The 57,671-nt window shown below is 41.0% G+C and carries 59 protein-coding genes, 4 pseudogenes and 1 riboswitch (1 of these 64 running past the window's edge); of the genes and pseudogenes, 50 read left to right on the forward strand and 13 right to left on the reverse strand.

Annotated features, from left to right (window positions below):
- Positions 1-236 precede the first annotated feature (236 nt).
- The 7 genes from DOT_RS18200 (at position 237) to DOT_RS18230 (ending at position 9,456) form a co-directional block, all read left to right on the forward strand.
- Positions 237-563 carry an AbrB/MazE/SpoVT family DNA-binding domain-containing protein gene (locus tag DOT_RS18200; protein ID WP_009621902.1) on the forward strand — a complete coding sequence of 109 codons (327 nt, stop codon included), beginning with the start codon at positions 237-239 and terminating at the stop codon, positions 561-563.
- A complete protein-coding gene (locus tag DOT_RS18205) occupies positions 544-819 on the forward strand; it encodes a hypothetical protein (protein WP_009621904.1) in 276 nt (91 codons plus the stop codon). The genes DOT_RS18200 and DOT_RS18205 overlap by 20 nt, the downstream gene beginning before the upstream one ends.
- Positions 820-932: 113 nt before the next feature.
- Positions 933-2,168 carry an Rne/Rng family ribonuclease gene (locus tag DOT_RS18210; protein ID WP_009621906.1) on the forward strand — a complete coding sequence of 412 codons (1,236 nt, stop codon included), beginning with the start codon at positions 933-935 and terminating at the stop codon, positions 2,166-2,168.
- 520 nt (positions 2,169-2,688) lie between these two features.
- On the forward strand, positions 2,689-5,469 hold the full coding sequence (locus DOT_RS28860) for a cell wall-binding repeat-containing protein (protein WP_009621908.1): 2,781 nt from the start codon (positions 2,689-2,691) through the stop codon (positions 5,467-5,469).
- A gap of 246 nt (positions 5,470-5,715) precedes the next feature.
- Positions 5,716-7,872, forward strand: a complete 2,157-nt coding sequence (locus tag DOT_RS18220) for a cell wall-binding repeat-containing protein (protein ID WP_009621910.1) — start codon at positions 5,716-5,718, stop codon at positions 7,870-7,872.
- 160 nt (positions 7,873-8,032) lie between these two features.
- Positions 8,033-8,731 (forward strand): Wzz/FepE/Etk N-terminal domain-containing protein, encoded by a 699-nt coding sequence (locus DOT_RS18225; RefSeq protein ID WP_009621912.1) that lies wholly within the window; start codon positions 8,033-8,035, stop codon positions 8,729-8,731.
- 14 nt (positions 8,732-8,745) lie between these two features.
- Entirely contained in the window at positions 8,746-9,456 is a 711-nt protein-coding gene (locus tag DOT_RS18230; RefSeq protein WP_009621914.1) for a CpsD/CapB family tyrosine-protein kinase, read from the forward strand.
- Between the two features lie 48 nt (positions 9,457-9,504).
- Here DOT_RS18230 and DOT_RS29860 read toward each other — a convergent pair whose 3' ends face one another.
- Positions 9,505-10,179, reverse strand: coding sequence for a hypothetical protein (locus DOT_RS29860; RefSeq protein WP_139024245.1), 675 nt, complete (start codon positions 10,177-10,179; stop codon positions 9,505-9,507).
- Between the two features lie 223 nt (positions 10,180-10,402).
- Here DOT_RS29860 and DOT_RS18240 point away from each other — a divergent pair, with 223 nt between their 5' ends.
- From DOT_RS18240 to DOT_RS30645, 31 genes and pseudogenes are all read left to right on the forward strand, one after another.
- Positions 10,403-11,200, forward strand: a complete 798-nt coding sequence (locus DOT_RS18240; RefSeq protein ID WP_009621919.1) for a CpsB/CapC family capsule biosynthesis tyrosine phosphatase — start codon at positions 10,403-10,405, stop codon at positions 11,198-11,200.
- 368 nt (positions 11,201-11,568) lie between these two features.
- Positions 11,569-11,958: a sugar phosphate nucleotidyltransferase gene (locus DOT_RS18245; protein ID WP_009621921.1), complete on the forward strand. Its 390-nt coding sequence runs from the start codon at positions 11,569-11,571 to the stop codon at positions 11,956-11,958.
- Between the two features lie 535 nt (positions 11,959-12,493).
- Positions 12,494-13,894 (forward strand): sugar phosphate nucleotidyltransferase, encoded by a 1,401-nt coding sequence (locus tag DOT_RS18250; protein ID WP_050809909.1) that lies wholly within the window; start codon positions 12,494-12,496, stop codon positions 13,892-13,894.
- 58 nt (positions 13,895-13,952) lie between these two features.
- A complete protein-coding gene (locus tag DOT_RS18255; protein ID WP_009621925.1) occupies positions 13,953-15,344 on the forward strand; it encodes a sugar transferase in 1,392 nt (463 codons plus the stop codon).
- Between the two features lie 688 nt (positions 15,345-16,032).
- A pseudogene (locus tag DOT_RS31960) lies at positions 16,033-16,301 on the forward strand (hypothetical protein); the annotation flags it as partial.
- Complete coding sequence (rfbA, locus tag DOT_RS18260; RefSeq protein ID WP_009621928.1) at positions 16,298-17,194, forward strand: glucose-1-phosphate thymidylyltransferase RfbA; 897 nt, start codon at positions 16,298-16,300, stop codon at positions 17,192-17,194. The pseudogene DOT_RS31960 and the gene rfbA, both read left to right, overlap by 4 nt.
- 30 nt (positions 17,195-17,224) lie before the next feature.
- Positions 17,225-18,243, forward strand: a pseudogene (rfbB, locus tag DOT_RS18265) (dTDP-glucose 4,6-dehydratase).
- A gap of 41 nt (positions 18,244-18,284) precedes the next feature.
- Positions 18,285-19,199, forward strand: coding sequence for a dTDP-4-dehydrorhamnose reductase (gene rfbD / locus DOT_RS18270; RefSeq protein ID WP_009621932.1), 915 nt, complete (start codon positions 18,285-18,287; stop codon positions 19,197-19,199).
- Between the two features lie 9 nt (positions 19,200-19,208).
- Positions 19,209-19,862 (forward strand): acyltransferase, encoded by a 654-nt coding sequence (locus tag DOT_RS18275; protein ID WP_157998487.1) that lies wholly within the window; start codon positions 19,209-19,211, stop codon positions 19,860-19,862.
- A 192-nt stretch (positions 19,863-20,054) separates the two neighbouring features.
- On the forward strand, positions 20,055-20,279 hold the full coding sequence (locus DOT_RS32475; protein WP_050809910.1) for a hypothetical protein: 225 nt from the start codon (positions 20,055-20,057) through the stop codon (positions 20,277-20,279).
- A gap of 2 nt (positions 20,280-20,281) precedes the next feature.
- Positions 20,282-20,488, forward strand: a complete 207-nt coding sequence (locus tag DOT_RS32480; RefSeq protein ID WP_009621938.1) for a maltose O-acetyltransferase domain protein — start codon at positions 20,282-20,284, stop codon at positions 20,486-20,488.
- 23 nt (positions 20,489-20,511) lie between these two features.
- Positions 20,512-21,123 carry a dTDP-4-dehydrorhamnose 3,5-epimerase gene (gene rfbC / locus DOT_RS18285; RefSeq protein ID WP_009621940.1) on the forward strand — a complete coding sequence of 204 codons (612 nt, stop codon included), beginning with the start codon at positions 20,512-20,514 and terminating at the stop codon, positions 21,121-21,123.
- 12 nt (positions 21,124-21,135) lie between these two features.
- A complete protein-coding gene (locus DOT_RS18290; protein ID WP_009621943.1) occupies positions 21,136-21,585 on the forward strand; it encodes a UDP-N-acetylglucosamine--LPS N-acetylglucosamine transferase in 450 nt (149 codons plus the stop codon).
- Between the two features lie 37 nt (positions 21,586-21,622).
- A complete protein-coding gene (locus DOT_RS18295; RefSeq protein WP_009621945.1) occupies positions 21,623-22,123 on the forward strand; it encodes a glycosyltransferase in 501 nt (166 codons plus the stop codon).
- A gap of 47 nt (positions 22,124-22,170) precedes the next feature.
- Entirely contained in the window at positions 22,171-23,301 is a 1,131-nt protein-coding gene (locus DOT_RS18300; protein ID WP_009621947.1) for a glycosyltransferase, read from the forward strand.
- A 32-nt stretch (positions 23,302-23,333) separates the two neighbouring features.
- Positions 23,334-23,771, forward strand: a complete 438-nt coding sequence (locus tag DOT_RS18305) for an acyltransferase (protein ID WP_009621949.1) — start codon at positions 23,334-23,336, stop codon at positions 23,769-23,771.
- Positions 23,772-23,876: 105 nt separating this feature from the next.
- Positions 23,877-25,010 (forward strand): glycoside hydrolase family 99-like domain-containing protein, encoded by a 1,134-nt coding sequence (locus DOT_RS18310; RefSeq protein ID WP_009621951.1) that lies wholly within the window; start codon positions 23,877-23,879, stop codon positions 25,008-25,010.
- A complete protein-coding gene (locus tag DOT_RS18315; protein WP_009621953.1) occupies positions 25,003-26,229 on the forward strand; it encodes a glycosyltransferase in 1,227 nt (408 codons plus the stop codon). Before DOT_RS18310 ends, DOT_RS18315 begins: the two co-directional genes overlap by 8 nt.
- Positions 26,230-26,241: 12 nt before the next feature.
- Positions 26,242-27,135 (forward strand): glycosyltransferase family 2 protein, encoded by an 894-nt coding sequence (locus DOT_RS18320; protein ID WP_009621955.1) that lies wholly within the window; start codon positions 26,242-26,244, stop codon positions 27,133-27,135.
- Between the two features lie 21 nt (positions 27,136-27,156).
- On the forward strand, positions 27,157-28,434 hold the full coding sequence (locus tag DOT_RS18325) for an O-antigen ligase family protein (protein WP_009621957.1): 1,278 nt from the start codon (positions 27,157-27,159) through the stop codon (positions 28,432-28,434).
- 322 nt (positions 28,435-28,756) lie between these two features.
- Complete coding sequence (locus tag DOT_RS18330; RefSeq protein ID WP_009621959.1) at positions 28,757-30,148, forward strand: UDP-glucose/GDP-mannose dehydrogenase family protein; 1,392 nt, start codon at positions 28,757-28,759, stop codon at positions 30,146-30,148.
- Between the two features lie 36 nt (positions 30,149-30,184).
- Entirely contained in the window at positions 30,185-31,231 is a 1,047-nt protein-coding gene (locus DOT_RS18335; RefSeq protein ID WP_009621961.1) for a GDP-mannose 4,6-dehydratase, read from the forward strand.
- A 169-nt stretch (positions 31,232-31,400) separates the two neighbouring features.
- Complete coding sequence (locus tag DOT_RS18340; protein WP_009621962.1) at positions 31,401-32,288, forward strand: sulfotransferase; 888 nt, start codon at positions 31,401-31,403, stop codon at positions 32,286-32,288.
- 89 nt (positions 32,289-32,377) lie between these two features.
- Positions 32,378-32,482, forward strand: a complete 105-nt coding sequence (locus tag DOT_RS32760; protein WP_348982158.1) for a transposase — start codon at positions 32,378-32,380, stop codon at positions 32,480-32,482.
- 82 nt (positions 32,483-32,564) lie between these two features.
- Positions 32,565-32,753, forward strand: coding sequence for a transposase (locus DOT_RS32765; RefSeq protein ID WP_348982160.1), 189 nt, complete (start codon positions 32,565-32,567; stop codon positions 32,751-32,753).
- A 191-nt stretch (positions 32,754-32,944) separates the two neighbouring features.
- The gene (locus DOT_RS31970) at positions 32,945-33,532 is read left to right on the forward strand and encodes an acyltransferase (protein WP_009621967.1); all 588 of its coding nucleotides are present in this window, start codon (positions 32,945-32,947) and stop codon (positions 33,530-33,532) included.
- Between the two features lie 240 nt (positions 33,533-33,772).
- Entirely contained in the window at positions 33,773-35,128 is a 1,356-nt protein-coding gene (locus DOT_RS18355) for a flippase (RefSeq protein WP_157998489.1), read from the forward strand.
- A 108-nt stretch (positions 35,129-35,236) separates the two neighbouring features.
- Positions 35,237-36,031, forward strand: coding sequence for a 3'(2'),5'-bisphosphate nucleotidase CysQ (cysQ, locus tag DOT_RS18360; protein WP_040412771.1), 795 nt, complete (start codon positions 35,237-35,239; stop codon positions 36,029-36,031).
- Positions 36,032-36,069: 38 nt separating this feature from the next.
- A pseudogene (locus tag DOT_RS32770) lies at positions 36,070-37,275 on the forward strand (GTP-binding protein); the annotation flags it as partial.
- A gap of 9 nt (positions 37,276-37,284) precedes the next feature.
- Positions 37,285-37,881, forward strand: a pseudogene (cysC, locus tag DOT_RS32775) (adenylyl-sulfate kinase); the annotation flags it as partial.
- A gap of 613 nt (positions 37,882-38,494) precedes the next feature.
- Complete coding sequence (locus tag DOT_RS30645; protein ID WP_157998490.1) at positions 38,495-38,653, forward strand: hypothetical protein; 159 nt, start codon at positions 38,495-38,497, stop codon at positions 38,651-38,653.
- Between the two features lie 128 nt (positions 38,654-38,781).
- Here the strand turns inward: DOT_RS30645 and sinI are convergent, their stop codons facing one another.
- Positions 38,782-39,108, reverse strand: coding sequence for a DNA-binding anti-repressor SinI (gene sinI / locus DOT_RS18370; protein WP_009621974.1), 327 nt, complete (start codon positions 39,106-39,108; stop codon positions 38,782-38,784).
- A gap of 110 nt (positions 39,109-39,218) precedes the next feature.
- Positions 39,219-39,356: an anti-repressor SinI family protein gene (locus tag DOT_RS29870; protein WP_139024247.1), complete on the reverse strand. Its 138-nt coding sequence runs from the start codon at positions 39,354-39,356 to the stop codon at positions 39,219-39,221.
- Positions 39,357-39,382: 26 nt separating this feature from the next.
- Positions 39,383-39,470, reverse strand: a riboswitch (cyclic di-GMP riboswitch).
- Positions 39,471-39,895: 425 nt separating this feature from the next.
- On the opposite strand from DOT_RS29870, the gene DOT_RS18375 reads away from it, so the two are divergent.
- The 4 genes from DOT_RS18375 (at position 39,896) to DOT_RS18390 (ending at position 42,062) form a co-directional block, all read left to right on the forward strand.
- A complete protein-coding gene (locus DOT_RS18375; protein WP_009621976.1) occupies positions 39,896-40,078 on the forward strand; it encodes a hypothetical protein in 183 nt (60 codons plus the stop codon).
- A 17-nt stretch (positions 40,079-40,095) separates the two neighbouring features.
- Positions 40,096-40,800 carry a Wzz/FepE/Etk N-terminal domain-containing protein gene (locus DOT_RS18380; protein ID WP_009621977.1) on the forward strand — a complete coding sequence of 235 codons (705 nt, stop codon included), beginning with the start codon at positions 40,096-40,098 and terminating at the stop codon, positions 40,798-40,800.
- Between the two features lie 22 nt (positions 40,801-40,822).
- Complete coding sequence (locus DOT_RS18385) at positions 40,823-41,530, forward strand: CpsD/CapB family tyrosine-protein kinase (RefSeq protein ID WP_009621979.1); 708 nt, start codon at positions 40,823-40,825, stop codon at positions 41,528-41,530.
- A gap of 223 nt (positions 41,531-41,753) precedes the next feature.
- Positions 41,754-42,062: a hypothetical protein gene (locus DOT_RS18390; RefSeq protein ID WP_009621981.1), complete on the forward strand. Its 309-nt coding sequence runs from the start codon at positions 41,754-41,756 to the stop codon at positions 42,060-42,062.
- A gap of 264 nt (positions 42,063-42,326) precedes the next feature.
- Here DOT_RS18390 and DOT_RS30650 read toward each other — a convergent pair whose 3' ends face one another.
- The 6 genes from DOT_RS30650 to DOT_RS18420 all read right to left on the reverse strand — a co-directional run bounded on the left by DOT_RS30650 (position 42,327) and on the right by DOT_RS18420 (position 44,592).
- Positions 42,327-42,611, reverse strand: coding sequence for a hypothetical protein (locus DOT_RS30650; RefSeq protein WP_040412773.1), 285 nt, complete (start codon positions 42,609-42,611; stop codon positions 42,327-42,329).
- Between the two features lie 192 nt (positions 42,612-42,803).
- The gene (locus tag DOT_RS18400) at positions 42,804-43,082 is read right to left on the reverse strand and encodes a hypothetical protein (RefSeq protein WP_009621985.1); all 279 of its coding nucleotides are present in this window, start codon (positions 43,080-43,082) and stop codon (positions 42,804-42,806) included.
- Complete coding sequence (locus DOT_RS18405; RefSeq protein WP_009621986.1) at positions 43,072-43,383, reverse strand: AbrB/MazE/SpoVT family DNA-binding domain-containing protein; 312 nt, start codon at positions 43,381-43,383, stop codon at positions 43,072-43,074. The genes DOT_RS18400 and DOT_RS18405 overlap by 11 nt, the downstream gene beginning before the upstream one ends.
- A 425-nt stretch (positions 43,384-43,808) precedes the next feature.
- Positions 43,809-44,039, reverse strand: coding sequence for a DUF2922 domain-containing protein (locus DOT_RS18410; protein WP_040412775.1), 231 nt, complete (start codon positions 44,037-44,039; stop codon positions 43,809-43,811).
- Positions 44,040-44,057: 18 nt separating this feature from the next.
- Positions 44,058-44,315 (reverse strand): hypothetical protein, encoded by a 258-nt coding sequence (locus DOT_RS18415; RefSeq protein WP_009621988.1) that lies wholly within the window; start codon positions 44,313-44,315, stop codon positions 44,058-44,060.
- A complete protein-coding gene (locus DOT_RS18420) occupies positions 44,284-44,592 on the reverse strand; it encodes an AbrB/MazE/SpoVT family DNA-binding domain-containing protein (protein ID WP_009621989.1) in 309 nt (102 codons plus the stop codon). The genes DOT_RS18415 and DOT_RS18420 overlap by 32 nt, the downstream gene beginning before the upstream one ends.
- 292 nt (positions 44,593-44,884) lie before the next feature.
- Between DOT_RS18420 and DOT_RS18425 the strand changes: the two genes are divergently transcribed.
- Together DOT_RS18425 and DOT_RS18430 are read left to right on the forward strand one after the other, a co-directional pair.
- Complete coding sequence (locus tag DOT_RS18425; RefSeq protein ID WP_009621992.1) at positions 44,885-45,187, forward strand: UPF0175 family protein; 303 nt, start codon at positions 44,885-44,887, stop codon at positions 45,185-45,187.
- Positions 45,184-45,426, forward strand: a complete 243-nt coding sequence (locus DOT_RS18430; RefSeq protein WP_009621994.1) for a hypothetical protein — start codon at positions 45,184-45,186, stop codon at positions 45,424-45,426. Before DOT_RS18425 ends, DOT_RS18430 begins: the two co-directional genes overlap by 4 nt.
- Positions 45,427-45,610: 184 nt before the next feature.
- Here the strand turns inward: DOT_RS18430 and DOT_RS18435 are convergent, their stop codons facing one another.
- Positions 45,611-46,714, reverse strand: a complete 1,104-nt coding sequence (locus DOT_RS18435) for a hypothetical protein (RefSeq protein WP_009621996.1) — start codon at positions 46,712-46,714, stop codon at positions 45,611-45,613.
- A gap of 547 nt (positions 46,715-47,261) precedes the next feature.
- Positions 47,262-49,595, reverse strand: a complete 2,334-nt coding sequence (locus DOT_RS18440) for an S-layer homology domain-containing protein (RefSeq protein ID WP_009621998.1) — start codon at positions 49,593-49,595, stop codon at positions 47,262-47,264.
- A gap of 626 nt (positions 49,596-50,221) precedes the next feature.
- Between DOT_RS18440 and DOT_RS18445 the strand changes: the two genes are divergently transcribed.
- From DOT_RS18445 to DOT_RS18465, 5 genes are all read left to right on the forward strand, one after another.
- Positions 50,222-53,185, forward strand: coding sequence for a CHAT domain-containing protein (locus DOT_RS18445; protein WP_009622002.1), 2,964 nt, complete (start codon positions 50,222-50,224; stop codon positions 53,183-53,185).
- Between the two features lie 33 nt (positions 53,186-53,218).
- Positions 53,219-53,764 (forward strand): hypothetical protein, encoded by a 546-nt coding sequence (locus DOT_RS18450; RefSeq protein ID WP_009622004.1) that lies wholly within the window; start codon positions 53,219-53,221, stop codon positions 53,762-53,764.
- 302 nt (positions 53,765-54,066) lie between these two features.
- A complete protein-coding gene (locus DOT_RS18455; RefSeq protein WP_242833865.1) occupies positions 54,067-54,297 on the forward strand; it encodes a type II toxin-antitoxin system HicA family toxin in 231 nt (76 codons plus the stop codon).
- Positions 54,297-54,542 carry a type II toxin-antitoxin system HicB family antitoxin gene (locus DOT_RS18460; RefSeq protein WP_009622008.1) on the forward strand — a complete coding sequence of 82 codons (246 nt, stop codon included), beginning with the start codon at positions 54,297-54,299 and terminating at the stop codon, positions 54,540-54,542. Before DOT_RS18455 ends, DOT_RS18460 begins: the two co-directional genes overlap by 1 nt.
- Before the next feature lie 768 nt (positions 54,543-55,310).
- Positions 55,311-55,868 (forward strand): hypothetical protein, encoded by a 558-nt coding sequence (locus DOT_RS18465; protein WP_009622010.1) that lies wholly within the window; start codon positions 55,311-55,313, stop codon positions 55,866-55,868.
- Between the two features lie 26 nt (positions 55,869-55,894).
- Here DOT_RS18465 and DOT_RS18470 read toward each other — a convergent pair whose 3' ends face one another.
- Both DOT_RS18470 and DOT_RS18475 read right to left on the reverse strand, forming a co-directional pair.
- Positions 55,895-56,194, reverse strand: a complete 300-nt coding sequence (locus DOT_RS18470; RefSeq protein WP_009622012.1) for a type II toxin-antitoxin system RelE/ParE family toxin — start codon at positions 56,192-56,194, stop codon at positions 55,895-55,897.
- Complete coding sequence (locus DOT_RS18475; RefSeq protein WP_009622014.1) at positions 56,194-56,535, reverse strand: AbrB/MazE/SpoVT family DNA-binding domain-containing protein; 342 nt, start codon at positions 56,533-56,535, stop codon at positions 56,194-56,196. The genes DOT_RS18470 and DOT_RS18475 overlap by 1 nt, the downstream gene beginning before the upstream one ends.
- 254 nt (positions 56,536-56,789) lie before the next feature.
- On the opposite strand from DOT_RS18475, the gene DOT_RS18480 reads away from it, so the two are divergent.
- Positions 56,790-57,671, forward strand: the 5' portion of a protein-coding gene (locus DOT_RS18480; RefSeq protein ID WP_009622016.1) for an Rpn family recombination-promoting nuclease/putative transposase. It continues 39 nt past the right edge of the window; only the first 882 of its 921 coding nucleotides appear in the window; the start codon lies at positions 56,790-56,792; its stop codon lies beyond the right edge, outside the window.

The raw sequence follows: 57,671 nt of genomic DNA on the forward strand, positions 1-57,671 counted from the left end.
GAAGCTGAGCTGCGCCGCTGGGCTTGGAACGGATTTGGTGCTAGGCTCTAGGGATTTCTGTTAGCGTTGGCTTGACGTAACGCCGTGGACATGCTTTCCAAGCATGCGGCACCTCTGTATCGGTGCTGAGCTGCGCTGAGGAGAACGAAGTTTTCAGGTACAAACTTGTTCGATTAGGATATAATATTGTCAGAGAATCTGATTTTCGTACAAACTGAAAATGGAGTTGAGATAGAATGGAAAGCATTGGGCGAAGGGTTTCCAAGTCTAAGGTGAAAACGAGAAATAATAAAATTGTAATTCGAAATCGGAATCAAATTACAATTCCAAGAGAATATGCAGAATATGTAGGTATCGGTGAAGGTGAAGAATTAAAGTATGAGATTTCGGATGATGGGGCACTGATCCTCCGACCAGTCATAACAGTACCAAAGGACCAAGCTTGGTTTTGGACGAAAAAGTGGCAGGCCGAAGAAAGAGAAGTGGATGAGGAAATCAAGACAGGCCAGATAAGCGCTCCTCAAAATCTGGAGGATTTTATTCATGACCTTGAAAAGCTTTAGACGTTCCAAACGGTTTGAACGCAACTTCAAGAAGCTTCCACAAGAAATCAAAGATGCATTTTACAGTCAGTTGAAAAAGTTCCGTACCAGCCATCCTAATCTTCACCCTTCGCTAAGGGTCAAAGGGGTTCAAGGCAAAAAGGGAATATATGAGATGACAGTGACAATGGATATCCGGGTTACCTTCGAGTATACAGAAAATGGGATGTTGTTCAGGAACATAGGCGCTCATGATGAGACACTTAAGAATGCTTAGCTAGCGTTCTCTGCTCGAGGCCAAGGCCAGCGTTCGCTTAAGGATGTGTTCATAACACTATGAGGAGGTAAGGGAGGTGTGTTCGTTTGAAAAATGAAAGTGCGGGGTCTGGTTTGAAAGAGATTGTGCTGCAGAGCCAGTCTAAGAGGTTACGGGCGGCTGTCTTTGAGCAGGGCAATTTAATGGATGTGTTCGAGGAAGAGGGCGGTTCGACTCATTTGGTGGGAAATATTTATCGGGGTCGGGTGGAGAATGTTTTGCCTGGGATGCAGGCGGCGTTTGTTGATATTGGGCTGGATAAGAATGCGTTTCTCTATGTTAGTGATGCTGTGCTGTCGCGTTTTGAGGAGGACGAGAAGGTTGATCCTGCTGCTCATGTTCGGATTGAGCACATTCTTAAACCTCGTCAAGAACTATTGGTTCAGATTATTAAAGAACCGGTGGGCTCAAAGGGGGCCCGGATTAGTGTCAATTTGACGTTGCCTGGGCGGTATGTTGTGCTGCTTCCTCAGGTAAGTTATATTGGTGTGTCTCGGAAGATTCAAGACAATGATGAACGGGCTCGTTTGCGAGATTTGGCGGATAGCGCTAAGCCGGAGGGTATGGGGGTTATTATTCGCACTCTGGCTGAGGGAATTGCCGGTGAAGAGATTGCGGAAGATATTGCTCAGCTTGTGGAGACCTGGAGAGCTTTGCAACCGAGGATTCCGCATGTTTCTATGCCGGGTCTGGTCCACAAGGATGTGGATTTGATTTCCCGGTTAGTGCGCGATTGGATTGATCAAGACGTGGGGAGAATTATTGTTGATAAGGATGAAGTGGCGCAAACCCTGCGCAAGGCCTTGCGAGAGATTGAACATCCGGCAGCAAAACACATTCTTGTGGTCACGGGAGAGGACCTCTTTGCCAAGTATGGTGTCGATGATGAAATTCGGAAAACTCTGCGCCCTAAGGTTTGGTTAAAAAGCGGAGGTTATCTAATAATTCAGCAGACAGAAGCTTTAAGCGTAATTGATGTGAATACTGGAAAATATGTGGGGCAACGTTCTCTGGAGGAAACAGTGCTCCATACGAACTTGGAGGCTGCTCGTGAGATTGCCCATCAGTTGCGTCTGAGAAATCTTGGCGGGATTATTATCATTGACTTTATCGACATGGCGGCTAGAGAAGATCAGCAGCAGGTGATTGAAGTACTGGAGAAGTCCTGCGCTCGGGATAAGACGAAGTCCCAGGTGTTAGGGCTGACCCAACTGGGGTTGGTGGAAATGACCCGGAAAAAAGTCGGTCAGACGTTAGCGGTGCGTTATACCTTGCCCTGTCCGACCTGTGATGGGAGCGGAAGAGTCTAGGAAGATACAACTCAACAGAAGCCCAAAATCCTCGAAAGTCTTCATATAGAAAGGCTTTCGAGGATTTTTCTTTTTTAGAAGAGCCATACAAATCTTCCATCACTAGGGATGAATTGTGCCAATTGCTGTGATCACACAGCTTAAGATGGAGAGCGCGTTATTTCAGTTGCAAGATAAGTTCCACAAAAGTGATTTATTTCTAATAAAAGGTCTAAGTAAGCAGGAATATTTGATTTTATACAGAATCAATTGTATAGCGGGGATACTCCCTTTAATTAATATTAATGGGATGAGGCGATTGCGGGTGTTTTAATAATACCTATTTGGTTCTATGCCTACTTCCTTAGAAGAATTCTTAATGGGAGAGTATCTCAAGAAGTATTGGATTCATTTAGGACATTAAGATATTTATAGTTCATTTTAAGGGGGTGAAGGACGACCGCGTAACGTCCTGAGTGGGAGCAAGATAACCATTTTATTACCAAATTTGAACCTAATTTTGAGAGGAGAAATTCAATACATGAAGAAATCCAAAAAGGCGTTAGCTTCGTTAGCTATCGCAGGAATGCTTTCTATGATTCCGTTCAATGCCCTTGCAGAGAATGCAATCCCAGCTCGTATAGGGGGAACTGCAGCGGCACAGACAGCGGTACAAATTGCTAATCAAACAGGCTGGACAGGTACAGCAATCCTTGCATCATCGACTTCCTACGGTATGGTAGATGCGCTGACCGCTGGTCCACTTGCCACGTTCCTCAAAGCGCCTATTCTTCTGCAAGAAGCTGGGAATGTACTGAATCCAGATACCAAAGCAGAACTCACTAAACTAGAGGTTAAGACAGTTTATGTAACAAGCGGAACTGCGGTCATTAGCCAAGCCGTTCTTGATCAGTTGACTAACATGGGTATTAAAGTTGTTCCATTGGGTGGCTCAGATCGTTTTGAAACAGCCGTGAACATTGCTAAGCAAATGGTTGCCCTCGGTGCTAACGTCAATAAAGTCGCTGTTGCTTATGGATGGCTAAATCAAGATGCACTTTCCATCGCTTCAATAGCGTCTGCCCAAACCGAGCCAATTCTTTTAACCGAGAAAAATACAGTTCCTGAAAGCGTAAAAGCATTTTTAACCACAAACCCGAGTGTGACAGCAACCGATCTAATTGGTGGTACAGGTGTTGTCAGTGACGGGGTTAAGGCTCAGTTGCCAAATGCAACCCGCCAGTTTGGCAACACAGCGTATGATACGAACCTTGCCGTGCTTAAAGCATTTGACAGCGTTCTGAAGTATGATCATGTCTTCATAGCCAACGGTGAAACAGCTATTGATGCCTTGGCCGGAGCGCCTCTTGCCGCGCAGTACAATTCCGGTATTGTTCTCACCAAAGGAACAGCTAATGAGGGTACAAAATACGTAAGCAGTAAGCTTTCCGTTACCAGCGTTGTCACAGCTTTAGGGGGGACAGCAGTTGTGCCTGAAGCAGTACGCGCAGGCGTAGTTTATGTAGCCCCTGTTGTGCCTGTTGTGCCTAGTGGTGGTGGTGGAGGCGGTGGCGGCAGCAGCTCTTCATCAGTTGCCTCCGTAAAGAATTCAACGGAGTTAGCCAATGCACTAGATGACAAGAGTATCACCAAAATCAAATTCACAGCCAATATAACAAAGAATTTGAATATTACCCGCTCCCTGTCCATTGACTTCGGGAAATATGTCTTAACAGGTAACGTATCCTTTGACCATACCCATATCGGAACGTCAAGTTTAAAGGGAACTGCAGCGGACAGCATTATTGGTAATTTAACTGTTGATACAGAAAACGCATCATTTGAAAACAATGTAAGTGTTAGTGGCAATGTAAGTATTGCCGATGTTGAAATTGGTACTTGGACTGAATCCGCAGATGGCAACACACTAATTATAACCGACAGTGACGGTGCAGTCATAACCATAAATGGAAGCCCGGGTTCAGTTACAGTCAGTGAGAATGCAGCTGGGTCTTTAACAATCAACGTTAATGCAGAAGCGACAATTAATAACATTACTTGCAATGCTCCTGTGAACCTCAAAGTTGCAGCCAATGCACATGTTACCAGCGTAGTTATTGGAGCAAAGGCTGGCGGCTCAACCGTTACGAACAACGGAAATTTATCAAGTTTGGCAACCTATGCACCTCTGAACCTAGTAGCCAATGTGGCTCCTGGCGCTACATCAACCGCACCGGGTATTGAGATAGCAATCTCTGGTAAAGAAAAAGATAAAGTTAAACCAGTTACTATGGGAGCACTCAAAATTACGGACATTTCTTCAATCGATGGAGCAACATTAATTGGCGATACCCTATCATTCTCCTTTGCTAAACTGACAAAAGATTCGGGGATTACCGTTTCCAAAGACGCTAAGGCGTCGATTACCATTGGTAATTCAGGACCGATTGGAGATTTTGACCTAAAAGCAGGGGTAAATACCAACATTCTAACCGCCCCCTTACCAACCAATCTCAACTTAGCTCAAACCAATATGACAGCGGTCTTTAACGCCATTAAGGATTTAAATTCAACGGATAAAGAAGCCATCTTAAACACCGTTGATTTTGCCAAAGTATTGGAACTTGTTCAGGATGCAGATCCGGATACGCAAAATGCTGTATTTGAGCAGGTTGGATTTAGCGATTTCTATAAGGCAATTCGCAATGCCAGTCCGGATTTAAAATCTAAAATTGTAGATAATATGACGGCAGTTATTAATAAATCCTTAGAGGAAAATAGTGCTGACTTTAAAACTGATGTAGAAAGTATTATGGTGGGCGTCGTTGGTAAGATGGGTTTAAGTGGGGATCAGAAGAACATATTACTCGATTTCTATTCGGACGACAACACAGATGTGGCAGCCTTACTCAAAGCTCTTAACCTTTCTGTAGAGCAAAAAGCGGCTCTTGTCGACAATCTGGATTATGCGAAACTTTTTGAAGCAATGATGGATGATCTCACGCCTGAGACAAGAGCTAAGATGTTTAAAACTGTCAACTTTACGGATCTCTTCAACGCGATTAAGTCGGCAAATGAAGCTCAGAAAGAGCAGATTTATGAGAATATCCTCGGCACCATGGACACCATTGCTGCTGACTCAGGTATTTCACGCGTTGACTTGCTTAATGCCCTGGTATTTGGAGCGGATAAAAAGGAGGCCTTCTTCCATTTCCTGAGAAACTTAGATGGAACGACTGGCGATGTAACGGCAACCGTTACATTAACTGATGCTAATTCAGGTTCAAGTACTAAAACTTACACCTTCATTATCAGCGAGTAAGTTTGGTAATATTTGTGGGGCCAGCTTTGTAAGGCTGGCCCTTTCTGTCGATTACGATTCCGGTTGGCCAATAAGTGTCACCGCCGTTCTGCACTTAGCTGAGTAAAAGCTGGAAGAACATAGAAGTGAAAATTCTTGCAGGAAAAAACAGAATTATAGCGAATAGTTACGATAAATGAATAACAATGTCTATTTTCTAACAGGGACATGTCTCTTTAGGTTTAAATATAAATTAGGAGGACGATTATGCGTAAAAAAACAAAACAAAAGCTGCTCAGCAGTTTTATGGCAGCGCTTGTTGTGTTGTCTCCGACTCTAACCCCAATGGTGGCGAAGGCAGCTTCAGTCAATGAATCAAATAGTATTACCCGGATCGGTGGCGTTGACCAGTACGCCACAGCAGCCCTGATGGCTCTAAAAGGCTGGCCAGAGACAACAGATAATGTCGTGCTCTCAGCCGGAATGAACTACTCACTCGTCGATGCTCTGGCAGCAGGTCCGTTAGCCGCCAAACTGAAAGCGCCTATTCTCTTAACAGATAATGGAGATCAACTGAATTCCTATGCCAAAGCCGAATTATTGCGTCTCCAACCTAAAAAGGTTTACATAACCAGCGGTACGGCAGTGATCAAATCCTCAGTTATTGACGAAATTAAAGCTTTAGGTATCACGCCCGTTCAGCTCGGAGGCTATGACCAATATGAGACCTCTGTGAACATTGCCCGTGAATTAGCCAGCCAAGGCGCTGATATTACCCGAGTTGTCTTAGCTGCCGGTTGGCTAAGCCCGGCAGATGCTCTGTCCATCGCTCCCATTGCCGCAGCCCAGGGGATGCCGATCTTAACCACATCCCGTGATCAGCTGCCGGCCTCAGTAAAAACCTATTTAGACAGTATCCAGGCTAAGGTTACCGGTTCTTATGTGGTCGGTGGAACAGCTGTAGTGTCCGACGCCGTTAAAAATCAATTACCTGGTACAGTCAGCCGTTATGCAGGACAGACAAAGTATGACACCAATGTCCAAATCCTGAAGGGATTGGCAGATGAATATAAGAGTGATCAAGTTTATATTGCCAATGGGGAAACCCTAGTTGATGCTTTGGCAGGTGTATCCCTGGCTGCAGCAAACGAGGCTCCTATTGTTTTGGTCAATCGACAGGCAGAAGAGAGCACCAAGGACTTTATGAAACTGACGATGGCAGCATCCAATATGGTCGCTTTAGGCGGCGAAGCCGTAGTACCTTCTGCAGTCCTAAATAATTTGGATTCTGGCATTGAATATGCTACGGACAATAGCACAGTTGGTTCACTGGACTCTGCTAATTCGGCGGAACTGAAGGACAACATTCGGATTACAGGGAATAACATAACCCTGGAAAATGCTCAGGCCGACTACAGCGTCTATGTCAAAGGTGAGAACATCACCCTGAAGAATCTAAAGGTCAAAGGGACAGTCTTTGTTGATCCCGGCGACAGCGGATCGGCAACCCTAGAGGGTGTCGACGCGGCCAAAATTGTCATTCGCTCTGGAGGCAATGACAGCATTCATCTGAATAATACAACGGCGGATGTACTTGACATAGACAGCAGCAGTGATGTGCGGGTTGAGTCGGCAGGGACTACGGCAATCGCCAATACAGAGGTTCGTTCTTCGGCAATCCTTGACGTTCAAGATGGTTCGCTGGGTGGAGTTACTATTTTGAGTACCCCCGGACAGAGTCCTCTTGTCGAGCTGCGCGGGATATTTACTCAGCCGGTTGTGATCAATAATGAAAATGCCCAACTTCATCTCAGTGCCACAGCAGTCCTCCCAAGTCTTATAGCCAACGTTAAAACATCTCTTTTGGTCGACCTGGGAGCAAAAGTAACAAAATATGATAACAAAGGAAATTTCGTGGTAATCACCGGAACGGGGGCGAAAGCAATTCCAGCCAGCAGTTCTGCAACTTCGGGCGGTTCAACTGGTACTACGTCCGGTTCAACAGGCTCTTCGCCTGCCGAAGACCCGACAAATCCTACTACACCTACTGATCCAGCCTCCGTCAACATTAGCGGCCTGCGTGTGATCACTGATCCGTCAAATTCCTTGGGACCCTTCGAGAATGGGGCGGAAATTGATCTTTCCGGACTTGGTGATCCAGTCCAGCTTTTGGGTTTTGCGGTAAAGGCAGACCAGGATTGTACCATGAAACTAACGTTCCTTGGTAAAACCAAGAATATCTCTTTAACAGCAGATGATGAGAAAATTATTACCCTGAGTGATCTTGGCGAGAATATAACGGCAACTATGGAATTATTAAGAGAATATTATTCCGATACTAATACTAAAACCCTGGAAGGCAAGCTATTAATCGGCGGAGAATCCGTAGGAAAGTTAAAGGTCAAATTAATTTTGGCAAAGTAAGGGATCTGCAATCAATTAGTGTTTCTGTGGCCGTATTTAATACGGCCTTTCACCTGCAATACTAATTTAAAAACATTATTTATTCCTGGAGGAAATGAAAGAATTAACGCGAATAATATAAGGTCGAACCAGTTTCCCAGTAACTATTTGGGAGGTCAAAATGGAAGAGGAAATCGAATTACGGCAGTATTGGGATATGCTGCGAAAACGTTGGATGATCGTGGTGGTGCTGCCCCTTATCGCAGCGCTGACCAGCGGAATTATTAGTTTTTTTGTCATTAAACCAGTTTATCAAGCTTCTACTACGCTGATTGTCGGGAAAAAAGCTGCCGAGGCAGGTCAAGCGGCTACCCAAATGCTGGATAATAGTGTACTCCTAGCGAACCAACAACTTGCTAAAACCTATGCTACGATTGCTCAGAGTCGTACCGTCGAGCAAAGTGTGCTCAATGACTTAAACCTAGCGCTCACAGTTGGAGAACTAGATAAACTGATTTCCATAAATCCTGTGAAGACTACAGAAATCTTAGAAATTCAGGTTAGCAATACAGACCCTAAGCTAGCCGCTTCGATTGCCAACACCATGGCGCAAGAGTTTTCTAAAGCCGTTATTGAAATAAAAAAGGTGGACAGTGTTAGTATCGTGGACACTGCGGTGACCCCGGATAAGCCTGTTAAGCCTAATAAAACCCTGAACATACTGATTGCCTTTGTTGTGGGCTTGATGGCTGCGGTTGGCTTGGCCTTCTTGCTGGAATACTTGGATAACACTATCAAGACCTCAGAGGATGTCGAGAAGCTCTTGGGAATTCCCGTACTGGGCGTTATTCCCAACTATCAAATAGGCAAACAAGGGTAAGGGAGTAGATTTTATTGGCATATTCATTAATCACCCTAGAGCAATCAAAATCTCCAATCTCAGAGGCTTACCGGACGCTCAGGACGAACGTTCAGTTTACGAGTGTGGACTCGGAAACTAAAAAAATCATGATTACCAGTTCCGGCCCTCGGGAAGGCAAATCCTCCACCGTCGCCAATCTGGCAGTTAGCATAGCTCAAGCGGGGAAATCTGTGATTGTAGTCGATGCTGACATGCGCAATCCAACTCAGCATAAACTATTTGGCTTGGATAATGGGCAAGGGTTATCTGTGGCCCTGGTTCAGGATCAAGACTATCGCCAATACGTCCAGGAAACTGCTGTGCCCGGCGTAATGGTGCTCACAGGAGGCCCCATCCCCCCAAACCCTGCGGAACTTGTTGGCTCCAAACGGATGAAGCGTTTAATTGAGGAATTCAGTGAGCAATTTGACACAGTCCTCATTGATACCCCTCCGATTATTGCGGTTACGGATGCTGCGATTATAGCTCAGGAAGTCGATGGGGTCATCCTGGTCTTGGCCTCAGGCGAAGTGAACAAGGAATTTGCCCAAAGGGCCAAAGAACAGCTGGATAAAGTAGGGGCTAAGATCCTCGGGGCGGTTCTCAATAAAGCGGACATGAAAACCAGCGAATACTACTATTACTACTACTATCATGGGTCTGACGATTCTGCGAAGAAGCCTAAGCGCCATAAAGCACGCTAATGTAAAAGCAGCCCTCTTCCAACTACAAGTGGAAGAGGACTGCTTTGTTTAGAAATGGGAGTATCCATCGATCACTTGTTGTTGAGCCTGTTTACCCATCTCACGAGCGGCGTAGAGCTTAGAGGGGCTGAAAGAGGAAATTCCCTTTAAGACGACACCCATGGAATCTTTAGCTAAGCTGATTCCTGCCAAAAACTTCTGGTAGGAGGGGGTTAGCTTTTCTTCTGTCGGAGGATTTGCTTTCACAAACTCTTCTGCAGTGGTTAATGTCGCTTGAGCTTGAAGGATGCTGGACTTATATGTGGAAAGTGAGAGCTTTTTGCCTTGTAAGGCTAAGGTATTTTCCTTCACGTTTCGCATGGTTTGCAGGGCCTGCTGATAAGTCTGGGTCATCAATTGTTTGTAATCTCCGGAAGACGATGTTGCCGAGGGGGCCGAAGTGCTCGAATTCCCAGAGAGTCCAGAGGAGGAAGGGGTTTGGGCAGAAGAGGTAGAGGAAGAATCAGCAGGATTGGGGGTGGTAGACGATGGGGATGTCGAATCGGGTGAGTCGCCTGATGTGGTCCCTTTGGAACCCGACGTTTGGGCAGACTGTTGAGTATCAGACGCATATTGATTAGCCATCTGCTGCCCTTGATATACTTGCCACCCCACATAACCGCCGATCACTACGACTATAACGCCCAGGCCTGTTAGGATGTGTCGTAACTTAAGTTTAAACATCGTTAACTCCTCTCTTGACAGTTTCAAGCGTGTACTTAAATTAAATTGTAGCATTCTTTAAGGAGATAACAAAGAAAACTTGCAGGGTGTAAATTTTTACAAGAGGCTTGAGGGAGGAAAATATGAATGCATGACGAACTATAGTATAACAGAACTATGTTAATTAAGATAATCTACTAAATAGCTCGAAATTAGAGGTATAGTGAAGTTTAGGAGAGCTTACATGATTGATACTCATAGCCACATTTTGCCAGGAGTGGATGACGGCTCAAAAAATATGGATGAAACGCTGGGAATGGTGCGCCAGTTGCACGATGCAGGCTTTAAGACCTTGATCGCAACACCGCATGTCCTGGAAGGGGCTGCTTACTTGACTCCTGCGGAAATCCTAGCGGCGACAGAGCAAGTGCGCCAAGCAGTGGCCGAAGTGGGGATTCCCGTGGAAATCTTGCCAGGCGCCGAGAACTACATCTTCCCTGATATGGCGAAATGGGTACGCGCGGAGAAACTACTGACCCTAGGAAACATAGGCAAGCATCTTCTCCTAGAGCTCCCGCTGTTCGAAATCCCGCACTATACCGATCAAGTCTTCTTTGAGCTCCAAGTTGAGGGGGTGACTCCGGTTCTTGCTCATCCGGAACGGTATAAAGGGCTTGTCGACGAGCCGGAGCGTCTAATTGAATGGGCCAAAAAGGGAGTTTTCTTTCAGTTGGATTTAAGAAGTTTGAACGGGAAATACGGTCCCCAGGCTAAACGACTAGCTGAACTGATGCTCCATAGCGATTTTATCCACTTGATTGGATCAGATGCCCACCGCGTGTCCCGAAGTGAGTCCTGCTATTTGGAGGCGCTTCAGGGAGTAAAAGATATCGTTGGCGAGGAAAGGTTTCGAGAAGTGACTCTGGCCAATCCTCAAAGCATACTAGAAGGTAAGGCATTGGATAGTAGTAGAGATTATTCCCTTAATAAATCTGTAATGAAAAAGAGAAAACGTGGGTTTTGGAGTTGGTTCAGACGTTAGAGAATGTCAAAAGAGGGGAGTACTGTTGATATCTAGAGGAGTTCAATGAAAGTGCATGAAATTTCCGAGGTATGAGCATTTGATTTTATTATAGTGGATTTTAAGGCGATTCATGTCGATATTTAAAGTTTAATAACGTTTCTATTCGAATTTTCATATTAAAAGAAAAAAGATTAAAAATATAATTCGTTCGTTATAAAGGACATTTGTATTTAAAGGCGAATACATAAATATAGTACATTTGTCCTAGTACAGCCTTAGGACTGTACTAGGACCGTAGACTTAACGCGGTTAGGTCTACGGTCTATAATTCTTTAGGATGGTACTAACGTCATTTGAGATTATGGCAAAGGAAAAGGAGTTTGGCAATGAGATTAATCTTACTTTCGGGCGGCTCGGGCAATCGCCTGAGGCCGTTATCGAATGATGCACGGTCTAAGCAGTTTCTTAAGGTGCTGGAGAATGAGAACGGGGACAGTGAGTCGATGGTGCAACGGGTTTGGGGCCAGCTAAAAGCGGTGGGGTTGGCGGATTCTGCTGTTGTTGCTACGAGCAAATCTCGAGTGGATATGATTCAAAGTCAGTTGGGTGACTCTGTAGGGCTAGTCGTTGAACCGCAGCGAAGGGATACCTACCCGGCAATTGCCCTGGCGGCTGCTTACTTATCTTCGGTTGAACATGTCAGTCCTAATGAAGTCGTTGCTGTACTCCCGGTAGATTCCTTTGTGGATGATCGTTTCTTCCTTCCAGTGGGTTAAGGAGTTGGAGGATGTACTGATTAATACGGAGGCAGACCTGACTCTTGTGGGGGTCACACCCACCTAGTCTTCTGAAAAATATGGGTATGTGTTTACAGGGTCGAAGCAAGAGGGTCATCCTTTCGTGAAAGTTTCTCATTTTAAAGGGGATATGAGCGCTGGGGATTGCATAGAGCCACTACATATAGTGTCTGATTAGGTGAACAAACACTAGATGTAGTGTTTGAGAAAAGTGTATCCCCGATGTTTAGATGTCTTGCAAATAAAGGGTTTGAGGGTTGTTTAAATCTCCAGAGGAGCGCTGGGGATTACAAAGAGATGCACAGTGAAAGCCTGTGTTGGCGCGGGTTTGCGTTGTGTAGGGTAACGTCGAAGCGTTTCAAGTGTGATTTGGAGAGTCAAGAAATAGGGTGGGTACTATAAAGGAATTCTAATTTTTGATTGTCCTTATTACATCGTTAAGGTGACATTAGACCGTAAATAGATTTTCTGGGTTTATTAGATAGAGAAGATAATGGAGAAGGAGCGTGGGATCGTGAGACTGATATTACTTTCAGGGGGTTCAGGTAAACGGTTATGGCCATTATCAAATGATGCACGTTCCAAGCAGTTTCTGAAGGTCCTGCTAAATGAACGTGGAGAGTTAGAATCGATGGTACAGCGCGTGTGGTCGCAGCTAGAATCTACAGGCCTCGGGGAGACTTCTTATATTGCGACGAGTAAATCGCAGTTGGATATGATTCAGAACCAGCTTGGATCTGATATGAAGCTGATCGTGGAGCCGGAGAGACGGGATACCTTTCCGGCGATTGCATTGGCGAGTACATATCTCTATTCGGTAGAAGGCGTTGAACTTGATGAAGTTGTTGTAGTGCTTCCTGTAGATCCATACGTAGATGAAAGCTTTTTTGAGAGGGTCAAGGGTTTAGAACAGATTCTCGAAGACGGGCTGGCGGATTTAGCATTGATGGGAGTTGTGCCAACTTATCCGTCTGAGAAATATGGATATATCGTACCGGAAGCAGGGCAAATGGACCATGAGGTTGTGAAAGTCAGCCACTTTCGGGAAAAACCGACTGAAGAACAAGCTCAGAAGTTGATTTCGCAACAGGCCATGTGGAATTGCGGGGTATTTGCTTTTAAACTTGGGTTTGTGATTGCCAAGATACGGGAACTAGGTTTTGCTACCGATTATGAAGTACTGCGGGAGCACTATGGGGGGCTGCCAAAGATTAGTTTCGATTACCAGGTTGTCGAGAAGACGAAGGATATAAGCGCTTTACGATATGATGGCGAGTGGAAGGATCTTGGCACTTGGAATACGCTCACAGAAGAAATGTCCAGAGAATTAATTGGCAACGGAATCATCAGTGAGGATTCAAAGAATACCCATTTGGTGAATGAGTTGGATATTCCGGTTACCGTGCTGGGGTTATCAAATATTGTGGTAGCAGCTAGCCCGGATGGGATACTTGTCTCAGATAAAGGTGCGAGTCCCCGGGTTAAGGAAGTGGTAAGTGGGCTCGACCACAGGCCGATGTTTGAGGAACGGCGTTGGGGTTGGTATAAGGTTCTTGAACACACCACGTCCCCGAGCGGTCAGGAAGTCCTAACCAAACGCATTGGGATTAAGGCTGGGAAAAATTTGAGTTATCAGATGCACTATATGCGGAGCGAGGTTTGGACGATCGTCAGTGGGACTGGGGAGTTTGTCTTAGATGAGATTATCTATCCGGTTAAGGCTGGCGATGTAGTGAATATACCCGTACAGGCTAAACATGGGATACGAGCAGTCTCGGATCTGGAATTCATTGAAGTTCAGATGGGGAGAGCGCTTGTTGAGGAGGACATTGTGAGGCTTTTCATGACTTGGGATGAGGTAGAAGAACGTTGTGTGAGGCGTCCCATTCTAGAAGTTGCTGAGAAGCCAGCGTAAGTCCTTGTTGCCTATAAAAGGGATGAGATTTATGTAACCCCATAGGGGAGGGAAAAGTGTGTTACGAGAGTTCGGGACGATCTTAGATGATATTTCACAGTTGGTAGATTTAATTATTCTTGGTTTGGGTTTCTACTTTACTGTCGAATTGTATCGGTATAAACATCCCTCGGCGGGAAGAGTATGGGAACAATACTTTCTTATCTTTTTGGTTTATATCATATGTTGGATTATCAGTTCTAACATTAATCGAATATACCAGTCCAGGAGGTTTATGCCTGTAGGTCATGAAACCATACAACTCATTAAAACACATGGAGCTACCTTTGCAGTAACAATTATGTCCGTTACCTTATACCAACCCACTCTGATACATAACCGATTTGTATTTTACTTTGAGATTATAGCACTGGGTCTAACTTTAGGTACACATTTAGTTGTTCGTTTGATTCTACAAGCTTGGCGTTCCATTGGAAGAAACACACGGTATGTACTCATCCTTGGTAGCGGTCAAGCAGCGCACTCTTATTTAGAGAAAGTTAATAAAAACCCTCAGCTGGGTTATAAAGTGGTCGGTTATTTGGCTCCTGAACGCAATGGTCTAGAGATACCCTATTTAGGTGATTATTCAAATCTTCAAACCGTTTTAAGTATGAAGGTTGTTGATGTTACAGTTATCGCAGCACCCTTGTCAGATGAAAGGGTGAAGGATTGCGTAGAGCTGTTGGATGTCATGGGGAAAGCAGTAACGATTTTACTTGACGATATTGTAGCCAAAGTAGCACGAAGTAGACCAATTGATTTCGATGGTCTGCCGATGGTTGCCTATGATGGCCGTCCGAGACTTCCTGGGCATGAACTGACTAAGAGGGCTATGGATGTTATCATCGCGGGTTTAGGTCTTATCATTATCAGTCCGATTTTATTAGCAATTGCCATTGCAATTAAGATATCGTCCGATGGACCGATTTTCTTTGGTCAAGAACGGGTTGGTTTAAATGGTCGGACTTTTAAAATGTATAAATTTAGATCGATGGTTGTGAATGCGGAAGAACTGAAGGCGAAGTTGGCTCATCTTAATGAGATGAGTGGGCCGGTGTTTAAGATCTCAAACGATCCGAGGGTGACTACTGTGGGAAGGTTTCTCCGTAAAACCAGTTTGGATGAGTTACCGCAGTTGTGGAATGTATTCCTTGGGTCGATGAGTTTGGTCGGACCACGCCCTCCACTGCCGAATGAGGTTAATATGTATGATCCTAAGCACAGGAAACGATTGGCGGTGAAGCCGGGGATTACGTGTATTTGGCAGATTAGTGGACGAAATGAAGTGGATTTTGAAGAGTGGATGGAAATGGATGCCGAGTATGTTGACCGGTGGTCGTTGTGGATGGATATAGAGATTTTGGCGAAAACGGTACCGGTGGTGTTGGCAAGAAAAGGGGCAAGTTGAAATAGAGTCATATTAGCAAGGATAGAATATCCAGGCCGTATCGTTATACAAACAGCTGATGATTTATGTATATTTTAAGGTGTTTGACATTCCATCAACTCGTTTGAGATAGCTATGGCAATTATAAAGCGATTTTATCCACATTGGGGACATCATGTGACCGGAAGAAGAGAAGTTTTGAAGTTTATTAAATTAGAAGACATCGTCCATTGTGAACAAGCGGGTTGAAGTATATCTGACTAATAAGACTTGAATTTAACCGTAACGGTTCGATGCAAAAGAGGCGATAGCGTTGCGATTTTGTTTTTATAGAGGCACCGATTAATGTCTACTCAATTATTAGTGGCATCCTGATGGGTGCTAGAGACACCTGAAAACACCCCGGAGTTTTACTTTTGTGTCAAAGGGCTTAGATGCTGATAACCTCATTTTTCTACGGTGTTAAGGGTGTACATTGAAATTCTAGCCGGTGCGGATTGGTGAAAATGCTAATATTTTACGGACTTTCGTGTGGATCTCATTGTCTGAGTAAGTTTGCTGAGTGGTACGCAGAGTTTTGAGAACATCTGTCATGTGATGGGGTAGAGAGGAATTATGTGTATGAATAACGACTTGAATATTACTGTAGCAGGCACTGGTTATTATGAGGCGAATAACAGCTGGGGCGCTGGCAGTGAAAAGTCAGTGGAAGAGTAACAGCGAAAACTTTTGAAAGAGTAGCATTCAGGGCGTCATGAAGCGGATTAAGGCAAAAGGTGCCACTGTGATTATTTATTAGCCGACACTGAAATACGGCGAGATCTTTTTCGATAGCGTTGTGGTCAATGATCTCAATGAGTTCAAGAAAAAATGTGATGCCATCATTGCAAACGCTATAATAGCTGTTTGGACGATGTGAAAGACAAGGTTTACACTCGAGATATTCCAAGCGTGTTTGATGAGGAGGTAGCAGCATGAAAGGAATTATTTTAGCTGGTGGATCAGGCACCAGATTGTATCCGCTAACCAAAGTGACATCGAAACAGTTACTTCCTATTTATGATAAACCAATGATTTATTATCCGATGTCTGTTCTTATGAATGCGGGCATTCGTGATATTCTGATCATTTCTACACCACAGGACACTCCGCGATTTAAGTCATTGCTCGGTGACGGGCATCAGTTTGGGGTGAGTCTCACCTACGCTGTTCAGCCCTCTCCGGATGGACTGGCGCAGGCATTTATTATTGGCGCTGATTTTATTGGTAATGACACTGTGGCTATGGTCTTGGGTGACAACATTTTCGCCGGTCATGGTTTGAAAAAGCGCCTAAAAGCTGCTGCCGAGAATGGAGAGTCTGGCAAAGGCGCAACTGTGTTCGGTTATTACGTGGACGACCCGGAGCGGTTTGGCATAGTGGAGTTTGACAAGGATGGACATGCCGTTTCTATCGAAGAGAAACCTGCAAAGCCTAAGAGCAATTACTGCGTAACCGGTCTCTACTTCTATGACAACCGCGTGGTGGAGTATGCAATGAACCTGAAGCCCTCCGCCCGTGGAGAGTTAGAGATTACTGATTTAAACCGTATCTATCTGGAGAACGGCGACCTGAATGTGGAACTGCTAGGGCAGGGGTTCACCTGGCTGGATACCGGGACGCATGAGAGCCTGGTCGAAGCCACTAATTTCGTAAAAACTGTTGAGACCCACCAGCACCGTAAGATTGCGTGCTTAGAGGAAATCGCCTACCTGAACGGCTGGATCAGCCGTGAGGATGTTCTGGCAGTTTACGAGGTACTGAAGAAGAACCAGTACGGCCAGTACCTGAAGGATGTTCTGGATGGCAAGTTTATCGATGTGTTGTATTGAGAATCTTTAAAATAGAGAGGAAATAAAATCATGACTATGGTTGTAACCGGCGGTGCCGGATTTATCGGAAGTAATTTCATTTTCCACATGCTAAAAAAAAACCGGATTACCAGATTATCTGCCTGGATAAGCTGACCTATGCTGGTAATTTGTCCACACTGGCTCCTGTTATGGAGAATCCCAACTTCCGTTTTGTGAAAGCAGATATCTGTGACCGGGAGGCAGTCTATCAGCTGTTCGAAGAAGAGCATCCTGACATTGTGGTTAACTTTGCGGCGGAATCCCATGTGGACCGCTCCATCGAAGCCCCTGGTATCTTCCTGCAGACCAACATCATGGGTACTGCGACCCTGATGGATGCTTGTCGTAAGTACGGCATTACTCGCTATCATCAGATTTCTACTGATGAAGTCTACGGTGATCTTCCGCTGGATCGTCCCGACCTGTTCTTCAGTGAGGAAACCTCTATCCACACCAGTTCTCCATACAGCAGCTCCAAGGCTGCCGCTGACCTGCTGGTTCTAGCATATCACCGCACCTATGGTCTGCATGTGACGATTAGCCGCTGCTCCAACAATTATGGACCGTATCACTTCCCGGAGAAGTTGATTCCTCTTATGATCGCCAATGCACTGAACGACAAGCCACTGCCTGTCTATGGTGAGGGCTTGAATGTCCGCGACTGGCTGTATGTGGAGGATCATTGCAAGGCAATTGATTTGATTATCCACAAGGGTCGTGTCGGTGAGGTCTACAACATCGGCGGCCACAATGAGATGAAGAACATTGACATTGTAAAGTTGATTTGCAAGGAATTAGGTAAGCCGGATAGCTTGATTACCCATGTAACTGATCGGAAGGGCCATGATATGCGTTATGCCATAGACCCGACCAAAATCCATAATGAGTTAGGTTGGCTGCCTGAGACGATGTTCAAGGACGGCATCAAAAAGACCATCCAGTGGTATCTGGACAATCGTGAGTGGTGGGAAACCATTATCTCTGGCGAATATCAGAACTACTACGAGAAGATGTACGGGAACCGCTAATCAGTTTTGAACGATTGTGTTCAAGTGTGGAGGTAATTGAAATGAAAGTATTAGTAACAGGTGTAGCTGGTCAGCTTGGACACGATGTGATGAATGAGTTGGAAAAGCGGGGATATGTGGGCATTGGCAGTGATATTGCGCCTGCATATTGCGGAGTTGCAGACGGCTCTGCTGTTACGACAATGTCCTATGTCCAGATGGATATTACAGACAAAGCCGCGGTTGAGAAGACTATCACAGAGATGAATCCGGATGTGGTGGTTCATTGCGCGGCGTGGACTGCTGTGGATATGGCCGAAGATGACGATAAGGTTGAGAAAGCCCGTGCCATCAATGCTGGTGGAACGGAGAAAATCGCTAAAGTCTGCAAGAAGTTGAAATGTAAGATGGTTTATATCAGCACTGATTATGTGTTTGACGGCCAGGGGTCCGAGCCTTGGCAGCCGGACTGCAAGGATTATAAACCGTTGAATGTCTACGGCCAGACCAAGTTGGAGGGCGAGCTGGCTGTGTCCGGCAATTTGAATAAGTATTTTATCGTTCGTATTGCCTGGGTGTTCGGGGTCAATGGCAATAACTTCATTAAGACGATGTTGAACGTTGGTAAGACTCATGATACTGTCCGTGTAGTCAAGGATCAGATTGGTACTCCTACTTATACATATGACTTGGCCCGTCTGCTGGTAGATATGATTGAGACCAAAAAGTACGGTTACTACCATGCGACTAACGAAGGTGGTTATATCTCTTGGTATGACTTTACCTGTGAGATATACAAACAGGCGGGTCTTAAGAACTATATAATCCCGGTTACCACAGAGGAATATGGCCTGTCTAAGGCTGCCCGTCCGTTTAATAGCCGACTGGATAAAAACAAGTTGGTGGAGAATGGCTTTGAGCCGCTGCCTACCTGGCAGGATGCGTTGAGTCGGTATTTGAAAGGAATTGAGGGCTGACTCATGGATATGTGTAAATTATTAAATATCGGAATAATAAATACCTTACGAATGAATTATCACTATTTTGGCTGGGGAGGGGTATTGCGTTGCTATATTTTAGCAGCAAGAAACCTTCATATTAAAAAACTCGGCGGAACAATCGAATTTAGAGATAAACCCAGAAGATTTATCATCCAGATTGGATTTCCGACCGTTGGCATATTTGATACCAAATACGAAAAAAGTATTTGGCAAAATGGCGGCACGATTAGCGTTGGAAACAGAACAATTCTTGGACAGGGCACTAGAATATCCAATCATGGAAAGTTGCATTTGGGAAATGATTTTACAGTAAGCGCTAATAGTAGCTTGATTTGTAAGAAAGGCATAACCTTTGGAGATGACGTCCTGCTTTCCTGGGACACATTAGTAATGGACACTGATCTTCACAGAATCTATGGATTAGAAAAGCTGGAGAAATCTGTGAACGAACCAAGGGAAATCAAATTTGGAGACCATGTTTGGGTTGGCTGCAGATGTACCGTTCTTAAAGGAAGCAGTATTCCAAGTAACACAGTTATTGCAGCCGGTAGTGTGATTTCAGGAACATTTGTAAAGGAAAACACCATTATAGGAAGTAATCAGAGAGTGCTAAAAGATAGAGTTACCTGGAAAAGATGAATCAATACAAATTATTCAGATAAAAATGGCTGGGGATAAATGATGTTCAGCTTTGATAAAAATCGTGAAAACAACACATTGAAAAAAACGCTTAATTAACAAGTTCCATCTTTATTTCTGAAAACAATTTACAGAAATAAAGATGGACGTTGGAGAGCTGACTATTTAAGAAAGCATAATATTCTCCACCACATGGGTCAAAATTTTTATTTTCAGCCGACCAGCTTACCGGCAGATGGTTGCCTGGTGAGCATTAATGATAATGTGCGTGTGGCAATGGAAGTTACTTTTGTGACACACGACATTTTTTCTCAGATGTTTAATGAACATGCTGAATATAAAAAATATGGCAAGTATGTGCCGCATTTTGAAACAATAGAGGTATTAGACGACGTGTGTATCGGGGGGGGGCAATGATTATGCCCGGCGTCACAATTGGGCCTAATGCTATTGTTGCCGGTGGAGCTGTTGTGACGCGAGATGTGCCAGAAGGAACAATTGTCGGTGGTAATCCGGCAAAAGTAATCGGGTCAGTGCAAGAACTGGCGCGTAAAAGAGCAAATTCTGATGAACCTTTCTGGAATTCCACAAGAAAAGAACTGGAAGAATTCTATTGGAATAAATGATAAGAATCGGAGGAAAACGGTAAATGGGACAAATCAAAGTAACAAAGTGTCCGATTGAGGGTCTATATGTAATTGAACCGACTGTACATGGCGACAGCCGTGGCTATTTTATGGAAACCTATAACCAGAATGATATGTATGAAGCCGGACTGGACATGGCATTCGTTCAGGATAACCAGAGTATGTCCACCAAGGGGGTCCTCCGTGGCTTACACTTCCAGAAGCAGTATCCGCAGGGCAAGCTGGTGCGTGTCATCAAGGGGGCTGTGTTCGATGTGGCTGTTGACCTGCGTTCTGGCAGCAAGACCTATGGGAAATGGTACGGTGTGGAGCTGACAGAGGAGAACAAGAAGCAGTTCTATATTTCTGAGGGCTTTGCTCATGGCTTTTTGGTTCTCAGTGATATTGCTGAATTCTGTTATAAGGTAACTGACTTCTATCATCCTGGCGATGAGGGCGGCCTTGCTTGGAATGATCCTGAAATCGGTATCGAGTGGTCGCAGCTTGTGGGTGAGTATCTGGGGACAGCCAGTGCTGAAGGTTATCACTTAGAAGATGGTGCAAAGCTAAATCTCAGTGATAAAGACCAGAGGTGGCTGGGGTTGAAGTATACATTTAAGTTTTCAGTGGTATAGAAGGAAGAAAAAATGAAAGTATGTTTAGTAGGTTCTTCAGGAGGGCATCTGACACATTTATATATGCTTAAACCGTTTTGGAAGGATAAAGAGCGATTTTGGGTAACTTTTGATAAAGAAGATGCACAGAGTCTCCTGCACGAAGAAAAGATGTATCCGTGCTATTTCCCGACAAATAGAAGCCTGAAAGCATTGATTATTAATACAAGACTTGCATGGAAGGTTCTTCGGTCCGAGAAGCCAGATTTGATTATTTCATCGGGTGCCGCTGTAGCTGTGCCTTTTTTCTATCTTGGTAAGCTATTTGGTGCGAAACTAATTTTCATAGAGGTCTTTGATCGTATAGATAAACCCACAATGACTGGAAGAATGGTTTATCCCATTGTTGATAAATTTGTAGTTGAGTGGGAAGAAATGAAAAAAGTGTATCCCAATGCTGTAAATTTGGGCAGCATCTTCTAACATTACTTATAAATAAAATAATAGGCGCGTGATGAAAATGATATTTGTAACGGTTGGAACGCACGAGCAGCCCTTTAATCGATTGATTCAGTGCATTGATAAAATGAAAGAAAAAGGTGCGATTAATAAAGATGTCATTATGCAAACAGGATTTTGCACCTATGAACCAAAATATTGCCAGTGGAGCAAGTTGTATCCATATCAGGAAATGATTAAAAATGTAAATAATGCACGAATTGTGATTACACATGGAGGCCCTTCCAGTTTCATCATGCCTTTGCAGCTTGGTAAAATTCCTATCGTCGTACCGAGAATGAAGCAATATGGTGAGCATATTAACAATCATCAGGTTGAATTTACGAATGCGGTAGTAAAACGTCAAGGAAACATTATTGTTGTTGAACAGATGGATGAGCTTGAGCAGACGATTTTAAATTATGACACCATAGCTCAAAATATGCCAGCTAGGATCAAGAGCAATAATGCGCAGTTTAATGATGAGTTTAAAAAAATGGTCGAATCTATATTTGGTAAATAATTCAGTCCTGGACAGCAATCGCTTGAAATAGTTGTGGGGGAAATGAGATGGGAAAGAAAATTAAGGTTACATTTGTGGTGACAAATTGTAAGAAAACAGGTCCAATCAATCAAACCTTAAATATAATTCGAAATCTGGATAAAGGCGTATTTGAAGCTTCCCTAATTACGATGTTCCCAGAAGAAGAAAATAATACGATGTTTGATGGGTACCGAAAAACGAATATAAAAATTTATCAGGCGGGGATGAACAAGGTCAAGAGCATACTCTATGGTAAAGTCGTCGTAGGGAATATTCTCAAGAAAATCAAGCCGGATATTGTTCAGGGAGTTGGTATCCCACCATACCGCATGACTTTAGGATATAAAGACTGCGTACATTTTGTTACGCTGCGCAATTACTGCTATGAAGATTATCCTGATCAGTATGGAAAAAAGATTGGGCCTGTTTTGGCAGATATGGATATGAAATTAATCAGGAAGCAAATGAGCAAAGGAGAACCTGTTGTGACCTGCTCAAATAGTCTTACAGATATGTATAAGAAGAAGCAGCAGCTTGACATTGGATTTATTTGTAATGGCGTTGATGTTTCCAAGTATTCAAAGAGAGATTTGTCAAAAAGAGCAGCGCTTAGAAAAGCCTTGGCTTTGCCTGATGACAAAATCATCTTTGTATACAGCGGTCGCTTGATTGACAGGAAAAATCAGCAGGAAGCCATTGAGAGTGTGCTACACTCTGCACGGTCGTCTGAGATTGTGTTGGTACTTCTCGGTGATGGTATCAACAGGCAGAGCTTAGTGGATAATTATAGGAAACATGCAAACGTGCTTATCCGGGGAGAAGTTAGCAATGTAATCGACTACTTGCATGCTTCTGATGTTTATCTGTCAAGCAGCAAATCTGAAGGGTTACCTAATGGTGTGCTTGAAGCAATGGCCGCTGGATTGCCTGTGTTGCTATCTGATATCCCACAGCATATGGAATTGTTTAGCGTGAATATGCGAATTGGACGATACTACAAACTGGGGGATGTTGGTGCTCTGGCATCTGAAATTGACAGTATGTTGGATGATGATTTGAGTTCAATGAGCGCGGACAGTTATAAAGCAGTCATGAATAATTTTACTGCGGAGATTATGAGCAAGAAATATCAGAACCTATATAAGCATTTCCTTTAAAACAAAGGGAAGAATTGAATGAAGGTGACATTATGAATATATTGAAAAAATGCTTCTGGAGGTTGGTTTATTTCAACAATCCAGTGAAGTATGCCAAAAAGAAAGGCGTCATAGTGGGAACCGGAAACAGCTTTGTGGATCACTCATGTTTCGGATCAGAACCGTATCTGATTAAAATTGGTAATAATAATCGTATTTCCTTTGGCTGCACCTTTTTAACTCATGATGGAGGACGGTGGGTTTTAGACAGACTGTACTCTGAGGAAAGCCCGTTTCTTAAATTTGGTACTATCGTTATTGGAAACAATAATTTCATTGGTTGCCATAGCATTATTAACCCTAACGTAACAGTTGGGGATAATTGTATTATTGCGGCTGGCAGTGTTATAGCAAAAAGCATACCCCCTGGAGAAGTTTTGGGGGGGGGGTACCAGCCAAATTTATCATGCGAACCGAGGATTATTATTTAAAACTTTATGACAATAGACAGCTTCGATTTGCAGAACTTGCAGCAGAATAAGGAGCAGGAATTAAAAAGAGTGTTTCGTTTGAATTAGATATAAAGGAGCAAGGCGATGAAAATCATTACATTTTATCTTCCTCAATTTCACTCCATCCCGGAGAATGATGAGTGGTGGGGCAAGGGTTTTACTGAATGGGTAAACATGAAAAAAGCAAAACCACTGTTTGAGGGACATTATCAGCCTCGTATACCTTTGAATAACAACTACTACGATTTGTCTGATCCAGCGACTATGCGCTGGCAGGTTGACCTTGCTAAAAAATATGGCGTATATGGATGGAGTCTTTATCATTATTGGTTTAATGGTAAGCTTCTATTGGAAAAACCTGTTGAGCATTTGCTTAACGATAAAAGTCTAGATATCCATTTTTGCCTTTCTTGGGCAAATGAGCCTTGGACAAATGGTTGGGTAGCGGAAAAAGCGAAAGTTCTAATCGCACAAAGATACGGTGGACCAAAAGAGTGGAGGGAACACTTTGACTATCTGCTTCCTTTCTTTAAAGACGAGCGTTATATTAAAGTCGATGGCAAACCGCTGTTTATTATGTATAAAACGGATATCATTCCCAATATGAACGAGATGCTTGATTATTTTCAAGAGATGGCGAAGGAAGTTGGGTTCCGGGGCATTTGCTTTGCGTATCAAGCGTTGTACCAGAATCAGCTGACAATGCCTGACGATTCGCGCTATGATATTAACATCCATTATGAACCAGCATATGCAGTGCGGGATGCGACACATCAGAAACATCAGTTTTTGCGCAAAATCAAACGAGTGATTGAATGCTACCTTAACATGCATACGAACATAAATATTGAGCGTGTTTCGCTGGATAGCGGGCTTAAGTATTTTGATTATGACGAGATGTGGGGTAATATTTTGAAACGCAACCCTGTGTCCGAAAAATGTGTTCCGGGCGCATATGTTGATTGGGATAATACACCGAGACGTCCTACTCGTGGCGCGATTCATATGGGAGCGACGCCTGAAAAGTTCCAGAAGTATCTTTCCAAGCAAATTAAGAGAGCAAAGAATTTTTATCATAAAGATATAATTTTTATGTTTGCCTGGAACGAGTGGGCTGAGGGTGGTTATATTGAACCAGATGAAGAATATAAATATGGCTATCTGGAGGCCATCCGGGCTGCACTGCTCGAAAACAATGAGTTTCCACAGAATGATTAGAGGGAAAACGATGAAAAAGCTGGCAATTGATATTTCCGCTGCACAGCCGCAGACAAATACAAAAGTGAACGGCGGTGGAGAATATGGGGTCTTTTTGTTTGACCTGTTGTGCAAGGAAAATGTAGCGATTGAAGTCTTATTAAGCAAGACAAAAGGGGAAAATGAAACTGTAAGTGCGATTTGTGAGAAGTACTCTGTAACAAAACGGTTTTTTGCCAATAACCGCGAGTTAGAGTCGATCATAAATGGCGGTGGTTTTGACACCGTCTTTTTCCCAATCTGCCATCCGAAGTACGCTGATCTGCAACTAAAAAAAGAACAGCGGGTTGTTGCTGGTGTACATGATTTGAGCACAATTGAGCAGGCATCTGTTTACCGTAAAGTATACGGCAAAAAGTTTTTTGCAAATGATGGTAAGGACTTAATTCGCAGAATTTTGAAATATCTGAATGTTGGTAGAGATAAGCAGGCAGCAATTGAACAGCATAAAAAAATCTTTCATTTGACCGAAAATCAGATATCCTATACGGTTTCACACAGTACCAAGGCTGAAATTGTGTATTATATCAAGGGAATTGACCCCGATAAAATTAAGGTTTTCTATACACCGGAGACGTTGATTTCGAACACTTTCCCTGATGACGAGATGGAACGTTTAGAAAAATACGGTGTAGAGAAAAAAGGGTATTTCCTGCTATGTAGTGCCAACAGGTGGAACAAGAATAATGCGATTGCTATCCGTGCGTTAGACACCTTCTTTGATAAGCACAGCGGCTCTAATATGAAAGTCGTTGTTTTGGGAGCTATTCCGTACACGCTTTCATATTTTGAGAGTTTAGTCAGACACAAAGAACGGTTTATTTTTAAAGGGTATATTGACCGAATTGATATGGATATTCTTTATAAACATGCACATGCATTTGTATACCCGTCGGTACTGGAAGGCTTTGGACTTCCGCCTATAGAGACAATGAAATATGGAACACTTCCGTTATGTTCAACAGCCGCATCTATAACTGAGGTATGTTCTGATGCAGCTGTTTATTTCGACCCATATAGTGAGGAGTCAATTTATAAGGCTATTCTTAAGAGTTTTGATAAAGAGTATAAGCGTCTGATGAAGGGTCATATAAGAAGACGCTATGAAGAAATTCAGAAGAAGAGAGCAAAGGATGTTGATGGAGTAGTTGAACTGATTCTTGATTCCAAGAATGCCTAAAGGAGAATGGACTTGCAAGATAACAAAGATAAGCTGGTTGCAATTATCATTGTAAATTACAATGGCTTTTCTGATACGGTTGAATGCATAAAGAGTTTGCAGAAAATAACCTATTCTAATTATAAAATTGTTGTAGTGGACAATGGGTCTACAACGAAACCATCGACAGATGAAATAGAATTCCTGAAAAAGAACTCTAGGTACTTTGAAACGGGTAAAAATTTGGGCTTCTCCGGAGGGAACAATTATGGTATACGCCAAAGCGAGAAGTTCGAGCCTGCGTATTATTTGCTGCTTAACAATGATACGGTTGTAGAGGCAGATTTTTTAAATAAGCTGGTTGATGCTGCAGAGAGGCAGGAACACATTGGAATAACTATTGGTAAAATCAATTATTATAGCGATCCTGACACAGCCTGGTATTGCGGTGGAGAGTTCAATTTTGAATCTGGTACCTGCAGGCACTACACTGTCCAGGAAAATGGCAGCAGTCATGAGGAAAAATTAGTAACATTTGCGACAGGATGCCTTATGCTGATCCCAACCGAAGTAATTAAAAAGGTTGGGTTAATGAGTGAGGATTATTTCTTGTATTGTGAAGATACGGACTATTGTGCAAAAGTGCTATTGAGCGGATATAAAATTTTGTATATTCCTTCATCTTTGATTTACCACAAAGTGAGCGCATCTACTGGGGAGAGAAGCGCAGTGAACCAGTATTACTATGTCAGAAATTCCATGATTGTTATTAGGAAATATGCGAAGAGAAAGATGCTTGGTTATGCAAAATTTCTCTATATGCGTTTTAAAGATGTAGCTAGAGGACGGCTTAACAGCAAGTATGTACTAAAGGCACTGAGAGATTTCTCAAAAGGTGTTATGGGGCAATACGATTTTTTAAAATAGGAGTAAAGGAGGGCGTAGCTAATGATCCGAATACAAAAAAGAATTCAATATATCGACCTGATTAGAGGTATATTGATGATCATTTTATTTCTCGATTTTCCTTGGGATAGATTGTTTAGCTTGCCAGCTTCCATACTTTCCTACAATAGTACGGAATCAAAGAAAATAATTTTGTTTATTGCAATTGTGGCTTTCCTTATCACGCTTGTAAAATATGGAAAGCTGGGTTCGAAATTTAAATTCTTAATTCATTTTACCATCGCAACATGTATTTCAGTAACATTTGTTATGCTGTGTTCTGTATTCATGTATAATGAGCAGACTATTATAAGAACTTTCAGTTTGGCACACCATTATTACTTGGTGATTTTAGCACTCGTTTTTGTCGCTGTTTTTTCATATAAAAATGGAGAAGAGAAAATATCTAAAGCATTGAACCTTTATTCATTTGCTTGGTATATCTTGGTTTTTACGCAAAGTATGTTGTACGCATATAAAGGAATAGTGTTTTTTGGTGGTATCGATTTGAGTTGGACTGGATTTTTGAGCACAAACTTACTTCGGATTAGCCTTATAAGTATTCCTAACTTTATGATTGTATACAATTTTAGCGTTATATTGGAGAAGAAAGGTAAATCATTGAACTACATACAATTTGCGCTGGGTATGTTCTGTCTTTTGGCAATACAACAGACTCGTGCATATGATGTGGTGATTATTGCATCATGTATTATTATGTATACTTTTAAATCACGAAATCCGGTTAGAGTTTTGAGAAATGTATTGATAGCATGTGTGGTTTTAATTGCTATCTTAAATACAAATTATGCACAAGAATTGCTAAGGTCATTTATAAATGATAGCAGCAACGTTAAAATGAGCAGTAATTTAGCTCGATTGTATGCCTACCCATACTATTGGAGTTGTTTCCTTAATAATCCTCTTGTTGGTAGTGGATTTGCGGCTCCAGAAAGGTATTCATATATTACAAATGGCCCGCTAGGAATAGCGAGTTATTCTGATACAGGTATTGTTGGCATTATTGCTCAGTTGGGCATCTTTGGTCTAATGATATATGGTACATACATTATTAGAATGATTTATATTGTAGTTATGATGCAAAAGAAAAATGCTCTTCAATATAATACTTTTTGCCTAGGCATTTTATGTTATTGCGTGGCAACTTCTGTCAGTTTGATTAATATGAGTGTTGCTGTTATATTATTGTTTCCAATTTGTATTGCTTATATGGAATTTAGATATTACCAATTACGAATGGCAAGAGCTATTGAAAAATAGCGAATTGATTTCGCAGAATGGATTTAGGTAGAGAAGAGAAGGTGGATTGGATAATAAGAATTGCGCCTTATCAAAATTGGTAACATTATCTACGCTGCCGATATAGTAGGCAGTTTCATGGGCTTTCTTGTCCGTTACTACTCGCCGGAACGGCTCCCGTTGGTCCTGTTCCGGACAGGTTCCCGGCCCCTTGCTTTTCTCTTATAATTCATACTCTTTGTACCGGTCGCCTTTTTACTCGGAGCTTTATACCTTTCGAAATTTTATCGAACCCCTTTGAGTGTTCCTCCAAGACAAAATCAATACTAAAAGGAGAACAATTATGCACAATATAACATTTAAAACTCTATCTCCACAATCCCAAACGCCATTAAGTACTTCTCGACCTCTCAACATCGCCGTAGCAGGGACAGGCTATGTTGGCTTGGTTTCCGGAGTATGCATGGCCCACAGAGGACACTATGTAACTTGTGTCGATATTAACGAGAAAAAAATAACAATGATGCAACAAGGTCTTTCTCCAATTTACGAACAAGATTTAGAAGAATTGATGTCTCTTAATGAAGAGAGATTAAACTATACAACGGATTATAAATACGCTTACAAAAATGCTGATGCCATTTTCATCGGCGTAGGAACCCCGGAGCAACCGGATGGGTCTGCCAACTTGTCCTATATAGCAACAGTAGCAAGACAAATCGCAGAAACCGTAGAAAAGGACTGCCTTGTTGTGGTAAAGTCCACAGTTCCTGTGGGTACTAATGACAAGGTAGAGCAGTTTATTAAGGATTTTTTAGTGAATGATATAAAAGTAGAAGTCGCATCGAATCCTGAGTTTTTAGCTCAAGGCACAGCGGTGCGGGATACATTAGAAGCGGCAAGAATTATTATTGGCACGAATAGTATAGAAGCCGAGGATACTCTGATGGCAGTCTATGAGCCGTTTGGTTTGCCGATTGTATCCGTTTCAAGACGGTCTGCTGAGATGATTAAATACGCTGCGAATGATTTTCTTGCTTTAAAGATATCCTATATGAATGATATTGCGAACCTTTGCGAATTGGTCGGCGCGGATATTGAAGATGTCGCCAGAGGGATGGGCTTTGACTGTAGAATTGGCAGTAAGTTTTTGAATGCCGGTATAGGTTATGGCGGTAGCTGCTTCCCGAAAGATACGAAAGCCCTAGATTATCTGGCGACCCTGCATGGGTATGAGCTAAGGACGGTCAAGGCTGCTATTAACGTGAATAACGATCAAAAAATCCTTTTATATAAGAAGGCTTGTCAGAGGCTTATCACCTTTGCTGGTCTAAAAGTAGCTGTGCTTGGGTTAACCTTTAAGCCCGGAACCGATGATTTAAGAGAAGCTCCATCGTTAGATAATATACCTTTGTTATTAGCTCAAGGGGCAGATATTTATGCATACGACCCGGTCGGGAGCGAAAACTTTAGGAAGAGATTTCCTGAGACGAGTTCAGAGATAGAAGGGGAGTATGGTAAGGGGAGTATAAACTATGTAAGGAGCGCTGAAGCAGCACTTGATGGCGCTAACGTCTGCTTTATTTTTACCGAATGGGGAGAAATTAAAGCGGTAATGCCGGAAGATTATAAGAGACTGATGCGTACACCCCTTGTTTATGATGGAAGGAATATTTATGATGTGAACAAGATGAGAAAAAACGGAGTTGAGTATTATTCTATAGGTAGGAAATGATGAATTTCATCTTAATTAAAGGAGACTTTATTGATAATGATTGAAGGATATAAGGAATTAGACCCTAGTAAAACCTATTTAATTACCGGTGGCGCAGGATTTATTGGCTTTTTCTTATCTAAGAAGCTGTTAGAGCAAAGATGCAAAGTCGTTGGTATTGATAATATGAACGATTACTATGATGTGAATTTAAAAGAGAGCAGACTTAAGGCTTTAGAAGGACAGGAGGGCTATACCTTCATTAAAGGGGACATATCGGATAAAGAAACCGTGATAAAGGTCTTTGAAGAATATAAGCCCCATATTGTGATGAATTTAGCAGCACAAGCAGGGGTCCGTTATTCCATTGAGAATCCAGATTCATATATTCAGAGTAATATTATCGGGTTCTATAATATCTTGGAGGCCTGTCGTCATAACCCCGTGGAACATTTAGTCTATGCGTCCTCCAGTTCAGTCTATGGCGCAAATACGAAAGTGCCGTTTTCTACAGAGGATAAAGTGGATAACCCTGTTTCTCTCTATGCTGCAACCAAGAAATCCAATGAATTAATTGCCCATACCTATAGTCAATTGTTCGGGATTCCTTCGACAGGTTTAAGATTTTTTACGGTTTATGGACCTATGGGGAGACCGGATATGGCCTACTTCAGTTTCACTCAGAAGATATTTAAGGGTGAGACAATCAAGGTTTTTAATTTTGGAGATTGCTATAGGGACTTTACTTATATTGATGATATCATTGAATCTGTAGCTAGGATATTATGTAATCCGCCGGCTAAGAAAGTCGATGAGGACAGCATCTTAAATGGCATACAATATGCCGTGTACAATATCGGCAATAATCAGCCTGAGCAATTGATGGATTACATTTCCGCTTTGGAAAAAGCCTTGAGCAAAGCTGTTGGAAGAGAGATTGTCGTTGAGAAGGAGTTCCTTCCCATGCAGCCCGGTGATGTCAAGGCTACCTACAGCGATAGTTCGCCTCTTGTAAGAGATTTTGATTTTAAACCGAGCACGAGCATTGAAGTTGGCTTGCAGAAATTTGCGGATTGGTATGTAGATTATTATAAGGTGAATTGAGTACTCGGTAGTATGGCTCCCGATGGTTCGGATTCTTAGGAAAGCGGACATTAGCTTCATTATATCCATCCAGGCCTTGTCCCCTCAGCACCAAGATTTGAACAAACCAATAAATTACATTTATTAATAGGCTATAGGGAACAACATTATCAGAGAAAGGTTGGTTTTTATGAAACCAAATTTTATTTGTGTTGGTGCTCAAAAATCTGGAACAACTACATTGCATGATATTTTACAGCAACATTACGATATATATTTACCTAAGCAAAAGGAAACAAAATTTTTTAAAAATGACTTTCATAAAGGTCTAGAATTTTACGTAAATGAGTATTTTGACGAAGTAACAAATGAAAAAATTATAGGAGAGATAGATCCAGAATATATGTTTTATGAAGATGTCCCAAAAAAGATATATGATTTACTAGGGATTGATATAAAAATAATTTTTTTGTTAAGAAACCCCATGACTAGAGCATATTCCCATTATTTAATGAGTAAGAGAAGGGGGTACGATAGATTAAGTTTTGAAGAAGCAATCTCAACGGAAGAGCAAAGAATAAATCAGGGTGATTTTGAAAAAAATCATTTAAGTTATAAAACCAGGGGACTTTATTATCAACAAATTTCAAGATATTTAAAATACTTCTCGCATGAAAATATGAAAGTTGTTTTATTTGAAGAATTTATAAAAAATCCTAAGGAATTAATAAAAGAAATTCTAGATTTCTTAGGGGTTAATAGAAATGTTCCGTTAAATTATAATCAAAAGAGTAATAAAGCAATTGCTCCTAAATCAACTTTTTTATGGTCTTTAATATATCGGAAAGAATTTTTCCCAAGGATAAAGATTATTCTAAAAAAATTAATACCATTTCCAGAAATAAGGACTATGATTGTAAAAATAATAGAGAAACATAATTTCAAAGAAATACCGGGGGAACATATAAACAAAGAAACCTTCTGTGAATTATCACTTTATTATAAAGAAGATATTCTTAAATTAGAAGGTTTAATAAAAAGAGATTTATCGTATTGGTTAGATTTTGACAAGATTTAATTTCTATGTGCAAGGTTTAAATCTCCCGCCTTTTTGGCGGGAAGGGATTTAGCAAATTCGTTTTTAGCTATATTAACTAGAGGTGAGTATTGTGGTTTATATATAGAAAAAGTAGTCATGCCATATATGATATAAAGTACCATGTTATATGGGTAACCAAGTATCGATATAAAATATTAAAAGGGGAGATTTGACTAAGATTGAGAGAGCTTATACGGCAGGGATGTGAAGCTCGAGGGATAACAATTCGTACAAGGGATCATAGCCCGAGATCACGTGCGCTTACTAGTATCTTGTCCAGCAATATTGGCTCTGAGTAAAATTGTTCAGTATTTGAAGGAGCGATCGTCGCATTTGATCCAAGATCAGTTTCCAGAATTGAAGAAAAAATACTGGGGTCTATATTTATGGGCAAGAGGTTATTTCGGTGCAACTGTAGGTACAGTGACTGAAGAGACAGTTTGAAATTATATTGAGAATCAGGAACTGAATGATAAAGAAGATAATTTTAAAATTAAAGACTAAGTTTCAGTTAGAAGCCTTTAGCTTGCTTTAGCAGATGGGCTTTTTAAGAAGGCGTTCAGCCTTATAGCGAGTTTACTCGCGACATTAAATATACTTACTTCAGCAGGTGCGTTGTTTATTAGGAGGGTACGATGGATAAATTCTTTTATAGGTTTAATCAAAAATATCGTAGGATATCGGATTTGTTTACGACTAGATATATATTGACACGATACTTTTTTATATTTGAAAATGTAGGTAAGAATGTAGTAATTAGAGCGCCATTTAGGATTAATATTTTTAATATTGATCCAGACAGATATCTTAAAATTTCATTGGGCAATAATACAATTATAAAATCTAATGTGATAATTCAAGGACAAGGACGTTTATCTATAGGCGACCAGTCATATATTAGTGAAAATTCGGTTATTGGATGTAATGAAGAAATACAAATTGGTAAAGCAGTTATGCTTGCAACGGGTGTATCAATACGGGATACGGATCATAAATTTGATAATATATCTATAGATATGGTTAGACAAGGTATTGTTACGTCAAAAGTTGTTATTGAAGATAATGTATGGATTGGGGCAAACGTTAGTATAACAAAAGGGGTAAGAATTGGTACAGGTTCTATAGTTGCTGCTAATGCAGTGGTTACAAAAGATGTTGAACAATTTTCCGTTGTTGGTGGAGTGCCTGCAAAATTGATTAAGTATCGGACTGGCACGCTGTAAAGAATGCTTGAGCTTGGCTCTGCCTTCGGAGAGTGCTCCTCAGGATTCAACATTCGAAATTATGAGGCATAAATGCCCCAAAGTTTAAATACTTCGCCCAAGAGAGGCCTCCTAAAAGTAATTGAAACTATCGTCAAACGTATATAAATTAACAAATGAACCCATCCATGAAATCTCTAAATCATATAGTAAAGATATAAGTATTTTGAACTAAAATCGGAAAAAGGTGTAATAATGTATTTGATTAAAATAATAAGAGAAATACTTGGCAATAAATTAAGATGTGAAATTAATCTGAAAATTGGTTCCAAAATAATAGCTAACTTTTTTCTACAAGCATGTTCAATAGGTTTTTCACTTATAACAGCAATTATTTTGGCTAGAACACTTGGGGTTGCTGAATATGGTACATATGCTTATGTAATGGCGATTATCTCAATTCTTGTAGTGCCTACAACCTTAGGACTTCCTAACCTTATTATTAGACTCTTTGCTGGGTACAGAGTTAATTCTGAATGGAGCTTAATGAATGGTCTTTTGCGCAGAACTAATCAATTAGTAATTATAATATCGATCGTAATGATTGCTTTTTCTGGCCTAGCTTGTTGGAGATTAATTGTTACTAAGTCGAGTTTATTTTATACTTTTTTAATAGCACTTATTCTATTACCGGTATTTGCACTTAATTCTATTCGGAGTGCCGTGCTTACCGGATTAAATAAAACAGTAATTAGTCAAATTCCTGGAAGTTTTGTACAGCCATTCACTTTTATACTATTCATTAGTCTGTTTTACTTCTTAGGTTTTAATTTAAATTCTAGTTGGGCTATGGTATTTCAAGATATAGCGTCAATTGTTTCTTTAATTGTGGGGACGTTTATGTTAGTAAGACATCTTCCTAGTCAGTTCAAAGCATCTCAGCCGAAATATGACACGCTAAAGTGGACTAAAAGTGCACTCCCACTTTTTATAGTGGGAGGTATGATGTTAATAAATAATCGTATAGATATTATTATGCTTGGAATCATGAAAGGAGCAACTGAAGTAGGAATATATCAGGTGGTAACGCGCGGAGCACAGCTTGTGTCTATCCCTTTATTAGTTGTTAGCGTGGTAATTTCTCCAATCTTTTCGGAGCTATATGTAAAAAAAAGAATGGAGCAATTGCAAAACATAGTAACAAGAAGTGCCCAGGCTATTGCAATTCTTTCGTTTCCTTTTTTTATTGTTTTTGTACTGTTTGGTGCATCAATTTTGTATAGAGTATTTGGTTCAAACTATGTTGCTGGGTCTACAGCTTTAGCCATATTAAGTTTTGGGCAATATTGTAATGCTTTTGCAGGCTCAGTTGGTATGCTTCTAAATATGACGGGACATGAAGTCGATAGTGCTAAAGGAGTAACTATAGCCGCAATAACCAATATAATCCTTAATTTAATATTGATACCTAAATGGAGTATTACTGGCGCAGCTATTGCAACTTCAATAAGCATGATATTGTGGAATGTAATTCTGTCAATATGGGTTTATAAAAGAATTAAAATTATACCTACATCTTTGGGCAATATTGGTACTATCTTCACCAAAGATTCCTAATACTTTAAAAGATGTATATACAAATGTGCCTAAATAGCGAAATGGTTTATTAAGAAAAAATTAGTTTTACTTAGTAAAGCTAGTATAAAGAATATGGAGATGAATAGAATGAGTTTTTTAGAAGAGATAATGTCGAGATGTAGAGATTTGGCTATGAAAGCCGGAGAAGAAATCTTAAAAATTTACGATACAGATTTTACTTCTGAAATTAAAGAGGACAGATCACCGCTTACCTTAGCTGATAGTAAAGCTAATGAAATTATTGTCAATGGGCTTAAAGAAAGTTTCCCAGATTATGCAATACTATCAGAAGAATCAAGAGACGATAAATGTCGGTTAGGAAATGATTATTGTTTTATCGTTGACCCTCTGGATGGGACAAAGGAATTTATTAATAGAAATGGTCAGTTTACCGTCAATATTGCATTGACTTATAAGCATAAGGCTGTAATGGGAGTCATCTACGTACCAGTTACTGGCCAACTATACTATGCAAGTAAAGGTGATGGCTCATACGTTGAAAAAGTTACAAGCGGGTATGCATCTGAAAAACTTAGAATTAGAGTTACAGATATGGTAGAAAATCTTATTATGGTAGGAAGTAAGTCTCATTCCTCCGAGAAGGAAGCGAGGTTAATTAAGGAGAATAAGAGTAAGATTAAAGACACATTATTAGCTGGAAGCTCATTAAAGGGATGCCTAGTGGCATCAGGTAAAGCTGATGTTTATTATCGATTTGGTTTAACTTCTGAATGGGATACCGCTGCCATGCAGTGCATCGCTGAAGAAGCTGGGGGAATTTTCAGGCAAATGGATGGTTCGGAGATGCTTTATAATCGTGAAAACACTTTGAATGAAAAAGGGTTTTATGTAGTTAATAGGATAGAAAATATTTGGGTTTGAGAAACTGTCAGAAGGTAAGAAAAAGAGGGTATTTCATAATGACAACTATACTTAAATTATTTACCTGCGGATCGGTTGATGGCGGTAAATCGATACTGATCGAAAGTATGTTAGGTAAGGAAAAGTTAATAACTTCTAATGCTAAAGCCGGAGAACTAGATAGCAAAACTGGCATTCATGGTGAAGAAATTAATGATTCTATTGCCTCTAACGATTTGCTAACTGAGCAAGAGATTGTTAAGAATGTAACTAGCCGTTATTATGCAACCGCTTCTAGGTCTTTTATTGTTGCCGATAAGCTCGGTCGTGAGCAATCCATGAGTGAGATAGCGTTGGGAGCTTTTTTTGCTGATTTGGCTGTTATTGTCGTGGATGGGGTCCAAGGCGTCTCTGAGCAAACTAAAAGGCATCTCAGAATTTGCACCTTGATGGGGATTCAACACGTTGTTCTCGTTGTGAACAAGATGGATTTGATTTATTATGATTTTAAGAGATTTGGAGAAATCAAACAAGATTTCTTAAATTCTACAGCTAATTGTAATTTAAAAAGTATAGTGGTTATTCCAGTTTCGGCAACCCAGGGAGATAATATTATTAAGCCATCTAATCATATGCCCTGGTATGAGGGATTGCCCCTACTTCCTTATCTTGAAGAGATCGACGCTAATTCAAACCCTAACAGTGATAGTTTTATCATGTTAGTTCAAAAGGTGGCAAAACTGAAATTTAATGATTCCTTCAGAGAACTTCAGGGACAGATAGAATCTGGGACCATTTCTGTTGGTGATGAGGTTCTTACACTTCCGAGCAATCAAAAGACCAACATAAAAGGTATTTATACGGATAGTAAAAAAGATCAGGCAGTTATGGGGCAAGCAGTTACGATTTGTCTTGACAAAGATGTGGATGTAACAAGAGGATGTGTCTTAGTGAAAGATGCTAATCTTCAAATTGCCGATATGTTTACAGCTACAATCCTTTGGCTGGATGACACAGAGCTTGTCGCGGGAAAAAGCTACCACATTAGGGTAGGGGCCAAAGTTGTGACAGCAACGGTAATGGCACTTAAACATAAAATTGACATAAATACTGGTAATAGGATTAGTGTCAACAGTCTGTTGAGTAATGAGTTGGGAGTCTGTGATATAGCTCTATCCGAAAATATTGTATTTGATAAATTTGAGAATAACAAAGCGTTAGGGACTCTTAGTTTAATCGACAAGATTACTAATAAAACCTCGGCATTGGGGGTTATCGAACATTCGTTGAGAAGATCAACGAATGTTGTGTGGCAGAATACTGATATCACTCGAGAAATCCGTGCAGAACAAAAGGGCCAAAAACCGCTTACTCTTTGGTTCACTGGCCTTTCGGGTTCAGGCAAGTCTACCCTTGCTAATGAAGTTGAGAAGAGACTTGTTACGATGGGCAAGCATACTATGTTGCTTGATGGCGACAACATTAGGCATGGATTAAATAAAAACTTAGGCTTTAAAGAGGCCGATAGAATTGAAAATATCAGAAGGATTGCAGAAGTCTCTAAACTAATGAATGATGCAGGAATTATTACTATTACGTCATTTATCTCGCCTTATAAGGATGATAGAGAAAATGCAAAGAGGATAATTGGTGAATGTTTTGTTGAAATATATGTCAGTACACCTCTTGAAGAATGTGAAAAAAGAGATGTAAAAGGACTCTACAAAAAAGCGAGAGCAGGTGAGATACCTAATTTCACAGGGATTTCAAGTCCTTATGAAGTACCTGAAAATCCTGATATTGAGATTGACACGAGTAAGTTTTCTATCGAGATTGCAACAGATATTGTCATCAAACAAATTCTGAGATACTCCAGTGAAGGTCTCCAGTTCGAACATCCTTACCATGGGATTGTACCGTTCGCCAAGCAAAACGCATAGCGTGTGTGATCCTGCCAAGTAGGGTTTAACTAACCAACTGTCGTGATCAGGATAGGCATGAGGTGATCACAATATAAAGTGCAACTTAAGCGAATAAGCGCCCAAGAATATTTAGAATGAAACGGGGAGAGTGATCAACATTTTACAGCTAAAAATAGAGGTTGTTATAAAGCAGTCAATCCATTTACCAAAGAAAGAAATCAAGTTCTCTGAACCTAGTTGTTCGTAAGAGTTTGATAGTCAATTTAAACGGGTAGTAGAGACTGTGGTCGTATATTATGTCGAATTTTCCAAGATAACTAAGGTTCCTGGCCCCTTCGCGGAACAGCGACCAGCGGGAGGCGTTCCTCCGAGTAAATATCATAACTACAGCTGCTGCGAATCCAGAATTACATCACGTATCTGGTCCGCGACCTCGTGCAAACACATGATGGACTTCGTCTGATGCAGCATACACGGTTGCCAAAATATGATAATACGGCTTTTGAACCAGTGGCATTAAACAGGAGTAAAGCCAATACGCTATATAGCGTCTCATGCGCAAATGTATAGTATCTTATTTAACAAAATGACGGATATTATTGAAGAAATCCAGCAGATACAGCGTCAGACAGAAGAAATGTACATACAAGGCCAAGACAGTGAGCTTATTCTGCTGAAGTCATGTGAAACTTTAGACCTGTCCGAGGAAAAGGATGAATAAATGTTGATGGATAAACCTCATCTAAAAATGCCTATTCCAAATTGAACTGCGCAGTCCAATTTGGAATAGGCATGGAGCTTCTCATGGAACCGGGCGTGAGAAGCAAAGAGTTTGAATAACTTTAAGTCTCAGATTTGCTTAGTATTTCGCCATTTATTAAACTCAAGGAACTCTCTAAACTGCTCTTTACTTACACCCGAATTCATCGCTTCTTCGACCAGCTTTAACCAATCTGAGTCAAGTGATGGAGGGGGGGGGGCTTGAGTTTCAAGTAATTCATTAATTGATACTTCTAGAACATAAGATAATTTTTCTAAAACATTAACTGAAGGATTCGACTGAATATCCCTCTCTATAGTACTAAGATAAGACTTGGCGATACGTGCGCGAACGGCAAGTTCGGAAATAGACCAACCCTTTTGTATTCGTAGTTCCTGGATTCGTTTACCTATCATTTCAATCACGCCACCAATCTAATGAGACATTTATACAAACTATATCATTATTTTGATTTATGTGCAAAAGATTATAACTAAGAAAGAACGACCTAAATTGTCGTTCTTTCTTAGTTATTCTGCAAGTTTTTACTTGTTATAAATATACGGAGTTCCTCAATTGTAAAACCCATCATTTTAGCGAGAGAAATCAACTCAATCCATTCTGGATCTAGGGCCTGCTCTTGTTTGGGGTCACTTGAATCCATTTCAAATCCCTCCAAAAGGTCAGCCTTTGTTCAATCCAGCCGTCATAGTTCTGAAGGAACCTTAGACCTGTGATTTTGCGTCCTCACCTTTAAGTAAGTTTGCCCTTAAAAGAACTGAAATAATAGACATAATTAATTATAGCTATACCTACGGTTAATGACAAGAATCTGGAGCACCCAACACGACGCAAATACCGACACAATGATAAATAAACCCAGAAATAGACCTGTGTTGTGATTAATTCCACAAATATAATTCATTATTAAGAACAGAAAAAAATTCGGAGGGTAAAAATTCGTTCGTTATATAAAATTCAGAGGAATTAAATATCTGAATAATAATTATAAAACTGCGTAATAAAAAGGATGGCCAAGATATATGGTCATTATAGCGAATATGAACAATATTACGTCTAAAATAAATATTTCTATTTAATGAACGGTGTAATATATTATGAACACATAGTTCTTTATAAAGAACATAAAATGAGGGGATTGTATTCAATTTAGGGCGTACTTTTGAGAAAGGAGATAACAATGTGAATAGAAGAACTTGCCTCAGCTGTGGTGGACGCTCATATTCCAGCTACAGTGGAACAAACTGGGATTGCCCTTACTGTGGGGAAGATCTGGGCGATGTTCAGAACGAGTTAAGTGATATGCTGAGAGATCCTCTAGAGGAATATGAACAAGCCATAGAGGGATTTGACGAAAAGCACTGAGAGAGGAGGCGGACGACATGGAAGAAGAAATTGACTTAAGGCAATATTGGGAAGTGCTTAAAAAGCGCTGGAAGATTATCGCTATGTTACCGCTTATTGCAGCCTTAGTGAGTGGAATAGTTAGTTTCTATTGTATTCAACCAGTTTTCCAAACTTCGACTACCTTGATCGTCGGGAAAAAGAGCTTGGATATTGGTCAACCGTTAGAGCACATGTTGGACTATAATGTGCTTTTGGCGAACCAGCAACTCACCAAAACCTATGCTGCAATTGCCAAGAGTCGTACGGTTGAACAGAATGTGATCAATGGCTTAGAGTTGCCACTGACTGTCGAAGGGCTGGACAAACTAATCTCTGTGAACCCTGTGAAGGATACTGAGATCTTGGAAATTACGGTGAGCAATACAACCCCAGAACTGGCGGCCTCAATTGCTAATGAGGTTGCGCAAGAATTTTCTAAAGCAGTTATCGAAATTAAGAAAGTTGACAGTGTCAGTATCGTAGATAAAGCGATGACTCCGATTAATCCCGTGAAGCCGAATAAAAAGCTGAATGTCTTGATTGCCTTTGTTGTGGGACTAATGGCCGCGGTTGGTCTGGTATTTGTCCTGGAATATTTGAAAAACACCGTAAAGACCTCAAGTGAGAAATCAGTTGATGTGGAGCAGCTTTTAGGGATACCGGTACTTGGTATCATTCCGAACTATCAAATCGGCAAATAAGGGTGAGAGGAGAAGATTTCAAGTGGCATATTCATTAATTACCTTAGAAGAAAGCAAATCTCCAATCTCAGAGGCCTATCGGACGTTGCGGACGAATATCCAGTTTAGAAGTGTGAATTCAGAGAACAACAAAATAATGATCACCAGCGCGGGACGTCGGGAAGGGAAATCATTCACAGTTGCTAACCTCGCGGTGAGTATGGCTCAAGATGGAAAATCAGTGCTTGTGGTCGATGCCGATCTGCGGAATCCTACTCAGGACAAACTATTTGGGTTGGATAATGGGAAGGGGTTGTCGGTTGCTCTGACTCAGGATCAAGACATCAGCCAATATATCCAGGAGACATCAGTGCCCGGTGTGATGGTTCTTACGGCAGGTCCGGTGCCCTTGAATCCGGCTGAACTCATTGGTACTGTACGAATGAAGCAGTTGGTCAAAGAAGTGAGCGAACTATATGACATGGTCCTCTTCGATACCCCTCCGATTATTGCGGTTACGGATGGTAGTATTCTTGCTCAAGAAGTTGACTGGGTCGTCTTGGTCATGGATTTAGGTGAAGAGAACAAAAATTATGTCCAACACGCCAAAGAACTGCTGGATAAAGTAGACGCCAAGTTTCTGGGGGCTGTTCTCAATAAAGTGGACATGAAACCCAGCGAATATTATTACTATGAATACAACGAATCGAAACACCCGAAGAAGAGACATCGTCGTCATAAAGCGGGCTAAAGGTCGCGACCATAGAGTGCAATGCACCGAGGACAGGACCCTTTCTTTTCTTTGATAATTCGATATTTTACTCAATGCAGTACATACTATTATAAAAATTGCAAAGAATCCCTGGAGGCCAAAACATTAGGCGTTCAGGGATTCTTTAATGTTACGCGATGGGATCGTGTTACCAAATTCTTCCTCATTATTTGTTTGCTAAGATAATTGAGCAAACTTTCCAATGAAAATTGTTCTGCCTTCCAGTTCTCTGATAACTTCAAGATTTCTTGAGTTAATGATGCATAATTCTATTAATTCTGTAATTGTAGCTTTTTTAGGTTCAGGTGCTTGTGTTTTAGATACCTCAACCAGCCTATTGACAAATTTTCCAATAAACTTAATTGGTTGTTTCTTTGCAGAGTCTTTAGTTAAATTGATAAAGGTCTATGAACCTTTTGGCTTGCCCATGAACGACATCGCTAACCTTTGTGAATTAGTGGGCGCGGATATACAGGACGTGGCTAAGAGAATGGGGTTTGATGCAGAATAGGTGTGATAAGTTCCTAAATGCCGAGACAATCAAGGTGTTTAATTTGTCGAATCTCTTTTGGGGTTGGTTAATGTAATAAAACAAGTCGTGTAAGATTCGAAGAAGTGCTCGAGGGAATCGACGAATTATACCATAAAATAGTCTGAACGAGGGGCTCATACTTAACAAAGAGGAAGTAACAAAAAACTTCTTAGAAAAGGTATGGACGTAAAATCAAACAAGAGCGAATCCACATCAAATGCGGGTTCGCTCTTGTTCTCATTATTAGCTCTTCTCAGGAACTAATAAGTTATTAGAATTCATTAAATCAAGATAATTAAACGAGTTAGTCGTGTTCACTTTTGGAATCTGGATTTCAATTTGATCGTTAATCTTAGAATTGGTTGTGCTAAAGTTTATTTGTAGGTTCAAAGTCCCAACGCCATCAAGCGAGGCAGTTTGATTTCCACTTAGGGTGTTCATCAGTTGAGCAATTTGAGCTATGTTGAACTTGAAATCAATAGTTCCAATTTCTTGGATAATATAACCGTTAGAAATAGCATATTGCAAATCGATACCTTAATCACAAATTTACCTCTGGAAATAATCCGGAAAGTTAAAGAAGACTTAAGCCAATGAACCCGTCCGGTCGCCTCTTCACACGAGGACTGGTACTTCCTGGAATTTGTCGATGAATTCAGGGGGGTTGTTAAAAGCTCTTGCAATGGGCGTTTTCGAACGCCCATTGCAAGAACTCGTTTATTAATATGGAGGACGCAAACAATGGTCATGGTCTCCGATGTTTCGCATTAAACAAACATCGTTACCTTTATCGTCAGCAATCCATTCAAACGTAAAACGTATGGACATATTCAAGCTGCCTTCCCAAAGACTATCCGTTCCTTGAATACGTTTAACCCTGAAAGAAGGATGTTGCCAATCGTCCTGAAACTGATAGATCTTGTCCATAAAAAGAGCTTGAACATCTTTAGGTAACTTCTTGAAAGCTCGCTTGAAACGAGAGATACTATCAATCTTCATCTTCTTTCCCCAAATCAGAAAGGAACTCTTCCATTGAGTCAAAATGTTTAACGTTTCCGGCTTCTATTTCGGCTTGAGCTTCACGTTCCCCCGATTGCCATTCCTCAGTCCAGAACCATTGTTGGTCGGCTGGAATAAGCTTTTTGGGTTCCAGGATGATTCTTCCATCTTCAACACACAACTCAAAAATGTCACCATCGACCAATCGAAGCTCCCTTTTGACCTCGGCCCCAAGCGTTACCACAGAACGTTTTCCTAGTCGCACAAAGCCGAAGGATTTTCTCTTTGCTTGAGCCTGCATGTCATTACCGCCTTTCAGTATTTCAGGTCATCTGTTAAATATAGTATACCATTAATTTGTTCATACATCCATTACGCAAACTGTTGGATACCTCATTCCCAATGGGGAAGGTCACCAGAAAACCCCATTTGGTAATGTTTCAGTGACGCCTTTTAATAATGAAATCTTACTTTAACGATACTCACCGGAATGCCTCCCGTTGGTCAGCGTTCCGGACAGGGAGACTCAAGAGTTATAGAAAACTAAAGGGTTTAGAGTAGGTGAAGTCAATGATAGGTATGGCCTGGTTTCAGGTTCAAATTCGGAATCGATTCCGAATTTGAATTACCATGGTCAGAGGCGGGCCGGGTTTTTGTCCACAAGAGCGGCCCTTAGGCCGCAATAACAACTGCCATCGGCAGGCATGCATTTCCGTCTGGCGGGTATTAATACAGAGGCGGATCATATAAATCGGTAGTTGTTAAATCCGTGATTTTGATATCTCGTTTACCGATCAATTCACCGCCGGTGGTGAGAAACATATTTTTTGCTATAATTAGTTCCATAGCGGCCTCAGCTTCCGCGGCGGTCAGATCTGCCCGCGGTGCCGGCAGCGTAAGCGTAAATGTGTTGCCCAGCGTTGTGGCAAAGGTGTTACATTGAGTGTTTGGGACAATACATTCTTAAGGTTTGAATTAGAGGCTTTTTAGGACATCATGGTGTCCTACGGCACGCAATACAATCGTATCACTTGTCCGTTCAAAAATTATCCGAATATCCATATTTGCATATGCTTCAATAAAAGAAGTGTCTTCGATCTTGTGAGTTTGCAAGGATGGATGCCTTGGGTTATCGGCAAGGTAGCGGAGGGCTTTTAATACTTGTCTTTGCTCCCTTTGCGACAGCAGGAGAAAGTCAGCATCAAATGGTTTGGTTCTTATTATTATTGGCATGGGAAAGCTCCTCCAGATCTTTAATTGCCTCCTCCATGTTGGTAAATGTTTTATATTCGCCGTTTTCTAGGGCTTCTTGGCTCTGCTTCATTTTTTCTTGCCATTCTTTAGTCCAAAAGTATTTTTGATTTTTATCTACCCAGTCGACTGGTCTTAAAAAGATCCCACCATCTTTCTCCTCAATTATGACATAATCTCCCTCATGTAGATTAAGGTCCTTGGCAATTTGGGCTAGACTGACAATCATTCTTTTTTGTATTTGTTGTACAATGGCCACTCGTTTCACCAGCTTTCACAGCTCAGTCGTATATACAGCTTAACCTATTTTGTTAAATATATCAACGAGGGAGGGCCTCCCGTTGGTCATCGTTCCGGGCAGTGTCATGGAACCTTTCTTTTCTTCAAAAGTTCGACATTTTACTTGATGTAAGCTAGAGACTATTGGTGCCATTGTCATAATACCCATTATAGGACACCCCGTAAGGATAGCTAGTTTACAATTTATACCTGTTTGGGTATAAATGATTTCAAATTTAGTATATAATATAATGCAAAAGGGAGTGATGCTGATGGCTGTGGAGCAATCAAAGGTACAGGTGAACATTCCAGACGATTTTGTGCCAATTGTTAATAGCTTGGGGGTCGGGACTTCGTTGGATGACAGGGTCAGACTGTCCCTTGCGATAGGTCTTTTTGCAAGCAAGGCCGCCTCGTTAGCCCAAGCAGCGCAGCTTTCTGGACGGTCACTGTTGGATTTCATGGAGATTTTGAGAAGCCGAGGGTTGCATTGGGGCGAGTATACAGCAGAGCAGCAATCCCAGGACGATGAGTCTCTTAGGAAGTTGCTGGATGAAATGGGAGCCGTAAAATGATTAGGGTTGTTTGCAATTCTAGCCCAATCATAGGTCTTTCTACGATTGGAAAGCTAGATCTATTATGGACTCTATTTGATGATGTTCTTATCCCAGAAGCCGTATTTGAGGAAATTGTCCACGGAAATTTGGTCCAGCATACCAGTGCGATTGAATTGGAGAAGGCGGTTCTGAATCAGAAAATCTCTGTTTTTAAGGTGGAAAATCAGTCAATGGTAGAGCAAGCTGCCTCATTATAAAATTCTATTGGGATGGTTATTTGACGTTTCATTTCTTCGACTGGCCATGCTTGAGGAAGCAGAGTGAAAAGGAAGGTAGAGAAGAAAAGAAGGAAGTAACAAAAAACTTCTTAAAAAAGGTATGGACGTAAAATCAAACAAGAGCGAATCCACATTAAATGCGGGTTCGCTCTTGTTCTCATTATTAGCTCTTCTCAGGAACTAATAAGTTATTAGAATTCATTAAATCAAGATAATTAAACGAGTTAGTCGTGTTCACTTTTGGAATCTGGATTTCAATTTGATCGTTAATCCCAGAATTGGTTGTGCTATAGTTTATTTGTAGGTTCAAAGTCCCAACGCCATCAAGCGAGGCAGTTTGATTTCCACTTAGGGTGTTCATCAGTTGAGCAATTTGAGCTACGTTGAACTTGAAATCAATAGTTCCAATTTCTTGGACAATATAACCGTTAGAAATAGCATATTGCAAATCGATACCTTTATCGCCTAGCAGGGTCGTCTTGTTCAATTGATCCATAATGTTATTAAATTTTACTAAGAACTGGGGTCTATCAGCCTTGAACTTATCAAATTCCTGACTAAAATCATTTAAGGAGTTTGTGTTATCCGGAATTTGATTTAATTCAATAACTTGGGTTATGAACTCCTTCACAAAATCCATAGCTTCTTCGTCCTGCACAAAGTTATTAACAGTGTAGCGGATGAAGTCCTTAAATTGAGCGTCATTAAGTTTTAGCTCATAAATTCGTGCCGATCTAGAACCATCCCTTGTTGTCACATGCTGAATGCCTTTGTCCGTCACATCAATACTTGGATTGAAGCGTTGAGAATAACTGTTCAGGAATTTAATGAAGGTATCATGAAAGTCTTTGTTGAAATTCATGAGCTTGGTCATGTCGATACTCCCAGTTGCCGGGCCACTCATATCAGTGGGACTTAGTACCATATATTCCTTACTTGCAAACTGTGGGGGTAGAACTGCGGTTGCCATGGGTGGAAGTTTGATAATCTCCGTGATTTTTGGAGCACTCCCTGTTAAATCGGATTCGACCCAAAGAGGAATATTCATGGTCATCCCCTCGGTGGCATAATCGACAACCATTTTTGATTTACTAATGGTTTTCTGGGTATTGGATTTTGTTTTAACATCACATTCCAGTTTAGCGTTATTCACAAACATAGCTGTCTGGTTGATCTGTTGTTGCGCATCAGGTTCAAAACCTGTGCCATTCAATTGAAAGGTCATTGTTGTTTTTGAATGTACAGAGTTGAGATTTTGCATTTTCATGCCGGCCTTAAATATCTCCTGCTGATTCGGACTACACCCTGTTAAAACTAGGAGTAAAGTTATTGCCAACGCAACCCAGGTTAGTGATTTTTTAGTCCTCTTAATTTTCCTCGCCTCCCCTTCCTTTATAATGAATTATTATCACAGAATCGCAAGGTTTACAATAATAAATATCTTAATAATTGGACAAACAAAGAAATTATAAGAGTAATACCCCTAATAGTTTATTGCATATCCTAATTAATTACAGGATTAGCGAAGGGTTCAGCATCAAGCTTTATGCAATCTCGTCCATAGTATTAGTGAACGTCTTAATCTTGACAATCAAGCCATAGTTTCTTTAACAACAGTTTCCTTCGATATATTCTTCATGGACACGATTTCGCCTTTAACCAGAGGGATGGCACACAGATAATTTAGTTTATTGCTTGGTGCGCGGTGAACAGGCTGAAAAGAGATTCGATGAATTACTAAGCTTCTATTTTGCAGCGCTTCCTATTTCCATGAAGAATAGGATAAAAGTCAGACAACGCGGTTGTCCTTTTATTTATTTCATGTAAGGATTTACTGGACGATCGACTGCATAAGCATGGACTAGCGCATAGGCAGCTTCAGCCCGAGTTACAGTTTGGTTTGGCTGCATAGTATCCCCGTCAAGTTTCAAAATGCCCAGTCCCCAAGTCAGGGCAATATAGCCCAGCGAATCAGGCTGAATCGTATTAGCATCTTTAAAGGGAACAGCATAGATGCTTTTAACTTTCGCTGACGGTTCCAAGTTAAGATAGCGGATTATTATTTTGGACAGATCTAGTCGGCTTAACTCAGATCCCAGACTCAAATCCTCATGCAGCCAACCTCGATCTTTAGCAATCTTTAGAACATCCTCATCGCTTAAGACACGATCCCGATTATTTCCCTCTGCAGTCAGCATGGCCCGCAGAAGCATACCCACAGTGATTTTCTCATCTGGATGGAAGGCCTCTCCGTATTCTCCAAAGGCCCCGGTCAAGCCAATGATACCTATTTCCTTTTCGGCATAATTTCCCTGAATATCTGTATAGGTGTGGGAACTATACCACTGGGACTGTGATTTGCCATACCCATCCATAGGGTCGCCAGATTTGGCATCGAGCATTGAAGGAATGTACATACTATAATCTGTATTCGGTTGATAGACCAGGCGTATTTCCTGCTGTTCATTTGGCAGGTAAATTAAGGTGTAATTTAGAGTCAACGGGCGTAATTGTAAGAAGTGTTCTGTGACTTGGTCAAGCGGCAGCACGTCTGAGGAACTGGGGAATTCCGAGTTAGACCAGTTCAGATCATAATTGTTCACTTCTTTTGCTACAGTATCTATGGTGATACTCATTCCGTTACTTGAAACTGGAATACCGTTGACGAGCCTACTATAATAAAACATCTGAATATTGGAAGGCATCTTGCCTCCATAGAAGTCATCTGATCTCATTTTGACCAACTTGAAGCGCTCAGGTTGTACACGCTTGAGAAAATCTTCGGCTAATTTTTGGGCGTCGTTACGGGTAATAGGCTTAGCTTTGCCAGGATTTACTCCAGAGGACTGATTGAATCCGATGAAATCCCCAGTCTTAGCATTGACGCGAGCGCTAAGGTAATGCTGTTCTCCCGTTTTAAAAGGTTCACTATGCCACTGTAGATTCCAGACTTGTTCATTGGGGTTTTGCCAGTCCGGATTGAGGCTGGAATTCTGGAGTACAAGGTTTTTAGGAATTCCAATCGTTTTTTTGACGATATTGACTGCTTCAGCTTGGCTGATTTGTTGAGAAGTGTCCGGTTTCTCCTGGTTGGATGAAGCTTCTCCAGACGGAGAAGAAACCTTAGCTGAGGTCGAATTTGCAGATGATGTGGAAGCTGTCGAGACAACTGTTGTACTACGACCCACACTAACAAATTGACGAGCGGCCATCTGGGTATCAGGGGTTACGGGCTTTCCGCTTAGGGCATCAATGGCACCCCCGAAAGAGTTATTGGACAACTGGTATACGAGCAGTACGCGTTGTGGTTCCGGTGCTTGAGGATTCATGATGGGAGGTAAATAATACTGTAATTCAAGCATCGGAGTATCAATAAACACCTGTCGTGCCTGTTCGGCAGAAATTACATTGGACGCTGTTGGAAAATCCAGATCTTGTGTCCAAGTATAGCTGTAGTTTATAATTTGGCCATCCTCGCCGCTGACACTGACATTCACCCCATTATTAGGAAACGGAATATTGTTGACGATACGGATCCAGCGGAAATTATAGGTAAAGGGTTGAGAGTTATTTAACGTCAGAACTTGCTGGTCATCTTTGACAAGCTGCATTTCTGATTGATATTTATTCGCTAGTTTTGTGACCAGATTGGTAGCTATTTTTTCAGCATCACTCGCTGTCAAGACAGGCAGTTTAAAAGAAGGCTGAGGCGATTGATCCCATCGATTGATGTTTAAAATGTCTCCGTTCGTTGCGTCGACCTCGGCATGGAAGTTACCGTTCGGTTGATCGACTGAACTCCAATTTAGGGAATAGGTAGCGCGATTGTTATAGTCATTATAGCCTGTGGACAGTTGTGAATAGTTCTCTGGGATCTTAAAGTTTTTCTTGACTACTTGGACAGCCTGTTCAACTGTGATGCTTGATTTTTCACTGCCTAGGGCACTGGCCGGATAAACCATTAACTGCAAAAGAAGCATAACGATAACCACAATGTTTAAATAGCGAATTTTTCTTAACAACAATTTTCCATCAATCCTTTCTGGTTTTACTTTCTTTCGGGCTTTGCTTACCTCCTTGTTCAAAGCTAGAAAGTGAAATATTTCCACTTTCTTCAATTTATCATGTTTTATATTCCTGTTCTTCAAGTATTATCCTGCAAGCTCAAAGCTTTTTTAGTTTTGAATTTCAATTAGCTATGTAAACTTTCCTCCTTCCCATAGGGCCCATTTATACAATACACTATATAATTCAATGGATTTTTACGAAAATCTTAATAATGGTTACTAAATGGTTACGGAGTGAGAAGCCAATTTAAACAATAGACTTGAAAAAATTAGCATATATTGCATTAAAGAGACATGCCAATTAATTAACAATTGGCAGGGTCCTTATAACTATCCGCCAAGTTGAAGGTCATAGTGGATAGGACTATTTAAGAAGAGAGACTATTCTGAGGTGCCTGCTTGTGCGGTCCAATTTAGGATAGGCATGGAGTTTCTCATGGAAACAGGTGTGAGAAGATCTCATCAGGATGATGGCTTTTTGTTTTTAGGGGGACAAAAGTTAAAATAAATAGTTAGGACAAAGAAGATTATGGATAATAAGTAGGATAACGACAGATTGCAGCGAATAGCTAAATATTAGCAATTCTAATTCCGGATAAATTGGTGCTAAGGCTGCGATGGCAGCGATATGCGGGGAGGTTCGTTGAATGCCGGACACTCAAGGGGAAAAGGTTAACAAGAGATGATCTTTAGGGAGGTGGTTGAAGTTGGATGAAAATCACTTTTTAGTTGTCTCAGGTCCATATAACCCGAAAGACAAACTCAATCTTGCGGCTTATGTAGTTAAAGGTGCTTTTTTAAATGTTAAATGTACATTATGTTTTCTCGTTCTTAACAATGACCTGCAAAGAACGAGAATCGAAAAAAATTATGCGTCATTATTTGACGTTGTTATGAATTATGCCTCTCAGAAATATCAATCATGGTACGATATCCCTCTCTATGTCTGTAATCTTCAACCAGGGGAAAATGGCAATGCACAACTTGAGATATATCCTTCGTCAATTAATGAAGATAACGCTGAGAGAATTGCAGCGCTTGTCTTAGAAGACATGATTATTGAAAAATCAGAAACATTCAACCAGCAGGACTTTAAAATCACCGAATTTGGAAATGTTGCTGAAACAGACTTTTTTCAATATACAATTAAAAATGCAGGAACAGTATTTAGCACTTCTGTGATGGCTAAAAATCCCGCAGATCTAGGGCTTATGGTTCAGCTTATGGATAAGTTAGAGACATTCTCGGTAGATAGTTATCGCGAAGAAGTAATTTTATACATTGAACAGCAATATCCCCTGGAAGCCTTTCAGTCTTTTGTTCGTTACGCACAATTAATTAATCAGGATGAAACCATAGATATCATAGAAGCAATAAACATCGGTTTAGAGATTACGAAATTTTTAGTTGCGAGAATGTTCTATGATTATGCTGATTGGACTGCGGAATGGGCGACCTCCCTGGCGTGTATTCATAAGGAGCATGAATTAGCTTTAGTCGGGTACCGTTGGTTGGGAATTGTAAACGAAGCCCTGGGAAGGATTAATGCATCGAAAGCGGCCTATGAGAATGGCATGTTGCTATTTGATTATGTCAGTGATTTACGGAAAAAAGCCCAATTTTTAATGAGCTTCGGTATTTCCATGATAGTCCTCTCTTCCCATCTGGATTTTGAAGAATTAGATGAGGATGCCTGTGAAACGATTGAGCAGCAAATTCTTGCGCCCGCCCAGAATTATTTTACAGAAGCCCTTACTATGTTTGATCAATTACCGGATAAAAACGCAGCCTTTGCTCGATGTTCTATTCAGCTTGATCTAGCTCGTATTGATGATCTACGTGGCAACTATCAACATTCTTTAAAAAGACTTGGAAATCTTACTAATGGTGACAATGACCTTAATGAGAACCCAAAACTTATGATATCGTTAATAATCTATAGCCTTACAGCCTTAAGAAATCTTTCGCAAAAAGATCTCGCATGGCGAAAACAGTACTTCCTGTACTTGCACCAAGCTGCGGAAATACTCCCTAATATATTCTCTGCGTTTCCTGATAAAGCATGTTTATTAAGTGTTTTAATAGGAGATGCCTTATTAATTTTAGAAAATCCTCAAGATGCTGCAGCATATTTTTCAGCAGCTTATGAAAGGCAACAATTATTGCTTCAAAATGTAATCCTTTCTTCTGGTCCCGGTTCTCAATGCGGAGGTATTGCGGCGATTGATATTGCAGGAAAGCTTCAAAATGCTCTTATCGTACAACATGATTCTTATGAAAACGAGGCTTTAATTTGGCAGGCCTTAGATACTGGCGAACGTCAGAAAGGATGCTTTTTCAGAAGAGACTTATTTTTTCACAGCCAAGCAGCGGACCACGAACTTTCAACCTATTTAAAAAGCAAATACCGGTTTCTGCGTAAATCACTTAGCCAGCATAACATCGACCATCGTCTCTTAATGGCAGACTATCAATGGTTTTTAAAATGGGATGTCGATGCCGGCAACCGATCGGTACTGGAGAATTATGATCAGTCTTTCGAGAAGCCCTTAGATTCTAAACGGATACAATCAATTTTTTCTCAGCAAAAATATCGAACGGCAGTAGTCATGTTTTATGCTACCGATAGAGAAACCTTCGTTTATATCCTTAAAGACCCCTTTGAAACCCCGATAATTATTCGCTTAAATATAAGCAGCAGCGATTTGAGAAAAATATCTGAAAGCTTACATACTGGAATCAACGGAAATGAATATACCTATTCCAAGCAGATAATCTATAACGAGCCAGAAAAGCATAAACTCTTTTTTGCTCCGTTTTTAGCTCTGGCCGACATACTAAAGCCTCTTATTCGACATCTCGATGATGTGGATCTTATTTATATTTCTCCTCATGGTACATGGCATTCTCTTCCCATTCATGTTCTTCTGCTTCCTTTGTTTTGGGAAAAGGGCAGGGTGCCGGGCCTTGTTTACACACCAAGTACTCATCTCTTAGAAATCTTAAATCAAAGACATTTTAACAATCGCCGGCTGCAATATAATCATTATGGTTTGGCAACAGTATATTCTGCAGACGAAAGTGAAAAATCGTATATGAAGGCCCACCAAACTTTTTTAACTTTGCTGCAAGGTACAGAAGTAACTATCAGAGATGCTTTCGGGATACAGGTAACGAGAGACAAGGTTATGGAAGACCTTAATCAAGTAAGTCTATACCATGTCCTTGCCCATGGCTGCTTCCTTGAAGGCCGGCAGGCAATGGACTCGGGCTTACTGCTGGCTGAGCCCTCTGGATTGCCGGACAAAAAGACATCTCCGAAAACGACGGGCACTATGATAATGCTCAATGGTACTTCTGCGTCTCACGTTTCCCTGCAAGCCTGTTCATTGGGTAAAAGATTAGCAGATCACGGTAATGAATTTTGGGGTTTTTGCCGTGCCGTAATTTCTGCTGGAGCCAATAGTGTAGCGGCGCCCCTTTGGGATGCTGATCTATTTTCTTCAACAAGATTTTTTGAACTATTTTACCATAATTGGCTTATCGACCATCAACCGAAGTGGAAAGCCTGGGCCAATGCTCAGCATCAACTGGCATCCGGGTCAGAGTCTCCCCTGTGGTCTCATTTTATCCACTGGGCAGCTTTTCAGTTGATAGGCTTCGGCTATTGAGTTTAACCTAACAAGAAAGGAAGATACATAGTAATGGAAGTACAATCTTTAGCAGATAAAATTTCACAATTGAACTTACTGCAGCTCAAGGATGTTTATGTCAATCTGTTTGAGATGCTGGAACCTGAAAGAGAACTCCTTATCACCCCCAAGGACATAAAACGTAAACTAGAAAAAGATCGCGCCTTATTGGAAGATTTCTGTTTAGAAAGTAACGTTGAAGACAAAAATTACGGGGAATTCAGAGCCATAAAGGAACTTGCTGCTGATTTTCTAATAGGCATTACTGAAAGTTTTCCTGAGTATCGAGAGAAAATAGAAGCTTCTATTATTGAAGCTTCTAAAAAGGGATTTATTGAGGACACATTGCTCCTGGACATTCCCTCAACTGCTCAGCTCATTCCCATAATTTATGCTGTTGCTGTGGCCATACTTCAGCCTCATCTAAAAGTTGATCGTAAAAGGATCCAAGAAAAAAACTCTAGTACTTCAGAGTTTCATTTCGAGTTGAAGCTAGGAACGGATAAAGTTGTTGAGGTTCTTAAGAGCTTATTACCCTATTCAAAAAAAGGGGATTAAATAACGATTAAAATCAATGCTCGGGTCGGAAAAGGCCTTCGAAGATCCTCTCCGGGGGTCGGTACAGTGATTTGGAAACTTCCATTTCTTCAATAATTCGATATTTATTAGGGGTCGCTTTTTCTATCGTATATTGAAGCCGCTAAATGCTTTTGTAGCAGAGGCGCATTGAATTTGGAAAATCGATTAGACCGCAAAATGGTCTGATTGATATGAGGCAACTGACATGATATGATATACCAAGAAATGGATGTGTTTTAGCGAGGGGGGGACGGTGTTTTTGATTGAACGCTCGGCGGATATTGGAACGTATTCTATCTGGTTCCAAAAACATCAGATTTGAAGAGATAGTTGCACTTACGCAGGCATATGGATTCCGGCTAGCCCGAATTAATGGTAGTCATCATATTTTTGTCCATCCAGAGGTACGGGAGTTAATCAATCTTCAAAATGTCAATGGTATGGCCAAGCCTTATCAAATAAGGCAGCTATTGAAACTTGTAGAGCTGAATAATCTAAGGATGGGAGAATGATGGATGTAATGGATTACCACGTAAATATATTCTACAGTGAAGATGATAATGGGTATATAGCAGATATTCCTGACCTAAAAGGCTGCTCGGCCTTTGGAATTACACCCGAAGAGGCGTTGAAGGAGCTGCAAGAAGCCAAAAAGGCATGGCTTGATGCGGCTAGAGCAGAAGGGCTGTTAATCCCAGAACCACGATACCGCCCAATTATTTACCAAGCAATCGGGGGTGGGTCGAACCTGGCATGATCGGGGTTCTGTGAGGGCTTGGGGTCGTGAGATCCCGGCTACTCGATCTTCCCGGATATTGTCAAATCCCTCGGGGTCGACAATGTCAAATAACTTACGGGGCTGAGTACTCGCATAACGTCTCCCGGTGGCCAGTTACGGCAGGTTCCTGGAACCTCTGTTATATCGGAAAATTCAACAGTACTTTATGAAATAGTATGGAGTAATTGATATTTGGCTCACTATAAATTCGTCACCGGTGACGAATTTGACCTACACCCAGGCGCTCATCCTTCTTGGGATCCCGTACTCACTTTGCTCACACAGTTATCTATACGGAGTACGGAGATCTTTAAGAGTAATTCTTAATTAACGATAGGGTTTTTTATTATTGGTCAGTCCCACAAGATAGTCGATACTGGTTATATAGAATTCGGCAAGTTTAATAAGTGAGGTGCTAGGAATATCAAGGGCACCGCTTTCGTATCACAGTCCTCTCGCAAATCCCTTAAACGTTGGTACATTGTATTCACCCCGGGCACTATTCCACAATATGCGATAATCGCATATTGATTACGAAAATCTTAATAATGGTTACTAGAGACATGCCAATTAGTTAACAATTGGCATGTCTCTTTTTAAATAATTTACCAAATTTTGCATATCAGAACGCAACTGGTACGTATAACTGTGTTATATGTGGTTTTATTTTTTAAAACGGTAGGTTAATTAGTAAGGCGTATAATTACGGCTTTTTCTTGAATCTGAATTAATAGGAGGAATTTGAAAATGTACAAGGTAACAGATGAAAAGGAACTACGGATTTTTAATTCCATTTGGACAACGGTCTGGAAGGAAAAGGGTTACGAAACTGAAGGAGAGCATTCCGACGATTCAACAAAATTTATAATTTATTCTGGATACAAACCGTCTGGTACTGTAGAATTTAAAAGTTATAACAAGCAAAGCCCAATTAATCAAGTCTTTCCCTTTTTTCAATTATGTGCTGACTTAAAAATAGGAAACGTTGTCGAGGTAGATAAAATGGCCATACTTAAAGAGTACCGAAGGACACCTGACTTTGGCAAACTGATTCTTCTCGTTTTTGATTATTTTATGAATGAGGACATTAAGTACGGCATAGCTCTTATCGAGCCAAAGCTTTTTCGACTTCTACACATGGCAACTGGTAAGGCAATCCAACCTGTCGGTTCTAAGCTTTTCTACAAGGGAGATTATGTCGTTCCCGTTATATTAAACGGCGAAGCTCTCAACAATACGTTAAAACAACTGCACCACCGTCTATTGAATGGTTTGGGTTTCGAAGAAGCCAGAAAACAAGCGTAGAAATGAAGGCCGATCAATCAATTATTCTAGAGAGTTTTCATATATCGTTTTAGTTCTTCATAGAAGTTCTCACGGGTGCCAGCAAGAACAATTACGATAGTTTCAGTTGGCGTTTCTACAATCGTATAAGCGAGCTCATAACTGGTTTTATTGTAATATATATCACAGCAAAAAATACCAGATAGGTCCCCGCTTTTAGATTCACCAATGTAAGGATCAATAAGAATTTCGTCTACTGTTTTTCTGAAAAGATCCTTAAGCTGTTTTTCTTTGAGCTTTTTTAGGAAGTGAGCAGCGGGAGGTAAAATGACGAGCTTAGGCCTCATCAATTCTCCTCCGTGCCAAAAACATCATCATAGGTGGAATAATTGTTTTGACCTTTGGCCGCAAGCTCTGCTTCTGTAATTAGCCCTTCAACTGCGGGACGAATCTTCTTCCGTGTTTCTTTAAATTTGGTAAGCAACTCTTCGCCGGATAAGCCTAGGGAGATCAAGTCAGCTAAGATTTGTTCATCAAACTCACCGCCGCTCTCACGTACAGGGCGTATCACAATGGTGTTATTTCGGATATAACACTCTACCTCTTTTTCAATCCCCACTTCATTATAAAACTCTATTGGGATGGTTATTTGACGTTTTTGAGATACTGATATACGTTTTTTGAGCATTGGATTACCTCCCCTTCGAACGGCCTGAGACATTACCCTTCCCCCTTTAATATATACAAATCAAATGTCAAGTATTCAAATTTTCTTTGAATCAATGATATCAAAGAAACAAAGAAGGTTCAAGAATGCGATTAGGTTCAAACCTAAACAGCTCCATCTCTTAGTCATAGGATTATTGGGTAAGATGAGGTGGAATAATCACTCTTTTAATGGTAAAATCTAACTGTAGTGCTATGGAAAGGAGATGGAGAGCTATGGTCATTAAAAAACTTGTGCGATTTGACTGGGCTATAAAATATATACTCCGTAACAAAGCTAATTTTGACGTACTGGAAGCGTTTATTTCTAACCTGTTGAAAGAGTCGATAGTTATAGAGAATATTTTAGAAAGCGAAAGCAACCAGGAAGCTGAAAATAGGAAATTCAACCGAGTCGACTTAAAGTGTAAAGATTCCCAAGGGAAACAAATCATCATAGAAATACAAAATCAACGTGAGGCAGATTACCTGCAACGATTGCTTTGGGGTACCTCAAAAGCAGTTGTGGAAGGTTTGGAGCTTGGGACGGGCTATAACGAAGTTGTGAAGGTTATATCGATTAGTATCTTGTATCATACCATGCGGGTGGATGAGCAAGAGAATACAGATTTTATCTATTACGGTACAACAGAGCTCATTGGAATGCATACGAAGAAACCGCTTATTCTTCACGAGTCTAAGGCAAAACACAAAGAAACGCCCGTAGTTACCAGTAAAAACGTCTTCCCAGAATACTATATGATTTATGTGGAAAAGTTTGAGGATATGATTAATGAGGCTATTGATGAATGGGTGTATTTCTTTAAGCATGGTGCAATACGTGAGGACTTTAAGTCACCAGGCATCCTGTTAGCAGCCAAGAAGCTGGATTATCTCATGATGAGCGAGGAAGAACGACGGGGATATGACGACTATCTTGCCTATCTTGGACAGGAGTTGGGGATATTGGATGCTGCTAGAGAGGAAGGTAGGGAAGAAGGCAGAGAAGAAGGCCGAATAATGACGGCCAAATCGGCTTTAAAGAAAGGGTTAGCAGTCGAACTCGTCGCAGAAATAACAGGACTTCCCTTTGAAGAGATTCTAAAATTACAAAGCGAT

The sequence above is a fragment of the Desulfosporosinus sp. OT genome (assembly GCF_000224515.1).
Lineage (GTDB): Bacteria > Bacillota > Desulfitobacteriia > Desulfitobacteriales > Desulfitobacteriaceae > Desulfosporosinus.

Excerpts from the sequence above, each read along its gene's own strand:
- DOT_RS18200 (WP_009621902.1), top strand. The coding sequence starts at position 237 with ATGGAAAGCATTGGGCGAAGGGTTTCCAAGTCTAAGGTGAAAACGAGA.
- DOT_RS18205 (WP_009621904.1), top strand. The coding sequence starts at position 544 with ATGACCTTGAAAAGCTTTAGACGTTCCAAACGGTTTGAACGCAACTTC.
- DOT_RS28860 (WP_009621908.1), top strand. The coding sequence starts at position 2,689 with ATGAAGAAATCCAAAAAGGCGTTAGCTTCGTTAGCTATCGCAGGAATG.
- DOT_RS18220 (WP_009621910.1), top strand. The coding sequence starts at position 5,716 with ATGCGTAAAAAAACAAAACAAAAGCTGCTCAGCAGTTTTATGGCAGCG.
- DOT_RS18225 (WP_009621912.1), top strand. The coding sequence starts at position 8,033 with ATGGAAGAGGAAATCGAATTACGGCAGTATTGGGATATGCTGCGAAAA.
- DOT_RS29860 (WP_139024245.1), bottom strand. The coding sequence starts at position 10,179 with ATGTTTAAACTTAAGTTACGACACATCCTAACAGGCCTGGGCGTTATA.
- DOT_RS18240 (WP_009621919.1), top strand. The coding sequence starts at position 10,403 with ATGATTGATACTCATAGCCACATTTTGCCAGGAGTGGATGACGGCTCA.
- DOT_RS18245 (WP_009621921.1), top strand. The coding sequence starts at position 11,569 with ATGAGATTAATCTTACTTTCGGGCGGCTCGGGCAATCGCCTGAGGCCG.
- rfbA (WP_009621928.1), top strand. The coding sequence starts at position 16,298 with ATGAAAGGAATTATTTTAGCTGGTGGATCAGGCACCAGATTGTATCCG.
- rfbD (WP_009621932.1), top strand. The coding sequence starts at position 18,285 with ATGAAAGTATTAGTAACAGGTGTAGCTGGTCAGCTTGGACACGATGTG.
- DOT_RS18275 (WP_157998487.1), top strand. The coding sequence starts at position 19,209 with ATGTGTAAATTATTAAATATCGGAATAATAAATACCTTACGAATGAAT.
- DOT_RS32475 (WP_050809910.1), top strand. The coding sequence starts at position 20,055 with ATGGGTCAAAATTTTTATTTTCAGCCGACCAGCTTACCGGCAGATGGT.
- DOT_RS32480 (WP_009621938.1), top strand. The coding sequence starts at position 20,282 with ATGCCCGGCGTCACAATTGGGCCTAATGCTATTGTTGCCGGTGGAGCT.
- rfbC (WP_009621940.1), top strand. The coding sequence starts at position 20,512 with ATGGGACAAATCAAAGTAACAAAGTGTCCGATTGAGGGTCTATATGTA.
- DOT_RS18290 (WP_009621943.1), top strand. The coding sequence starts at position 21,136 with ATGAAAGTATGTTTAGTAGGTTCTTCAGGAGGGCATCTGACACATTTA.
- DOT_RS18295 (WP_009621945.1), top strand. The coding sequence starts at position 21,623 with ATGATATTTGTAACGGTTGGAACGCACGAGCAGCCCTTTAATCGATTG.
- DOT_RS18300 (WP_009621947.1), top strand. The coding sequence starts at position 22,171 with ATGGGAAAGAAAATTAAGGTTACATTTGTGGTGACAAATTGTAAGAAA.
- DOT_RS18305 (WP_009621949.1), top strand. The coding sequence starts at position 23,334 with ATGAATATATTGAAAAAATGCTTCTGGAGGTTGGTTTATTTCAACAAT.
- DOT_RS18310 (WP_009621951.1), top strand. The coding sequence starts at position 23,877 with ATGAAAATCATTACATTTTATCTTCCTCAATTTCACTCCATCCCGGAG.
- DOT_RS18315 (WP_009621953.1), top strand. The coding sequence starts at position 25,003 with ATGATTAGAGGGAAAACGATGAAAAAGCTGGCAATTGATATTTCCGCT.
- DOT_RS18325 (WP_009621957.1), top strand. The coding sequence starts at position 27,157 with ATGATCCGAATACAAAAAAGAATTCAATATATCGACCTGATTAGAGGT.
- DOT_RS18330 (WP_009621959.1), top strand. The coding sequence starts at position 28,757 with ATGCACAATATAACATTTAAAACTCTATCTCCACAATCCCAAACGCCA.
- DOT_RS18335 (WP_009621961.1), top strand. The coding sequence starts at position 30,185 with ATGATTGAAGGATATAAGGAATTAGACCCTAGTAAAACCTATTTAATT.
- DOT_RS18340 (WP_009621962.1), top strand. The coding sequence starts at position 31,401 with ATGAAACCAAATTTTATTTGTGTTGGTGCTCAAAAATCTGGAACAACT.
- DOT_RS31970 (WP_009621967.1), top strand. The coding sequence starts at position 32,945 with ATGGATAAATTCTTTTATAGGTTTAATCAAAAATATCGTAGGATATCG.
- cysQ (WP_040412771.1), top strand. The coding sequence starts at position 35,237 with ATGAGTTTTTTAGAAGAGATAATGTCGAGATGTAGAGATTTGGCTATG.
- DOT_RS30645 (WP_157998490.1), top strand. The coding sequence starts at position 38,495 with ATGTATAGTATCTTATTTAACAAAATGACGGATATTATTGAAGAAATC.
- sinI (WP_009621974.1), bottom strand. The coding sequence starts at position 39,108 with ATGATAGGTAAACGAATCCAGGAACTACGAATACAAAAGGGTTGGTCT.
- DOT_RS29870 (WP_139024247.1), bottom strand. The coding sequence starts at position 39,356 with ATGGATTCAAGTGACCCCAAACAAGAGCAGGCCCTAGATCCAGAATGG.
- DOT_RS18380 (WP_009621977.1), top strand. The coding sequence starts at position 40,096 with ATGGAAGAAGAAATTGACTTAAGGCAATATTGGGAAGTGCTTAAAAAG.
- DOT_RS18390 (WP_009621981.1), top strand. The coding sequence starts at position 41,754 with ATGAAAATTGTTCTGCCTTCCAGTTCTCTGATAACTTCAAGATTTCTT.
- DOT_RS18400 (WP_009621985.1), bottom strand. The coding sequence starts at position 43,082 with ATGAAGATTGATAGTATCTCTCGTTTCAAGCGAGCTTTCAAGAAGTTA.
- DOT_RS18405 (WP_009621986.1), bottom strand. The coding sequence starts at position 43,383 with ATGCAGGCTCAAGCAAAGAGAAAATCCTTCGGCTTTGTGCGACTAGGA.
- DOT_RS18415 (WP_009621988.1), bottom strand. The coding sequence starts at position 44,315 with ATGCCAATAATAATAAGAACCAAACCATTTGATGCTGACTTTCTCCTG.
- DOT_RS18425 (WP_009621992.1), top strand. The coding sequence starts at position 44,885 with ATGGCTGTGGAGCAATCAAAGGTACAGGTGAACATTCCAGACGATTTT.
- DOT_RS18430 (WP_009621994.1), top strand. The coding sequence starts at position 45,184 with ATGATTAGGGTTGTTTGCAATTCTAGCCCAATCATAGGTCTTTCTACG.
- DOT_RS18435 (WP_009621996.1), bottom strand. The coding sequence starts at position 46,714 with ATGAAAATGCAAAATCTCAACTCTGTACATTCAAAAACAACAATGACC.
- DOT_RS18450 (WP_009622004.1), top strand. The coding sequence starts at position 53,219 with ATGGAAGTACAATCTTTAGCAGATAAAATTTCACAATTGAACTTACTG.
- DOT_RS18460 (WP_009622008.1), top strand. The coding sequence starts at position 54,297 with ATGGATGTAATGGATTACCACGTAAATATATTCTACAGTGAAGATGAT.
- DOT_RS18465 (WP_009622010.1), top strand. The coding sequence starts at position 55,311 with ATGTACAAGGTAACAGATGAAAAGGAACTACGGATTTTTAATTCCATT.
- DOT_RS18470 (WP_009622012.1), bottom strand. The coding sequence starts at position 56,194 with ATGAGGCCTAAGCTCGTCATTTTACCTCCCGCTGCTCACTTCCTAAAA.
- DOT_RS18475 (WP_009622014.1), bottom strand. The coding sequence starts at position 56,535 with ATGCTCAAAAAACGTATATCAGTATCTCAAAAACGTCAAATAACCATC.